The sequence below is a fragment of the Streptomyces coeruleofuscus genome, from assembly GCF_039532725.1.
GTDB lineage: Bacteria > Actinomycetota > Actinomycetes > Streptomycetales > Streptomycetaceae > Streptomyces > Streptomyces coeruleofuscus.
The window spans coordinates 1-57671 of record NZ_BAAASE010000001.1 but is presented as its reverse complement, the minus strand read 5'-3'; the positions used below and the strand labels follow the sequence as shown (position 1 = coordinate 57671).

Genomic DNA, 57671 nt, shown 5'->3' with positions numbered 1-57671 from the left:
GTTCCGGGAGATTCCCGGCGCTCCGTGCCGCGCCGACCTGAAGATAGTCGCACGGCACGGGGCGTCTCGTCACCGTGTTATCGAGCGGCCGCCCCAGCGGATGCGGCCGCCTTCCCGGGCTCAGCCGGTTTCGCCGGCGCGGCCGGCTTCCAGTCCGGGTGCCCCGGCATCGGCGGGGTCTTCTCCCCGTACAGCCAGCCCTGGAAGAAGCCGTCCAAATCGCGCCCTGAGATCTCGGCGGCGAGCCGGACGAAGTCCTCCGTCGTGGCGGTGCGGTCCTTGTACCGGCCGACCCAGGCGCGCTCCAGGCGTTCGAAGGCCGCGCGGCCGATCTCCTGGCGCAGGGCGTACAGGACGAGCGCGGCGCCGTCGTAGACGTTCGGCCGGAAGATGCCGGTCTTGCGGCCGGGCTCGGGGGCCTTCGGGGCGGCGGGTGGTCCGCCGGCCGCGCGCCAGCGGTCGGAGGCGCCGTACGCGGCCTTCATACGGTCCCGCATGGGCTTGCCGGCCTGCTCCTCTGCGTACAGCGCCTCGTACCAGGTGGCGTGTCCCTCGTTGAGCCACAGGTCGGACCAGGTGCGGGGGCCGACGCTGTCGCCGAACCACTGGTGGGCCAGCTCGTGGATCATGATCGACTCGACGTACCACGCGGGGTGGACGGGCTCGGTGAACAGCTCCCGCTCGAAGAGGGAGAGCGTCTGGGTCTCCAGTTGGAAGCCGGTCGAGGCGTCGGCCATGAGCAGGCCGTACGTCTCGAAGGGGTAGCGGCCGACTTTGCCCTCCATCCAGGCGATCTGCTCCGGGGTCTTCTCCAGCCAGGGTTCGAGTGCCTCGCGGTCCCTGGTCGGGACGACGTCCCGTACCGGCAGTCCGTGCGGGCCGGTGCGGTGCAGCACCGTGGAGCGGCCGATGGAGACCTGGGCGAGTTCGGTGGCCATGGGGTGCTGGGTGCGGTACGTCCACGTGGTCGACCCGCGGGACGTGTCCACCCCGGCGGACAGGCCGTTGGCGACGGCCGTGTGACCGTCGGGTGCGGTGACCCGGAAGGTGAACATCGCCTTGTCGGAGGGGTGGTCGTTGCACGGGAACACCAGGTGCGCGGCGTCGGCCTGGTTGGCCATGGCGAGGCCGTCCGCGGTGCGCACCCAGCCGCCGTCGCGCCCCTTGGCGGGCACGGGGTCGCTGGTGTGCCGCACGGTGATCCGCATCCACTTGCCGTCCGACACGGAGTCCTCCGGCGTGATCACCAGGTCCTCGCCGGCGGTGCTGAAGGTGGCGGGCTCGCCGTCGACCTCGACCGAGTGGACCGTGCCGTGGGCGAAGTCCAGGTTGACCCGGTCCAGGTCGGCGGTGGTCCAGGCGTCGATGGTGGTCACGGCCCGCAGCGGCTCGCTGTTGCTGCCGGGGTAGGTGAAGGAGAGGTCGTACGACGCGACGTCGTAGCCGGGGTTGCCGAGGTACGGGAAGAGGCGGTCGCCGACGCCGAGCGGGACGACGGGGGCGCTCGCGGCGACGAGGCAGACGGAGACGGCCGAGGCGAGCAGCGCCGCGGACGTCCGTCGGTGACAGGAGCGGGTACGGGGGCGGGTGCGGTGGGGGGTGAGGCGCATGCCTCACGGCTATCAGCGCGCGCGTGCGCGACGCGGACGACGCGCGTCCGGCCCACCCGAACCGGGGACCGGGGCCTGCGCCGGGTGCCGCCACGCGTCAGAGGGCCGGCGCACGGGCGGTCTCAGCCGAGCCGCAGCCGGTGGGCGACGCCTGCGCGGGCCAGCCGAGCCGCATCCGGTAGCCCGCGCCCGGAGGGGCTCAGCCCAACCGCATCCGGTGGCCGACGCCTGCGCGGGCTCAGCCGCCCTGCGTCTGCGGCTGGGCCCGGGTGACGTCGTAGACCCCGGCGACGTTGCGCATCGCCCGCATGAGGGCGGGCAGGTGGGCGGCGTCCGGGAGCTGCACGGTGTACGTGTGACGGACCTGCTGCTGGGTCGGGGGTTCGACGGTCGCGGAGACGATCTCGGCGCCTTCGTGGGCCATGGCCTCCGTGAGGTCTGCGAGCAGATGGGGACGGACGAACGATTCGGCGACCAGCGTGACCCGGCACTCGGTGGCATCGCCCCAGCGCACGCCGACCTCCGTGCGCCCCCCGCCCTTCATACGGGCCACCGCGGCGCACTCGACGCGGTGCACGGTGACGGCTCCCCCGCGTACGGCGAAGCCGGTGATCTCGTCCGGCCGTACGGGTGTGCAACAGCCGGCGAGCCGGACGGTCGCGTCGGGCCGGTCGGCGAGGACGTTGCCGCCGGCAGGGCGGACGGCCGCCTGCTCGGGAGCCGAGCCGTCCGGGTCGGCTGCCTCGGCGGTCGCCGGCCGGCGGGGCGCCGTGCGTTCCTCTGCCCGCCGGTCCTCCTGGACGTCGGTCCGCTGGGCCTCGGCCTGTGCCGGATGGGCGGCCAGCCAGCGCTGGATGGCGATCCGGGCCGCGGGCGTGTGCGCGTGCTCCAGCCACTCCCGGGAGGGCTCGGACGCCGGGTCCTGGCCCATGAGGAGCTGGACCGTGTCGCCGTCCTTCAGCACGGTGCTCAGCGTCGCCAGACGGCCGTTGACCCGGGCGCCGATGCACGCGTGCGCGTCCTCGCCGTACTGCGCGTACGCGGCGTCCACGCAGGTCGCCCCGTCGGGCAGGCCGAGTGTGCCGCCGTCGGGCCGGAAGACGGTGATCTCACGGTCCTGGGCGAGGTCCTCGCGCAGCGTCGACCAGAAGTGGTCCGGGTCGGGCGCCGCCTCCTGCCAGTCGAGGAGCCGGGAGAGCCAGCCGGGGCGGGTGGGGTCGACGCGCTCGCCGTCGGCCGGGTCGTCGGGGGCCGGCGCGTACGGGTTGCCGAGCGCGACGACTCCGGCCTCGGCGACCTTGTGCATCTGGTGCGTGCGGATGAGGACTTCGACGACCTGGCCGTCCTCGCGGGCGACGGCCGTGTGCAACGACTGGTACAGGTTGAACTTCGGTACGGCGATGAAGTCCTTGAACTCCGAGACCACCGGCGTCATGCAGGTGTGGAGTTCGCCCAGGACGCCGTAGCAGTCGGCGTCCTCGTTCACCAGCACCAGCAGCCGGCCGAAGTCGGAGCCGCGGAGCCGGCCGCGTTTGCGGGAGACCCGGTGCACGGAGACGAAGTGGCGGGGCCGGATGAGGACTTCGGCCGGGATGTCCGCCTCGCGCAGCACGGTGCGCACCTCGTCGGCGACCTCGGCGAGCGGATCGTCCGCGCGGGAAGCGTTGCGGACGATCAACTCCCTTGTGTGCTCGTACTCCTCGGGGCGCAGGATCGCGAAGACGAGGTCTTCCAGTTCGGTCTTGAGCGCCTGGACGCCCAGCCGTTCGGCGAGCGGGATCAGCACGTCACGTGTCACCTTGGCGATGCGCTCCTGTTTCTCGGGGCGCATGACACCGAGGGTGCGCATGTTGTGCAGCCGGTCGGCGAGTTTGATCGACATGACGCGGACGTCGTTGCCGGTGGCGACGAGCATCTTGCGGAAGGTCTCGGGCTCGGCGGCGGCGCCGTAGTCGACCTTCTCCAGTTTGGTGACGCCGTCGACGAGGTAGCGGACCTCCTCGCCGAACTGCTCGCCGACCTGGTCGAGCGTCACGTCCGTGTCCTCGACGGTGTCGTGGAGCAGGGAGGCCGTCAACGTCGTGGTCTCGGCGCCGAGTTCGGCCAGGATCAGGGTCACGGCCAGCGGGTGGGTGATGTACGGCTCGCCGCTCTTGCGCATCTGGCCGCGGTGCGAGGACTCGGCCAGCACGTAGGCGCGGCGCAGGGGTTCGAGGTCCGCGTCGGGATGGTGGGCGCGGTGCGCGTCGACGACGTGGCTGATGGCGTCGGGCAGCCGGCCGCGGGCGGCGGGGCCGAGCAGGGCTGCGCGGCCGAGGCGGCGCAGATCGATCCGGGGGCGGGCCTTTCTGCGGGGGGCTGTCGGCGTCACCGGTCCTGACACCGCGCCCGGCATCGGGCCTGGGGTCACGGAATTCGTGGCCTCCGCACTCATGGGCACCTCCGGCTGCGTGGACCGGCGGACGGGGTGCCCCAGGGCGGACACGGCTCAGGGGGCGGCTTCGTCCCCCGTCCGGGCCGGTGCTTGATGCTACCGAGCCCACCATGCCCGGCTGACCGCCTCTCGCCGAGCGTGAAACTGATCACCCATTCGAGGGACGAATGTGAGGTTTGCACCCCTGTACATCGTGACCATGACGGCTCTGTTTCCGCCAAGTGGCCGAATCCGTAGGGCTGTTTTGGGTCGAGGGGCCGACAGTGCGCGGCACTCTCCGGACGGTCGGCGCCTACTCAGGCGCGCGTGGCGGTGTCCAGCCAGTCCGCGTCGATCTCGCCCTCGGCCACGATCACCGCAGGCCCCGTCATCTCGATCTCGCCGTCGGGCCGCTCGGTGATCACCAGGGTGCCGCCGGGTACGTCCACGGTGTACGTCGCCGGGGTCCCGGTGGCCGTCGGGTCGGCGCCGTCGCGTCGGGCGGCGGCCACGGCGACCGCGCACGCGCCCGTGCCGCACGAGCGGGTCTCGCCGGCGCCGCGCTCGTGCACGCGCAGCGCGACGTGCCCGGGGCCGCGGTCGACCACGAACTCGACGTTCACACCGCCCGGGTAGGCGGCGGCCGGGCTGAAGGGCGGCGGGGAGAGCAGGTCACCGGCATGGGACAGGTCGTCCACGAAGGCGACCGCGTGCGGGTTGCCCATGTTGACGTTCCGTGCGGGCCAGCTGCGCTCACCGACACTGACCGTGACGTCGCCCTCGGGCAGCACCGCCTTGCCCATACCGACGGTGACGTCGCCGTCCTTGGCGATGTGCACGGTCTTCACACCCCCGCGCGTGGCGACCGCGAGGTCCCCTTCGGTGACGTGTCCGGCGCGCTGGAGGTAGCGCGCGAACACCCGCACGCCGTTGCCGCACATCTCCGCGATCGAGCCGTCGCCGTTGCGGTAGTCCATGAACCACTCCGCCTCGGCCGCCATGCCCTTCGCCTCGGGATGCGCCGCGGATCGCACCACGTGCAGCAGTCCGTCACCGCCGATGCCCGCGCGGCGGTCGCAGAGGGCTGCGACGGCGGCCGGGGGCAGGTCGACGGCGTTCTCCGGGTCCGGGACGATCACGAAGTCGTTCTCGGTGCCGTGGCCCTTGAGGAAGGGGATCCGCGTGCTCATTCCTCGATCGTACGGGGCGCTCCGCGGGTCGAGCCGAAAGAGGGTGCCGGGGAGGATCGGGCCGTGATCTCGTGCGGGTGCATCATGGCCTGTCGCGCCCACCCGGCGGACCGCATATCGACACAGCCCCGCGCCCCTATGCGGCGCGTTTCAGCGGAGGCGCGCTACCCGCCAGACCGCCAGTACGACCACCGCGGCCACCATCACCGCGTACGCGACGACGACCCGCCAGTCGGGTTTGCGGCCCGAGCCCTTGGCCGGCAGGCCCGGCCAGGTGTGGCCCACGCGGCGGGCGGCCATCATGCCCCAGCCGGCCGCGCACGAGCAGATCAGCAGCCCGAGCATGGCGATCACGGCTCCGCTGTCGCCGAAGTCGAAGGCGAGCGGGAACGCGAACATCAGGGAGCCGAGCGCGGCCAGGCTCACGATGGGCGCGAGCTGCCAGATGCGCAGCCGGCGCTGCGGGCGCAGCTCGACCTCGACCTCGCCCGCGAACATCTCCTCGGGCTCGGGGCCGTCGTCCGTCACACCCTGTGTCTCGTCGGGCCCGTCGGCGCTGAGACGGTCCGACTCCTGGTCCGGTCCGTCCCCGAGCTCCGGGTCGTCCCGGCGCTCCGGCACATCCCGGTCGGCGGTGATGTGATCGGTGCCTTGTGCGGTGTCGCGAGGGCCGGCCTCCATCGCCACGCGCCCTCCCAACTAGGACTCAACTCGGTCGATCGAAGCTCGATGATGGCACGCCACCGCAGGCCCGGATGACGGCCTGGGCGTCCCGATGCCATGACGTGATCAGGCTGTAACCGGTCGTTCGACCAAAGACAGCGCGAGCTGCGGAAGTTCTGAGAGATCGGCCGCAGCCCCACTCAACCAGTGCACCCGGGGATCGCGCCTGAACCACGAATCCTGACGGCGCGCGAAGCGCTTGGTGGCACGTACGGTCTCAGCCCGCGCGTCCTCCAGAGTGCACTCCCCGGCGAGCGCCGCGAGCACCTGCTGGTAGCCGAGAGCGCGCGAGGCCGTACGCCCCTCCCGCAACCCCCGCGCCTCCAGCGCCCGCACCTCGTCCACGAGGCCGGCGTCCCACATCCGGTCGACCCGGCGCGCGATGCGCTCGTCCAGTTCGGGCCGGGCCACGTCGACACCGAGCTGGATCGTGTCGTACACGGAGTCGTGGCCGGGGAGGTTGGCGGTGAAGGGCCTGCCGGTGATCTCGATCACCTCCAGGGCCCGGACGACCCGGCGGCCGTTGCTCGGCAGGATCGCCCGCGCGGCCTGGGGGTCGGCGGCGGCCAGACGGGCGTGCAGCGCGCCGGAGCCGCGCAGCGTCAGCTCCTCCTCCAGCCGGGCGCGGACCTCGGGGTCGGTGCCGGGGAACTCCAGGTTGTCGACGGCCCCGCGCACGTACAGTCCGGAGCCGCCGACCAGGATCGGCCAGCGGCCCTCGGCGAGCAGGGCCTCGATCCGCTCACGGGCCAGGCGCTGGTACTCGGCGACGGACGCCGTGACGGTCACGTCCCAGATGTCCAGGAGGTGATGGGGGACGCCGCCGCGCTCCTCGGGCGTCAGCTTGGCGGTGCCGATGTCCATCCCTCGGTAGAGCTGCATGGAGTCGGCGTTGACGACCTCACCGCCGAGACGCTGGGCCAGGAAGACGCCCAGATCGGACTTTCCGGCCGCAGTTGGTCCGACGACGGCGATGACGCGGGGGGCGGGGGGTGCACTGCTCACCGACCCAGTCTCGCAAACCTCGAACCATGCTCTCGAACGAGTTACGTGACGCCACGGCCGCGGGGTCGTTGCCCGTTGCGAGGTTCCTGCCGCCGGATCGCAGAGGCGGTGGCCCGGGTCGCGCAAACGGACGCACCGGGCGGCGCGGGATTTCGCCCGCACGAGTAACGTATGGAGTGGATATGGGCGTTTTTGCACGACTTCTCCGGCGGTCCAAGGCGACGAAGGAGTCGTCTGCCGAGGCTCAGGCCGACAAGGCGACGGCCGGGTCCGAGGCGGAGGAAACGGCAGGGGCGGAGGCGGCTAAGGGGGCTGAGGGGGCGGCGGAAGCGGCCGAGTCGGCGGCTGAGGCGGCCGAGGTCACCGAGACCGAGGGCGTCGACATCCCGAAGCAGCAGTCCACCGACAAGGCGGCCGACAACGAGGCCGGCGAGGGCGCCCGCACCTGACCGCCCCGCGCGAGGGAAGGTGAACCATGGGTCTCCTGCACAATGTGAAGGCCAAATTGGGCCCGGCCAAGGGCAAGGTCTCGGACTTCGCGCAGCGGCACGAGGACAAGATCCAGCACGGCCTCGACAAGGCCGCGCAGGTCGTCGACAAGAGGACCAAGGGCAAGTACAGCGACAGGATCCAGTCGGGCACGGGCAAGGCCAAGGGCGCCATGGACCGACTCGCGCACAAGGGCGACAGCGGACCGGCCGCGAGCGGCACGACGCCGCCGACCGCGGGCGGCTCGACACCGCCGCCGGGCGCAGGCGGCACCATGCCGCCGGACACGGGCCGTACGGCACCGCCGCGGGACACTGGAGGCACCCCGCCGCCGGACGCACCACCGCCCACTTCCTGACCGCACATCGGCGCAGCAGGTCCTGAACACGACATCGGCACACCGAAGGGCACATCGGCGGACGGCCGCGGAGCACGAGGGCTCCCGGCCGACCGCCGTTTCCCGTGCCCGACGCCGTTTCCCGTGCCCGACGCCGTTTCCCGTACGCGCCGCCGGGGCCGCCCTGCCGCCGGGTCTACGACCAGGTGGCCACGATGTATCCCACCCCGTACGGCGCGTCCTCGAACAGCAGTGATCCACCGAGGTCCGCGCCCTCGGCCGCGCCCGCCAGGACCTGCCAGGGGGCGCGGCCGGAGGCCTTCAGTTCACGCGCCAGGCCTGTGTCCAGCGTCGTGAGCGCGGCTGTGTCCGCCGTGCCGAGCGCGCGTGCGACCTCCGCGTCGAAGGGCGCCGCCCGTTCGTCCAGATAGCCCGGGGCCTTGAGCGTCCGGCAGGCGCTGGCGTCACCCATCACCAACAGCGCGACCCGCTCGGACCGTGTGGCGAGGTCCCGCCCCACCCGGGCGCACTGCTCGGGCGCGAGCCGGTCCCCTACGCCGAGTCCCTCGACGGGGGCGCCGGAGCAGCCCGTCCGCTCCAGCAGCCAGGCGGCCACCGCCAGCGAGTACGGCAGCCGCTGTTCCGTGGGCGCACCCTCGTCGCTCTGCCCCAGCCGTACGTCGAGATCGACGCCGAAGTTCCGGAACGAGCCCCGCGTGCCCTCCGGATACGTCTCGGGATTCGTCTCGGGTCCGGTGCTCTCCACCGGCCCGACGACCACGAGCCGGCCGGGCCGGGCGGCCGCGAGCACGCCCAGCGCGTCCGTGCAGGCGGCCCGCGCGGCGTCCAGCTCCGGAGCGGCGCCCGCGGCGACGTCGGGCACCAGTAGGGGCGGGCAGGGGCAGACAGCGGCGGCGACAAGCATGATCGGCAGGGTAACCCGCGAGCCCTTCGGAGCAAGCCACGGCCGGAGTCGACCGCAGCCGGGCCCGACCGCGGTCAGGTCAGGCCGCGGCCTCACTCAGCCCCCGGCCGCGGCCGGAGCCCGGCGCAGCCGCACGACTCAGTGGCCCGACGGAGCTGCTCGGCTCAGTGGCCCGACGGAGCTGCTCGACTCAGTGGCCCGACGGAGCTGGTCGACTCAGTCACAGCCGCAGCCGCTCGCCGCCACCGGGAGCGGCTCGGGGACGCCGATCTTCGGCAGGCCCAGGAGCACGCCGGCCGACTGGGCCGGCTTGCCCTCCTTCTCGGCGTTGCGCTTCTCCCAGGCGTCGCCCGCGCGCGTGCGCCGCACCTCCAGCACGGGGCCCTCGGCGAGGAGGTGGTGCGGGGCGGCGTAGGTGATCTCGACCGTGACGACGTCGCCGGGGCGGACGTCCTGGTCCGGCTTGGTGAAGTGGACGAGGCGGTTGTCGGGGGCGCGGCCGGACAGGCGGTGCGTGGTGTCGTCCTTGCGGCCCTCGCCCTCGGCGACCATCAGCTCCAGCGTGCGGCCGACCTGCTTCTTGTTCTCCTCCCAGGAGATCTCCTCCTGGAGGGCGACGAGGCGCTCATAGCGCTCCTGGACGACCTTCTTGGGGATCTGGCCGTCCATCTCGGCGGCCGGGGTGCCCGGGCGCTTGGAGTACTGGAAGGTGAAGGCCTGGGCGAAGCGGGCCTCGCGCACCACGTGCAGCGTCTGCTCGAAGTCCTCGTCGGTCTCGCCGGGGAAACCCACGATGATGTCGGTGCTGATCGCCGCGTGCGGGATGGCGGCGCGGACCTTCTCGATGATCCCCAGGTAGCGCTCCTGGCGGTAGGAGCGGCGCATGGCCTTCAGGACCGTGTCCGAGCCGGACTGGAGCGGCATGTGCAGCTGCGGCATCACGTTGGGCGTCTCGGCCATGGCCGCGATGACGTCGTCGGTGAAGTCGCGCGGGTGCGGGGAGGTGAAGCGGACGCGCTCCAGGCCCTCTATCTTCCCGCAGGCGCGCAGCAGCTTGCTGAAGGCCTCGCGGTCGCCGATGTCGGAGCCGTACGCGTTGACGTTCTGCCCGAGCAGCGTGATCTCGGAGACGCCCTCCGCGACCAGGGTCTCGATCTCGGCGAGGATGTCGCCGGGGCGGCGGTCCTTCTCCTTGCCGCGCAGGGCCGGGACGATGCAGAAGGTGCAGGTGTTGTTGCAGCCCACGGAGATGGAGACCCAGGCCGCGTACGCGCTCTCGCGCCGGGTCGGCAGCGTCGAGGGGAACGCCTCCAGCGACTCGGCGATCTCGACCTGCGCCTCCTCCTGAACGCGCGCGCGTTCCAGCAGGACCGGCAGCTTGCCGATGTTGTGCGTGCCGAAGACGACGTCCACCCAGGGCGCCTTCTTCACGATGGTGTCGCGGTCCTTCTGCGCCAGACAGCCGCCGACCGCGATCTGCATGCCCGGGCGGGCGGCCTTCTTGGGCGCCAGGTGACCGAGGTTGCCGTAGAGCTTGTTGTCGGCGTTCTCACGCACGGCGCAGGTGTTGAAGACGACGACGTCGGCCGCGTCGGCGCCTTCGGGGGCGCGGACGTAGCCCGCGTCCTCCAGCAGACCGGCCAATCGCTCGGAGTCGTGGACGTTCATCTGGCACCCGTAGGTGCGTACCTCATATGTGCGCGTGCCGCCCACTGACTGGCTCCGGTCGATGCTGCTCATGGGGACAAGGGTAGGCGGTCGCCGGAGGTGGCTCGGTCGCCTGTGGACAACCCGGGGCCCGGCCTCACGCCTCTATGAGACCGGCGCGGATCGCGTACCTGGTCAGCTCCAGACGGTCGCGCATGCCGAGCTTCTGGAGGAGGTTGGCGCGGTGGCGTTCGACCGTCTTGGCGCTGATGAAGAGGAGTTCGCCGATCTCCTTGGAGGTGTGGCCCTCGGCGACCAGCTTCAGGATCTCCTCCTCGCGTTCGGTGATGGCCCGTTCCGGCAGGCCGTCGCCCCGGTGCAGCCGCTCCAGGTAGGAGCGGACGAGGGCCCGCTCGGCGCCCGGATAGATGAACGGCTCGTCGCGCACGGCCGCCCGGCAGGCCTCCACCAGGTCGCGGTCGGCGACGGACTTGAGGACGTAGCCGCTGGCCCCGGCCCTGAGCGCCTCGAAGAAGTACTCCTCGTTGTCGTACATCGTCAGGATCAGGATGTGCAATGCGGGCAGCCGGCGGGAGAGTTCACGGGCCGCCTGGAGACCGGTCATCCGGGGCATGGCGACGTCCAGGACGGCCAGGTCGACCTCGGTGTCCCGGGCGCGGGCGACGGCCTCGGCCCCGTCCCCGGCCTCGGCCACGACCGTCAGGTCGGGCTCCCCGTCCAGGATGAGGCGCACTCCCCGGCGCACGAGGGTGTGGTCGTCGGCGAGCAGGACGCGGATCGGGGACCGGGCGTTCGGGGGCCGGGTGGCGTTCGGCGGGCTTCCCGGCGTCACCGGTGTGGACATCAGCGTGCTCCTTCCGGCGCCGGTACGCGCAGGCGTACGTCGGTGCCCCGGTCGGGGGCCGGTTCGAGGGTGAGAGAGGCGCCGATCAGGAGGGCGCGCTCCCGCATGCCGGTGATGCCGGCGCCCTCCGGGGGGTCGCCGAGGCCCGTGCCGTTGTCGCGTACGAGGAGTTCGACGCCGCCGGGGACCGGCCGGAGGCGGAGTTCGGCACGGTCGGCACCGGCGTGCCGGGCGGTGTTGGTCAGGCCTTCCTGGGCCACCCGGTAGACGACGAGTTCCGATTCGGGGGTCAGGGCGGGGAGGTCGCCGGTGACGTGGTGGCGCACGGTCAGGCCGTGGGTCGTGAACTCGGCGGCGAGCGAGCGCAGGGCGCTGGCCAGGCCGAGTTCCTCCAGGACTCCGGGGCGCAGCCTGCGGGCGATACGGCGGATCTCGTCCAGGCCGGCCCGGGTCGCCTCCTGCGCCTGGCCGACCTCCTCACGCAGGTCCTGGGGCGCCCGGTCCGCGACGCGCTTGAGCTGGAGGAGGACGGCGGTCAGGGTCTGCCCGACCTCGTCGTGGAGCTCCCGGGCGATCCGGTGCCGTTCGCTCTCCTGCGCGGACAGCGCCCGGGCGGCGCCCGCGGCCCGTTCGGCCTCCAGCCGGTCGAGCATCGCGTTGTACGTCGTGATCAGCCCGGCCGTCTCCGCGGGTCCGGCGACGACCGGGCGGGAGCCCGGACGCAGCAGGTCCACGGTGGCCATGGCCCGGTCCAGCCGTTGCAGGGGACCGAGACCGAAGCGCAGCACGAGCGCGTTGCCGGCGAGCAGCACCGCGAGACCGCCGAGCAGGACGAGCGCCTCGCCCGCCAGGACGGGGGTCGACACGGTGACAGGGCCGAGCAGCAACGCGGTGGCCACGACCAGGCCGGCCGCGTTGAGCGAGAAGATCCGCCAGAACAACGACACGTTCCTGGATCCGCTCCTTCCGGCTTTCGCGTATGGCCCGCCCTTCGCGTATGAGCCGGCCTTCGCCCACGACCGGGCCTTCCCGTACGACCCCGCCCTCGCGTATGGCACCGCCCCCTCCACCCTCTCCGGCGACCGGCCGCTGCGTATATCCGTAACGACACCCATGTCGTCACCGTACGGCTGGATGACAGCATGCGGACTTGACCCGTCCGTTGATCGACACCGTTCACCAGACCGACCAGAGCCGAACGAACAAGGGGAAGAAACGTGTCAGCTCCGCGCCTGAGGGCGACGCCGCTGCCGGGTATCGGGGTCCAGTACGACCTGGAGACCCGGGAACACCGCCATCTGTCGGTGGTGGCGCACCGCGACGGCACGCGCACGGTGAACGTGTACCGGGCCGACGATCCCGACTCCTGCGCGCACTCCCTGCGACTGTCCAGCTCGGAGGCGGGTTCGCTGATCGACGCGCTGAAGCCGTCCCACCACAGCCCGAGCCTGCTGTACACCACGGACCTGGGGCTGGTCGCCGAGCGGATCGAGGTGGCCGCGACCTCGCACTGGAACGGGCGGGTCCTGGGCGACACGCGGATGCGGACGGACACGGGGGCGTCGGTCGTGGCGGTGCTGCGCCGGGCCGAGGCCATCCCCTCCCCCGCGCCGGACTTCCGGCTGGCGGGCGGGGACACGCTGATCGTCGTCGGCACCCGTGAGGGCGTCGACGGCGCCGCGGCGATACTGGGTCGGGAGTGAGCGAGTACACTCCGCGGTTCTGCTGATCGAGTTCGGTTCCATCATCCTCGGCCTCGGCCTGCTCGGCCGGTTCGCCGGCCGTTTCCGGCTGTCGCCGATACCGCTGTACCTCCTGGCCGGTCTGGCCTTCGGCGAGGGCGGTCTGCTGCCGCTGGGCGCGAGCGAGCAGTTCGTCGCCACGGGCGCCGAGATCGGCGTCATCCTGCTGCTGTTGATGCTGGGTCTTGAGTACACGGCGAGCGATCTGGTCTCCAACCTCAAGACCCACTACCCGTCCGGTCTGGTCGACTGCGCGCTCAACGCGCTGCCGGGGGCGGCGGTGGCGCTGCTGCTCGGCTGGGGGCCGGTGGCCGCCGTCGTCCTGGCCGGTGTCACCTGGATCTCGTCGTCCGGAGTGATCGCGAAGGTCCTCGGCGATCTGGGCCGGGTCGGCAACCGGGAGACGCCGGTGATCCTCAGCGTGCTCGTGCTGGAGGATCTGGCGATGGCGGTGTACCTGCCCATCGTCACCGCTTTGGTGGCGGGAGCCGGGCTGCTGGCCGGCAGCCTGACCCTGGCGATCGCGCTGGGCGCGGCGGGCCTCGTCCTGTTCGTGGCCCTGCGCTACGGCAGGGTGATCTCCCGCTTCGTCTCCAGCGACGATCCGGAGAAGCTGCTGCTGGTCGTGCTGGGTCTGACGATCCTGGTCGCGGGGGTGGCGCAGCAGCTCCAGGTGTCGGCGGCGGTGGGCGCCTTCCTGGTGGGCATCGCGCTGTCGGGAGAGGTGGCGGAGGGGGCGCACACGCTCCTCAGCCCCCTGCGTGACCTGTTCGCGGCGGTCTTCTTCGTCTTCTTCGGACTGCACACCGACCCGTCCAGCATCCCGCCGGTTCTGCTGCCCGCCCTGGGCCTGGCCGTCGTCACCGCCCTGACGAAGATCGCCACCGGCTACTGGGCGGCGCGGCGGGCCGGGATCTCCGTCAAGGGCCGCTGGCGGGCGGGCGGTGCGCTGGTGGCCCGTGGTGAGTTCTCGATCGTCATCGCCGGTCTGGCGGTCTCGGCGGGCATCGAACCGTCTCTCGGCCCTCTGGCCACGGCGTACGTGCTCATCCTGGTCGTCCTGGGCCCCCTGACCGCGCGCTACACGGAGCCCGTGGCGACCTGGTGGAGCCGACGCCGCGAGTCGCCCCGGGGTACGGCGGAGACGACGCCCCGGGCCAAGGAGGCGGACGCGCCGGTGGCCGACTGAGGGGCGGCACCGGCGGCTCCCCCGCGGCCGCCGGCAGCGGACGGGGGAGCCGGCGTCGGCCCGGGCGGGCGGCTCAGACGCCCGCGCCCGGCTCCCACCCCTGCTTCCGCAGCACCCCGGTCACATCCGGTGCCTCATAGTGCTCCCCCTTGAGCACCTTCCCGTCCTCGCGGCGGGAGACGGAGCCGTCGGGACCGATCTTGGTCATGTTGGAGCGGTGGATCTCCGCCAGTACCGCGTCGAGGTCGATGCCGTGGACGAGGGCGGTGCCGTAGGCGACGTAGACGACGTCGGCGAGCTCGTGGGCGAGCCGGTCGAGCGGGCCCGTCACCGACACCTCGGCGACCTCCGCGGCCTCCTCCGCGAGGAGTTCACCGCGGTGGGCGGCGAGCTCCGGGGACACCTCCGTCGGGGTACTGCGGGCGTCCAGGCCGAAGGCGAGGTGGAATTCACGGACCAGATCTGCGGGCGACGAGCTCATGGGGGCGACTGTAGTGGCCGCCACTGACACCCCCCTGTCCCCTGTCTGACCCCACCCCGTGAGCCCGCCCCTGGTCAGCGGGGCACCACGGCTGGCAGGATCTCGCGCATGCCCAAGACGTTCCCCCCTCTCGGCAGGCGCCGGGCCCTTCAGGGCGGCGCCGCCTCCCTCGTGGTCCTCGGGCTGCTGCTGTGGTGGCTGCGCCCCTGGGCCGAGGAGCCTCCGAGCGGGACGATCAGGTTCAGCACGGGCACCCAGGCGGGGGTCTACCACGAGTACGGCAAGCTCCTGCGCACCGAGATCGACAAGGACATGCCCGATCTGAAGGTGCGGTTGCTGACCAGTGCCGGTTCGCAGGAGAACGTCGCGGACGTGGCGACGGGCAAGGCCGACTTCGCGATCGCCGCGGCCGACGCGGTCGCCACGTACAAGCTCGACAACAGCACGGGCGCCGACCGGCTGCGCGGTGTCGCGCGCCTGTACGACGACTACGCCCAGCTCGTCGTACCGCCGGACTCGGACATCCGCTCCGTCGCGGACCTGCGCGGCAAGCGCGTGGCCATAGGGCTGCCGAACTCCGGCGTACGGCTGATCGCGAACGGCGTGCTCAGGGCGGCCGGCATCGACCCGGAGAAGGACATCGAGCCGTCGTCGGACGGCATCGACACCGGGCCCAAACGGCTGGGACACGGCCTCGACGCGTTCTTCTGGTCGGGCGGACTGCCCACGGACGGGCTCAGCCGGCTGGCCAAGAAGTCGGCGTCGGCCTTCCGCTTCGTGCCGATCGACGTCGGTCTGGTGGCCAAGCTGCACGACCAGGGCGGTGCCACGCGCTACTACCGTGCCACCAAGATGCCGGAGTCGGCCTACCCCACGATCCAGCGCGGCGACGCGGTCCCCACCCTGGCGGTGTCCAACCTGCTGGTCACGCGCAACGACATGGACCCCCGGCTCACCGAGTGGCTGACCCGTACGGTGATCGACAGCCGGGACGGCATCGGCTCCACCGTCCACTCCGCCCAACTGGTGGACGTCCGCACGGCGATCTACACGGACCCGCTCAAGCTGCACGACGGGGCCCGGCGTTACTACCGGTCCGTCAAGCCGTAGCCCCGTCGGCCCCGCCCTCGGCTTCGCTACGCCGGTCCGACCCTCGGCACCGCCACCGTCACCTTCAGCCCGTGCGGCTCGTGACGGTCGTACGCGATCGAGCCGCCGCCCGCCGCGAGAAGCGCCCGCGAGATGGACAGCCCGAGGCCGGAGCCCTTGATGTTCTGGTGGCGGCTGCTGCGCCAGAAACGGTCGCCGATGCGGGCCAGTTCCTCGTCGGTGAGACCGGGGCCCTCGTCGGTGACGACCACGGTGGAGGTGTCGCCGTTGGAAGCGACGGTCACCTCGACGGTCCGGCCCTCCGGCGTGAACTTCACCGCGTTGTCGATGACACCGTCCAGCGCGCTGGACAGCGCCACCGGGTCGGCCCACGCGGTCGTCGGCGGGCAGTCGCCCACCAGGTGGACGCCCTTGGCCTCGGCGGTCGGGGACCAGGCCGCGACCCGTTCGGCGGCGAGCTCGCCGATGTCGGTGATCTTCAGATCGGCCTCGGTGTGCTCGGCCAGCGCCAGGTCGAGCAGATCGTCCAGGACCTGCGCGAGGCGCTTGCCCTCGGACTGGACGGAGGCGATCTCCTGGTTGCCCTCGGGCAGCTCGAAGGAGAGCAGCTCGATACGCAGCAGCAGTGCCGCGAGCGGGTTGCGCAACTGGTGCGAGGCGTCGGCGACGAAGGCGCGCTGCTGTTCCAGCACGTCCTCGACGTTGTCCGCCATCTCGTTGAACGACCGGGCCAGACGCCTGAGTTCCGGCGGACCGCCGGCTGCGGCGACCCGGGACTTCAGCCGCCCCGTGGCGATGTCGTGGGTGGTGGCGTCCAGCACCCGTACGGGCTTGAGCACCCAGCCGGTCAGCCGCAGAGCCGCGCCGACGGCCAGCAGCATCGCGGCGAACTCGCCCGCGCCGATGACCAGCCAGCCGTTCAGCGTGCGGGAGCGCATCTGCCCGGTGGGCGAGTCGGTGACGACGACCGCGACGACGTCACCGTCCCGGATGACCGGCGACGCGACCACGAGGTTGCCCCGCTGCCAGGGCCACACCTGCCGCGGGTCGTGGCTGCGGCGGCTGAGCAACGCCTCGTCGAACGCGTCGCGCACCTCACCCTGCTTCGGCGGGGACCACCCGGCGGGCGCGTTGGCCATGGCACGGCCGCTGCGGTAGAAGACACCGGCCCGGATGCCGTAGACCTTGTAGTAGCTGTCGAGTTCGCTGCTGAGCGTGGCCAGGCGCTCGTTCTCGAACGCGCTGGCGGTCCCGTTGGGCGAGTCGGTGACGAACTGGGCGAGGGCCGCGAAGCGTGCCGTGTCGTCGATCCGGTCGACGACGACCTTCTGCTGCTGGGCGCCGGCCAGACTGACGGCTAGCGGGACGCCGAGCGCGAGCAGTACGGCCGCCATCAGGACGATCAGCAGCGGGAGCAGACGAGTGCGCACCCGGCCCCGCTACCCGGCAGGCGCGACGAGCCGGTAGCCGACTCCGCGTACGGTCTCGATGAGGGCAGGCATGCGCAGCTTGGCGCGCAGGGACGCGACGTGGACCTCCAGGGTGCGCCCGGTCCCCTCCCAGCTGGTCCGCCACACCTCACTGATGATCTGCTCCCGGCGGAAGACCACCCCGGGCCGCTGCGCGAGCAGGGCCAGCAGGTCGAACTCCTTGCGGGTCAGCTGGATGACCGAGCCGTCCACACTGACCCGGCGCGTGGGCAGCTCGATGTGCACGGGTCCGAGCCTCAGCTCGGTCTCGATGCCGCTGGAGGTGTCCTCGTGGGAGGTGCGGCGGCTCACGGCGTGGATGCGGGCGAGCAGCTCCCCGGTGTCGTACGGCTTCACCACGTAGTCGTCGGCACCGAGGTTGAGGCCGTGGATGCGGGAGCGCACGTCGGAGCGGGCGGTGACCATGATCACCGGCGTGCTGGTGCGCTTGCGGATCTTGCCGCAGACCTCGTATCCGTCCTGGTCGGGCAGGCCCAGGTCGAGCAGGACGACGCCGAAGCCGTCGACCTCGGGGACCAGCGCCTGGAGGGCCTCCTCGCCGCTGCGCGCGTGTGTGACGTCGAACCCGTGCCGCGCCAGGACCGCCGACAGGGCGGCGGCGACGTGGTTGTCGTCCTCGACGAGCAGCAGTCTCACCCGGGCCCCCTTCGGTTCACTGGCCGTACGATCTATCTGTGTACAAAAACGCGTGCACGCGCGCGCGTGCACCTTGTGCAGTCACGCTGATGGATGAGGACGGCGTCAAGAGGGTTCCGGTTGCGGAGAGCTTCCGTTACCCGGCCGATATGAGCGCTGCTCATAAGTGCTACGACACGTGTCCGATTGCTATCGGATCGTGATGCTCAGATTCCCCTCAGATGTAATGACGCAGGTCGTAGAGGGTTACTACTGTCCTCCGAAACCGAGGAGGACGGAGCCTGAGAGCGATGACCGAAGTATCGGTGGCCAAGGAAGATGTGGCCGCGACCGGAGAACTGGTCGTCCTGAAGAGCGTCAACAAGCACTTCGGCGCGTTGCACGTACTCCAGGACATCGACCTGACGATCGCCCGCGGCGAAGTCGTCGTGGTCATCGGACCCTCCGGGTCCGGCAAGTCCACCCTGTGCCGCACCATCAACCGCCTGGAGACGATCGACTCCGGCACGATCGAGATCGACGGCAAGCCGCTGCCCGCCGAGGGCAAGGGGCTCGCGCGGCTGCGGGCCGACGTCGGGATGGTCTTCCAGTCCTTCAACCTCTTCGCGCACAAGACCGTGCTCGAGAACGTGACGCTCGGCCAGGTCAAGGTCCGCAAGAAGGACAAGCAGGCGGCCGAGGAGCGGGGCCGTGCCCTGCTCGACCGGGTAGGCGTGGCCGCGCAGGCCGAGAAGTACCCGGCACAGCTCTCCGGCGGCCAGCAGCAGCGCGTCGCGATCGCGCGGGCGCTGGCCATGGAGCCGAAGGTCATGCTCTTCGACGAGCCGACCTCCGCGCTCGACCCCGAGATGATCAACGAGGTGCTGGAGGTCATGCAGCAGCTCGCCCGGGACGGCATGACCATGATCGTCGTCACCCATGAGATGGGTTTCGCACGATCGGCCGCAAACCGCGTGGTGTTCATGGCGGACGGCCGAATCGTCGAGGAGGCTGCGCCCGACCAGTTCTTCAGCAATCCGCGCAGCGACCGTGCCAAGGACTTCTTGTCGAAGATCCTGCACCACTAGGGCGCGCGCCGCGCCTGCGACGACCCGCGTCACCCGAAACGACGGTTTTTCTCTTCACGGCAAAGGATGTTCACCATGAAGCTCCGCAAGGTCTCCGCCGCGGCCGCCACCGCTCTTGTTCTCGCCCTGACCGCTACCGCGTGTGGTGGCGATGACGGCGGTGACTCCAACTCCGGCTCCGGCGGCGGCGACAAGATCAAGATCGGCATCAAGTACGACCAGCCCGGTCTGGGCCTGAAGGAGCCCGACGGTTCCTTCTCCGGCTTCGACGTGGACGTGGCGACGTACGTGGCCAAGGAACTGGGCTACGAGCCCAACCAGATCGAGTGGGTCGAGACCAAGAGCGCCGACCGTGAGAACGCGCTGTCCCGCGGCGACGTGAAGATGATCGCGGCCACGTACTCGATCACCGACGAGCGTAAGGAGAAGGTCGACTTCGCCGGTCCGTACCTGCTGGCCCACCAGGACCTGCTGGTGAAGGCGGACTCGGACATCAAGGAGGGCACCGACCTCAACGGCAAGAAGCTGTGCTCGGTGACCGGCTCCACGTCTGCGCAGAACGTCAAGAACGAGATCGCGCCGAAGGCTCAGCTGCAGGAGCTCGGTGGCTACTCGGAGTGCATCGCGGGCCTGCAGAGCGGCGCCCTCGACGCTGTGACCACGGACGATGCGATCCTCGCCGGCTTCGCGGCGCAGGAACAGTACAAGGGGCAGTTCAAGCTCACCGGACTGAAGCTGAGCAACGAGAACTACGGCATCGGTGTGAAGAAGGGCGACACCGCGACCCTGAACAAGATCAATGACGCTCTTGAGAAGATGGTCAGCTCCGGCGCCTGGGACAAGGCCGTCACGGACAACTTCGGGCCGGCGAACTACAAGAACGAGAAGGCCCCGAAGATCGGCCAGATCGTCCAGTAACGCGGAACTCCGCCGACGCAGAATCCCCGCGGTTGCGGCGGGGATCCGCAGGCGCGCCGCCGCCCATCGCTTCGCCGGCGGCGGCGCGGCACGTCCGCCACCCAAGCCACACACCCGGAAGCGCGGGAGATCGTGTTCGACTTTCTTTCTGACTATGACAACCCGACCCTGCTGGGCGCCTTCTGGGTCACGGTGCAGCTCACCGTCGTCTCGGCCATCGGCTCGCTGATCTGGGGCACTCTGCTGGCGGCCATGCGGGTCAGCCCGGTTCCGCTCATGCGCGGTTTCGGCACCTCCTATGTGAACCTGGTCCGTAACATCCCCCTCACCGTCATCATCGTCTTCACCTCGCTCGGCCTCGCCAACATCTTCGGCGTGACGATGGGCGCACCCGACGACTTCAAGGCCAAGGCCTTCCGCTTGGCGGTCCTCGGCCTCGTCGCCTACACGGCGGCCTTCGTCTGCGAGGCGATCCGCTCCGGCATCAACACGGTGCCCGTCGGACAGGCGGAGGCGGCCCGCGCCATCGGGCTGAGCTTCAGCCAGGTCCTTTGGCTCGTCGTGTTGCCGCAGGCGTTCCGCTCAGTCATCGGACCGCTGGCCAACGTGCTCATCGCACTGACCAAGAACACGACAGTGGCAGCCGCGATCGGAGTAGCGGAGGCCGCTCTCCTGATGAAGGAAATGATCGAGAACGAAGCTCAGACACTGCTCATCGGTGCGATCTTCGCCTTCGGTTTCGTGGTACTGACCCTGCCCACCGGCCTGTTCCTCGGTTGGCTGAGCAAGCGACTGGCGGTAAAGCGATGACGTCCGTTCTCTACGACGCCCCCGGCCCGAAGGCCAAGCGGCGCAACGTGCTGTTCTCGGTGGTCTTCTTCGTCCTGCTGGCCCTGCTTCTGTGGTGGGTCTGGCAGACCATGGACGAGAAGGGCCAGCTGGAGTGGGCTCTGTGGAAGCCCTTCACCACCTCCGAGGCCTGGACGACGTACCTGCTGCCGGGTCTGGCCGACACCCTGAAGGCCGCGGCCCTCTCCATGGTCTTCGCTCTCCCACTGGGCGCCGTCCTCGGCATCGCACGCATGTCCGACCACCGCTGGGTGCGCATCCCGGCCAGCGCGGTGGTCGAGTTCTTCCGGGCCATCCCGGTGCTGCTGCTCATGCTGTTCGCCAACGAGTTCTACGTCCGCTCGACGGGCATCCCCAGCGATGAGCGACCCCTGTACGCGGTCGTCACCGGACTGGTGCTCTACAACGCGTCGGTCCTCGCCGAGATCGTCCGCGCTGGCATCCTCTCCCTGCCCAAGGGGCAGTCGGAGGCGGCGATGGCGATCGGCCTGCGCAAGAGCCAGACGATGTCGAGCATCCTGCTCCCGCAGGCCGTCACCGCCATGCTGCCGGCCATCGTCAGCCAGCTGGTCGTCATCGTGAAGGACACGGCGCTGGGCGGCGTGATGCTCGGGTTCACCGAACTGCTCAACACGCGCAGCACGCTCGCGGCCAACTACGCGAACGTCATCCCCAGCTTCATCGTCGTGGCCGTCATCTTCATCGTCCTGAACTTCATCCTCACGTCCTTCGCCTCCTGGCTGGAGGGCAGGCTGCGCCGCAGCAAGCGCAGCACGGGGGCTGTTCTCGGTGCCGACAAGGTCGACGACGTGAACGCGGCCGAGGTGGGCGGCACCTACGGCACCGGTGCCGGCGGCTCGATCTGACGGCCCGACAACCGCTACGACTGTGGCCCGCCGGGATCCGGCGGGCCACAGTCGTGCCGAGCCCTGAGCCATCCGGCTCCAGCCAACCCTGAAACCCCATCAAGTGACGAGCGTGTCGCCCGGCTACCCTTGGTGCTGCGGCATGATCGCCACCGGCCGCCGGTCACTTGACGCAAGCACCGGCAATGGGTTGCATACGTTCTGTGATCGTGCACCCTGCTCCAACTTCCTGTTCACCTACGTCTCTCAGGACATCACCACGGGCAGGGGGCGCCGCGCCGTGGACCCGGTGATCATCGTCGGAGCGGGGCCCGTCGGGCTCACGCTCGCCCTGGCGCTGGCGCGTCAGGAGGTGCCGTGTGTCGTCCTCGACGAGGGGCCGGGCAAGGACGAACCCCGTGCGGCGCGCACCGTCGTCCTGCGCGAGGACACCGCCGCCCTCATGGAACGGCTGACCGGCGTGCCCCTGTCGCGGGCCGGTGCCCACTGGGCCGGATGGCGGTCGATGCGGCGCAAGCAGGTGATGCGCGAGATCGTTTTCGACGGCACCGAGCCCGCTCCCCTGCACATCGCCCAGCACGTGCTGACCGATGCCCTGCGGACCGCCCTCTCCGGCGAACGGCTCGTCAAAGTCGCGGTGGACAGCCGGCTCGACGGCCTCGAACAGGAGCCCTCGGGCGTCACGGCCCACACCCGCGGTCCCAAAGGCACCTGGTGGCGCGGCAGTTACCTGGTCGGCTGCGACGGCCCCCGCTCGACCGTGCGCAAGCTCCAGGACATCCGCTTCCCTGGCCGTACGGCGGTGGAACGTCACGCCGTTGCCGCGCTGCGTACGGAACTGCCCTGGCACGACGAGGCGTTGCTGCACCGCATGCCCCCGTGGCGCATGTCGGGCCCCTCGGCCGGCGAGGTCACCGCGCGCCCGCTGCCGGACGGCGTCTGGCGTCTGGACTGGCTCCTGCCGCCCGGCAAGGACCTGGTCACCCCCGAACTGCTGCTGACCCGCATCCGGGAGACCCTGGCCGGCTGGTCGGGCGGCACGACCCCGCCGTACGAGCTGCTGGACACCGGCGTCCACATCGTCCACCACCGCCTGGCCCGCCGCTGGCGCGCCGACCGCGTCTTCCTCGCCGGGGACGCGGCACACCTGCTCGGCGCGCTGGGCACGCACGGGCTGGACGAGGGCCTCAGGGACGCCGACAACCTCGCCTGGAAGCTGGCCCTGGCCTGGCACCACGGGCCGCACGAGGCGCTCCTCGACAGCTACCAGACCGAGCGCCGGGCGGTCGTCGCCGCCCGGCTGCGCGCCGCCGACCAGGCACTACCGCTGCTGCGCGGCGGCGGAGGGCTGCGCTCCTACGTCCCCGGCTCGTCCCGGGGCCACGACGCGCTCCTCACGGACGGTCACTTGGGGCTCGGCCAGCTCGGCGCGCCGGGAGCGTACGCCGACTCGCCCCTCGCGCCCGGCCGCCTCGAAGGAGAGACCCCCGTCGACACACCGCCCGGAGCGCCGGTCACCGACGTACGGGTCACCGCGGAGGACGGCACCTTCGTACGGCTGCGGGACCGGCTCGGACGCGGCGCCCTGCTGGTGGTACTGATCGCGCCGGGCACGGGTGTGTGGGAGCGCAAGCACTGGGTCAGCGCCGGCCTCATGCCCCGGCTCGCGGCCGCGGTCACCGCGCTGCCGCACCCCGCCGAGCTGCTGGTCGCCGAGAGCTATCCGGGTGCTGCCGCGCACACGGTGCTCCTGGTGCGTCCCGACGGGCACCTCGTCACCGCGCTGAGCGGAGTGCGCCCGGACGACCTGTACGCGGCGGCGGAGGCCACGGTGGGCGGACCGGCGAAGGCGCAGGCCGAAGCCGGTGCGTCGGCCGGCTCTCGCTGACGTCGACACCGAGGGTGACGTGATCGCTGTCACCGTGCGTCCGCATGGTGACAGTGAGTTGACCGGTCCGGGCGGTCATGGTGTACTCCGATGCGTGACCGACACCTGTGTGCGCCTGTGGCGGAGGGTCCATATGGACCTCGTCCGCTATGCGGGCTGCGTGTGTCGCCCGTCCTGCTGACTTCGCATCCCTCTCCCTTTGTGCGCGCGCCGCGCTCTGTCTGCCGCGGCCGACGCGCCTGACTCGCGAACCCTCATCAGGACCTTCAGGACGGCACCCGTGTCTGTATCCCCTTCCGCATCCCCCGCTGTCTCCTCTTCCGGCTCCGTTTCCGGCTCCTCGTCTGTCTCCTCCGCCGTTTCGGCGCCCACTCAGGCCGACCTCTTCGACTTCGTGCGGCGCACGGCCGCCGACACCGAGCTGATCGCCTCCCTGCCGCTCGACCCGGAGGGCCGCACCTGGGTGCGGCTGGAAGGGCCCGGTGGCAGCGAGGCCTGGCTGATCGGCTGGCCACCCGGCACGGGCACCGGCTGGCACGACCATGCCGACTCGGTCGGCGCCTTCCTGACCGCGTCGGGCGAACTCAAGGAGAACTCGCTCGCCGCGCGGCTGCCCACCGACGGCTGGAAGACCCTGGAACTCACCGACGGCGTCGACCGCGAACGCCGACTGCCGTCCGGCCAGGGCCGCGCCTTCGGCCGTCACCACGTCCACGAGGTGCTCAACGAGTCCCTCGACCGGCACGCGATCTCCGTCCACGCCTACTACCCGCCCCTGCCGCAGATCCGCCGCTACAGCCGCAGCGGGTCGGTCCTGCGGCTCGAGCAGGTGGAACGACCGGAGGACTGGCAGTGAACACGACACATGAGCAGGTGGGCGACGGCGGCAGCGGCGGCGATGGCAGCGGCCGGGCCCAACGTGCCGTCGGCATCGACGAGTTGCTGGACCGCGTACGGGCGAGCTACGAGCGGATCGAGCCGCAGGAGGCGTACCAGGCCGCTCGGTCCGGTGACGCGTTGCTGGTCGACATCCGCTACGCGGCCCTGCGTGAACGGGACGGCCTGATCCCGGACGCCCTCGTCGTCGAGCGCAACGAGCTGGAGTGGCGCCTCGACCCGCAGGGCAGCCACCGTCTACCGGAGGCCACGAGCCACGCCCTGCGCGTCGTCGTGATCTGCAACGAGGGGTACGCCTCCAGCCTGGCGGTCCAGTCCCTGCACCAGCTGGGACTGCACCGGGCCACCGATCTGGTCGGCGGGTTCCAGGCCTGGCGGGCGGCGGGGCTGCCGGTGGTGTGATCGCGGGGCTCGACAGCGGGCGCGGCCCCGTGAGGGTCCCGCCTCGCGTCAGGCCCCCTCGTCCCCGAGGAACTCCGTGTCCTCGCCCTCCTCCTCCAGCGCCTGCCGGACCACGCGCAGGGCCAAGCCTTCGGAGTAGCCCTTGCGGGCGAGCATGCCCGCGAGGCGTCGGAGGCGCTTGTCCCTGTCGAGCCCACGAGTGGAGCGGAGCTTGCGCGCGACGAGCTCCCGCGCGGTCGCCTCCTCCTGCTCGGAGTCGAGCTGGGAGACGGCCTCGTCGATCAGCGTGGAGTCGACGCCCTTGGTCCTCAGCTCCCGGGCGAGCGCACGCCGCGCCAGGCCCCGGCCGTGGTGCCGGGACTCCACCCAGGCCTCCGCGAAGGCGCTGTCGTTGATGAGGCCGACTTCTTCGAACCGCGACAGCACCTCCTCGGCGGCGTCGTCCGGGATCTGCCGCTTGCGCAGGGCATCGGCGAGCTGCTTGCGGGTCCGCGGGGTCCCGGTGAGCAGGCGCAGGCAGATCGCCCGCGCCTGCTCGACCGGGTCCCCCGGAGGCTCCCCCTGCTCGGCCCTCGACGAGGAGAGGGAACCTCCGTCCTCGGCGACCGCCGCGCCGAAGCGCCGGCGGCGCCCGCGTCCCCGCCCGTCAGGCGACCCGCCGCCACGCGAGCCGTCCCTGGACGAGCCGCCTCCGCGTGAGCCTCTGCCGGCTGCGCCGCTGCCGTGGGAGGCGTCCCCGTACAGCCGGTCGTCCCCGTACGGACCGTCGTCCCCGTACAGCCGGTCGTCCCCGTGCGCGTCCTCCCCGTCCACGGCCGAGCCCGTCTCCTCTCCGGTGCCCCTCCCCCGTGGGGCACCGGAGGCGGCGTACTCGTACTCCGCCCAGTCGGTTCGTCGTGTCACGGGTCAGCTCTTGGCTGCGGCGGCCTTGGACTTGGCGGTCTTGGCCGCTGCCGGAGCGGGGACCGCCGCCGCGTCGGCCGGTGCCGGGGAGACCGCCGCGTCCGTGCCCGCTTCGACGGCCGGCTCGGGGCGCACGCCGACGCCCAGCTTCTCCTTGATCTTCTTCTCGATCTCGTTGGCCAGGTCGGGGTTGTCCTTCAGGAAGTTGCGCGCGTTTTCCTTGCCCTGGCCGAGCTGGTCGCCCTCGTACGTGTACCAGGCGCCGGCCTTGCGGACGAAGCCGTGCTCCACGCCCATGTCGATCAGGCCGCCCTCGCGGCTGATGCCATGGCCGTAGAGGATGTCGAACTCGGCCTGCTTGAAGGGCGGCGCGACCTTGTTCTTGACGACCTTGCAGCGGGTGCGGTTGCCGACCGCGTCCGTGCCGTCCTTCAGGGTCTCGATGCGGCGGATGTCGATGCGCACCGAGGCGTAGAACTTCAGCGCCCGGCCACCGGTCGTGGTCTCCGGGGAGCCGAACATCACGCCGATCTTCTCGCGGAGCTGGTTGATGAAGATCGCGGTGGTCTTGGACTGGTTGAGCGCGCTGGTGATCTTTCGCAGGGCCTGGCTCATCAGGCGGGCCTGAAGACCCACGTGGCTGTCGCCCATCTCGCCCTCGATCTCCGCGCGCGGGACGAGCGCCGCGACGGAGTCGATGACGATGAGGTCGAGGGCTCCGGAGCGGACCAGCATGTCCACGATCTCCAGGGCCTGCTCGCCGTTGTCCGGCTGGGAGAGGATGAGGTTGTCGATGTCGACGCCGAGCTTCTTCGCGTACTCGGGGTCGAGGGCGTGCTCCGCGTCGACGAAGGCGACCTGCCCGCCGGCCTTCTGCGCGTTCGCCACCGCGTGCAGGGTGAGGGTGGTCTTACCGGAGGATTCCGGTCCGTAGATTTCCACGACACGGCCGCGGGGCAGGCCGCCCACGCCGAGGGCCACGTCGAGGGCGGTGGACCCGGTCGGGATGACCTCGATGGGCTCGTTGGTCCGGTCGCCCATGCGCATGACCGCGCCCTTGCCGAATTGCCGTTCAATCTGTGCGAGAGCGGCATCCAGGGCCTTCTCGCGGTCGGTTCCTGCCATGGGTTCCACCCGATTTGCTTGAGTCGATCGCTTCACGTCAAAGACGCTAACGCCTGCCACTGACAATGCGCCTCGACGCACGTCCGGCCTGTGGATAACTCGGGCACTTCTCCACCCAAAGTACGTCGAAATGCCCGTCGTTGAGCTGCGCCGGAGACTCCATAAGAATGGATGTTCGATTTTCGTGTCAAGCGCACCACGCGGCACCTCCGTGCAGCACCACACGGCACCACCGTGCAGCACCACGTTGCACCGCCGTGCCGCAGGGCGCAGCGACTCAGACTGGGCTCTTCCCGGATTCCCCGCCCTCGGAGCCCCCACCGCCGGGCCGCTCCGTCCCCGCCCGCCGTGCCCACAGCTGCCTCGCGCGCGTGACGAGGCTCGGCCCCTCCCCGCGTCGGTGATGGCCGTGGACCCGGGGGTCGTCCGTGACGTCGTACCGCTTCACGTACGCCCCCAGGAAAGCCTGGAGCGTGGCGATGGCGGGGATGGCGATCAGCGCGCCGACCGCGCCCAGCAGCGCGGTGCCCGCGATGACCGAGCCGAAGGCGACCGCGGGGTGGATGTCGACGGTCTTGGCCGTCAGCTTCGGCTGGAGCACGTAGTTCTCGAACTGCTGGTAGATCACCACGAAGATCAGCACCCACAGCGCGTACCAGGGGTTGACCGTGAACGCGATCAGCATGGGCAGCGCGCCCGCGAGATACGTGCCGATGGTGGGGATGAACTGCGACACCAGGCCCACCCACACGGCGAGCACGGGCGCGTAGGGCACGTCCAGGGCCTGCAACAGGACGAAGTGGGCTATGCCGGAGATCAGTGCCATCAGGCCGCGCGAGTAGATGTAGCCGCCGGTCTTGTTCACGGCGATCTCCCACGCGCGCAGCACCTCGGCCTGCCGTGCGGGCGGCAGGAGGGAGCAGATCGTGCGGCGCAGTCGCGGGCCGTCCGCGGCGAAGTAGAACGAGAACAGCGCGATCGTCAGCAGCTGGAAAAGCCCCCCGATGACCTGGGCGGACACGTCCAGGACACCCGTGGCGCTGTTCTGCACGTAGTTGCGCAGCCAGTCGGAGCGGAGCAGGCCCTCCTGGATGTCCACGCGCTTCAGGTCGGTCTTGAAGTGGGTGTTGACCCAGTTGATGACGGAGTCGAGGTAGTCCGGGAAGCCCTCGATCATCTTGATGATCTGGTCCGCCAGGATGGAGCCGAGCAGCGTGACGAAGCCCGCCGCCACGATGATCACGCCGATGAAGACGACGAACGTGGCCAGTCCTCTGCGCATGCCGCGCGAAGCCATCCAGCTCACCGCCGGTTCGATGGCGAGCGCCAGGAAGAACGCGATGAGGATGTTGATCAGCAGGCCGGTGAGCTGATGGAAGGCCCAGCTGCCCAGCTGGAAGACGGCGACGAGGGCGAGTGCCAGCACCAGGGCACGCGGCAGCCAGCGCGGCATACGGCCGTTCGGCCCGTCGGCCCCGCCGACGGGGGGCGGGGCGGGCGGAGTCGTACCGAACGGGGAGGACTGCTGGGCTTCCTGCCCGGTCTCGTCAGTGCGTGCCACGCACCAAGTCTCACCCACACCACCGACAGCCGTCTGCCCGCCTGCGATCTTCGTGGGCCGCCGGTCAGCGGTCTCCACGACGGGTCAACGCTTCTCCCTCGGCACGTCCATCACCGCGCACACCACCTGCCAGACCTCCTTGGCGTCCCAGCCGGCGTCGAGGGCCTCGTGCACGGTGCGCCCGCCGAGATCCGCCATCACATGGTCGCGTGCGAAGGTGTCGGAGTAGCCCGGACCGAAGTGCTCCGCCATCCGCTGCCAGAAGACCGTCAACCGCATGACTCAAGTATCCCGCCCGTGGGGGTGGGCCTGAGCCGGGACCGCCTGCCGGCACCGTTTTCCGCCCTACGGTCTGACCCATGGCCGAAACAGGAGCTCCCCCACTCCCCCCGTCGCCCCCGCCGCACACCCCCGTGGCACGCGCGGAACGCTTCGTCTGGCTCACCGCGCGCGTGCTCGAGCAGCGCCTCTTCGCCCACCACTTCCGGGGCGGCGCCGCCGACCCGGTGGAGACCGCCCTGGACGCCTACCGCAACGAGGACGGCGGGTACGGCCACGCGCTGGAGCCCGATCTGCGCGGCCCGGTCAGCCAGCCGCTGCACACCGCCCACGCCCTGCGTGTCCTGGACGCCGTGGGACGCTGCGCCGGACAGCGGGTGGAGCGCATCTGCCGCTACCTGACGTCCGTCTCCACGGCGGACGGTGCCCTCCCGGCGATCCACCCGAGCCAGCGCGGTTACCCGACGGCCCCCTTCGTGCCGGTCGTGGACGACCCGCCCAGCGCTCTCCTGGCCACCGGGCCGGTGGTGGGGCTGCTGCATCGCAACGAGGTGTGGCACGCCTGGCTGTTCCGGGCCACGGACTTCTGCTGGCAGGCGGTCGAGTCCCTGGACGAGTCCCACCCGTACGAGATCGAGGCCGCCGTGGCCTTCCTCGACGCCGCCCCCGACCGCCCGCGCGCGGAGGCTGCCGCCGACCGCCTCGGCCGCCTGGTACGCGCACACCGCCTCGCGGCCCTGGACCCCGACGACCTGGACGCGTACCCGGTCTCCCCCGGCTACGCCCCGGGCGAGCACCACTTCCCGTACGACTACGCGAGGACACCGCGGTCGCTCGCGCGCGCGTGGTTCACGGACGACGAGATGACGCGCTCCCTCGACCACCTCGCGGCCCAGCAACAGGAGGACGGCGGCTGGCACGTCCGGTGGCGTCGGTGGGCCCCGGCACCCGCCCTGGAGGCGCGCCCCTTGGTGACGGTCGAGGCCCTGCGCACGCTCCGGTCCCACGGCCGCCCCGTCGGCTGATCACCCCACGCCCATGGCCCGCACGCCCGCGGTCACCAGCACGGCCGCCGCGACGACGAGCAGGAACGGGGCGCGCAGCATCAGCGCCACGGCAGCGGCTCCGAGTCCGGCGGCCCGCGCGTCCAGGACCAGCACCTGACCGTCGGCGAAGGTCTGCTGGGCCGTGAGGGCCGCCAGCAGTGCGACGGGCAGCAATGCGGCGAGGCGCTTCACCACGGGCCGCTCAAGAGCCCCGGCGGGCACCAGCAGCCCGGCCAGCTTGACGGCGTAGCACCCGAGGACGGTCACACCGATGGCGATCCAGACGTTCACCCTTCAATCCCCCGTCCCTTGCGCCGGCCGTCCGCCCAGAGCACGACCGGCGCCGCCAGCGCGGCCATCAGAACCGGCACACCGGCGGGCAGCACGGGCAGCAGCCCGAGCCCCAGCAGCACGGCGAGCCCGGCGACGGCCCGCTCGGTGCCGGTCTTCAGCATCGGCGCGAGCAGCGCCAGAAACACCGCGGGCCCCGCGGCGTCCAGCCCCCACGCGCCGGTGTCCCCGATGGCTCCGGCGCCCAGGGCACCGAGCAGCGTGGTGAGGTTCCACAGCACGTACAGGCTCAGCCCGGTCACGACGAACCCGAGCCGCGCCGCGCGCCGCGTGGGCTGTGCCAGCGCGACGGCGGCCGTCTCGTCGATCACCCACTGGGCGGCGAACGGCCGTACCGCGCGCGGGAGGGCCAGCAACTGCGACAGACGCAGTCCGTAGAAGGCGTTCCGCACGCCCAGGAAGAAGGCCCCGGCCGCCGCCGTGAACGGGCCGCCACCGGCCGCGAGGGCTCCCACCAGGGCGAACTGGGACGCTCCGGTGAACACCAGCAGACTGAGCGCGCACGTCTGCATGAGCGTGAGTCCGCTGCCGGCCGACGTCACCCCGAAGGCGAACCCGGAGAGCCCGACGGCCACCCCGACGCCCAGGGCGTCCCGCACGACGGCACGGTCCGCCTTCCCACCGGTTTCTGTATCTGTGAGAGCTGTCCGATCTGCCACGCTCCGCACGCTACGAGGGGCCGCTACCGCACGTCTTGTACGTTCTTGCGCTCGCGCTGGTACGCCCCCGGGGGCACACCGACCATGCGGCTGAAGTGCCGGTTGAGGTGCGGCTGATCGGTGAACCCCACGGTCACGGCGACCTCGGAAGGCGCCGTCCCCAGGTCCAGCAGCCGCCGCGCCCGCCGTACGCGCGCGTCGGTGAGCCACGCGTGCGGCGGCATCCCGTAGGCGTCCCTGAAGGCCCGCAGCAACGCGAACGGGCTGGTCCCGAGCTCGGCCGCCAACCGCTCCAGGCTCGGCGGCCGCGCCATCCGCTCTTCCAGCACCGCACGCGCGCGTGCGGCGATCCGGGCCCCCGCGGTCCGCACCTCCCTCCGCGGCATGGACCCACCGTTCAGTCTCAGCAACCTGGTCACGGCGACCCGCAGCAGCGTGTCCGCGGCTAGCGGGTTGCCCTCGTCGGCGGCGCGCAGCACCTGATGCACCAGCCCGACGGCGTACGGATCATCCACCACCGGGCTGACGAACCCGGGTGTCCCCCGCAGTGTCGTGGTCTCGGCAGCGATCTCCGCCACCACGTCGACGGGCGGATACACGGCCCCGTACCGCCATCCCTCGGGCACACCGGCCCGCCCGGTGTGCGGAGTGTCCGGATTCACCAGCGCGAGCGCCCCGGCCCCCGCGTACTGATCACCCCCGCCGTGGTGGAACACCTCCACGCCGTCGGCGATGGCGGCGATCACGAAGTTCTCGTGCGTGTGCCGCACGAACGTCTTGTGCACGTACCGGGCCCGCAGCAGATCCACCCCGGGCAGCTCGTCGTACTGCCAGTGCCGTGCGCGCTCGCTCATACGACCATTGTCCGCCGCCCGGAACCCACGGCGGCAAGCCTCACGCACCCACGCCCGCCACCGGCGAGCAGAGCCCCGGCCCGACCGCCGCAGACCCCCGTTGTCAGTGGCGAGGTGCACGATGGACGCATGGCCAGCAACGCACACCGAGCCCTGGACGCCTTCTCCCCCGCGACCCGTGCCTGGTTCTCGGGCGCCTTCTCCGCGCCCACCACCGCCCAGGCCGGCGCGTGGCAGGCCATCCACCAGGGCTCGGACGTGCTGGTCGTCGCCCCCACCGGCTCCGGCAAGACCCTGGCCGCCTTCCTCGCCGCCCTGGACCAGCTCGCCTCGACCCCACCCCCCGCCGACCCCAGGAAGCGCTGCCGGGTCCTGTACATCTCCCCCTTGAAGGCCCTGGCCGTGGACGTCGAGCGCAACCTCCGCAGCCCTCTGACCGGCATCCGCCAGGAGTCCGTCCGCATGGGCCTGCCCGAGCCCGAGGTCAAGGTGGGCATCCGCTCGGGTGACACGCCCGCCGCCGAGCGCCGCGCCCTGTCCACCCGCCCGCCGGACATCCTGATCACCACCCCCGAATCACTGTTCCTGATGCTGACCTCGGCCACGCGCGACGCGCTGACCGGCGTGGACACGGTGATCCTCGACGAGGTGCACGCGGTCGCGGGCACCAAGCGCGGCGCCCACCTCGCGCTGTCCCTGGAGCGGCTGGACGAACTCCTTCCGAAGCCCGCCCGCCGCATCGGCCTGTCCGCGACGGTCCGCCCCGTCGACGAGGTGGCCCGCTTTCTCTCGCCCCGCCGCAAGGTGGAGATCGTCCAGCCGGAGTCGGGCAAGGAGTTCGACCTCTCCGTGGTCGTACCGGTCGAGGACCTGGGCGAGCTGGGCGGCTCCCCGGTGGCGGACGGCTCGGAGGGCGCCGAGCGCCCGTCGATCTGGCCGCATGTGGAGGAGCGGATCACCGACCTCGTCCAGTCCCACCGCTCCACGATCGTCTTCGCGAACTCCCGCCGCCTCGCGGAGCGCCTGTGCAACCGCCTGAACGAGATCGCGTACGAGCGAGCCACGGGCGAGACCCTCGACGAGCACCACTCCCCCGCCGAGCTCATGGGCGGCTCGGGAGCCGCCCAGGGGGCGCCACAGGTCATCGCCCGGGCCCACCACGGCTCGGTGTCCAAGGAGCAGCGTGCCCTGGTCGAGGAGGACCTCAAGGCGGGCCGCCTGCCCGCGGTCGTAGCCACGTCCAGTCTTGAACTGGGCATCGACATGGGCGCGGTCGATCTGGTGGTCCAGGTCGAATCACCCCCCTCGGTGGCCTCCGGCCTGCAACGCGTCGGCCGGGCAGGCCACCAGGTGGGCGCGGTCTCCACCGGCGTGGTCTTCCCGAAGTACCGCGGCGACCTGGTGCAGGCGGCGGTGGTCACCGAACGCATGCGGACCGGCGCCATCGAGTCCCTCAGGGTCCCCGCCAACCCGCTGGACGTCCTGGCCCAGCAGATCGTCGCGATGACGGCCATGGACACCTGGCAGTTCGACGACCTCCTCGCCGCCGTCCGACGGGCCGCCCCCTTCGCCTCGCTCCCCGAGTCCGCCTTCACGGCGGTCCTGGACATGCTGGCCGGCCGCTACCCGTCCGACGCCTTCGCCGAGCTGCGCCCGCGCGTGGTGTGGGACCGCGTCAGCGGCGAGATCACGGGCCGCCCCGGCGCACAGCGCCTCGCCGTCACCTCCGGGGGCACGATCCCCGACCGCGGCCTCTTCGGCGTCTTCCTCGCCGGCGCCGATCCCAAGAAGGGCGGCGGCCGGGTCGGCGAGCTCGACGAGGAGATGGTCTACGAGTCCCGTGTGGGCGACGTCTTCACGCTGGGCACGAGTTCCTGGCGCATCGAGGACATCACCCGCGACCGCGTCCTGGTCTCCCCGGCCCCGGGCGTACCGGGCCGGCTGCCCTTCTGGAAGGGCGACCAGCTGGGCCGCCCGCTCGAACTGGGCCGGGCGGTGGGCGCGTTCCTGCGCGAGGTCGGTTCGCTGCCCAAGGACGACGCCCGGCTCCGCCTCCTCGCCGCCGGCCTGGACGCCTGGGCGGCGGACAACGTGCTGTCGTACCTGGACGAACAGCGCGAGGCCTGCGGACACGTCCCGGACGACCGGACCATCGTCGTGGAGCGCTTCCGCGACGAGCTCGGCGACTGGCGCGTGGTCGTCCACTCCCCCTTCGGCGCTCAGGTGCACGCCCCCTGGGCCCTCGCGCTCGGCGCGAAGCTCTCCGAGCGCTACGGCATGGACGCGCAGGTCATGCACGCCGACGACGGCATCGTGCTGCGCCTGCCGGACGCCGACCTGATGGGCCTGGACCTGCTCGACCAGGAGCCGGTGAAGCTGGGCCGGGAGTACGACGCCGAGCAGGCACCGGTCGGCGCGGCGGACGTGGTCTTCGACAAGGGCGAGGTCGACCAGGTCGTCACCGACCAGGTGGGCAGCTCGGCCCTGTTCGCGGCCCGGTTCCGCGAGTGCGCCGCCCGCGCGCTGCTGCTGCCGCGCCGCAACCCGGGCAAGCGCACGCCGCTGTGGCAGCAGCGCCAGCGCGCCTCCCAGCTGCTCCAGGTGGCGAGCGAGTTCGGTTCGTTCCCGATCGTCCTGGAGGCGGTCCGCGAGTGCCTCCAGGACGTCTTCGACGTTCCCGGTCTCGTCGAGCTGATGGGCGACCTGGAGTCCCGCAAGGTGCGCCTCGTCGAGGTCACCACGCCCGAGCCGTCCCCCTTCGCGCGCTCCCTCCTCTTCGGCTACGTCGCCCAGTTCCTGTACGAGGGTGACTCCCCGCTCGCCGAGCGCCGCGCCGCGGCCCTGTCGCTGGACTCACGGCTGCTGGCCGAGCTGCTGGGCCAGGCGGAGCTGCGTGAACTGCTCGACGCGGAGGTTCTGACGGAGCTGGAGCGGGAGCTTCAGTGGCTGACCGAGGACCGCCGCGTCAAGGACGCCGAGGGCGTCGCGGACCTCCTCCGCGTCCTCGGCCCGCTCACGGAGGCGGAACTGGCCGAGCGGGGCGCCGATCCGCAATGGGCTCAGGAACTGGCCGGCGCCCGCCGCGCCATCCGGGTCCGGATCGCGGGCAGGGACCACTGGGCGGCGATCGAGGACGCGGGCCGGCTGCGCGACGCACTGGGAACCGCCCTGCCGGTCGGCGTCCCGGAAGCCTTCATGGAGCCCGTCAAGGACCCGCTCGGCGACCTCCTCGCGCGCCACGCCCGCACCCACGGCCCGTTCACCTCGACCACGGCGGCGGCCCGCTTCGGCCTGGGCGTGGCCGTCACCGAGGGTGCCCTCCAGCGGCTGGCCGCGGCGGGCCGGATCGTCCAGGGCGAGTTCCACCCGGCCGGGATCGGCCAGGAGTGGTGCGACGCGGCCGTGCTGCGCCGACTCCGCCGCCGCTCGCTGGCCGCCCTGCGCCATGAGCTGGAGCCGGTGCCGCCGGCCGCACTCGCCCAGTTCCTTCCCCAGTGGCAGCACATCGGCAAGGGGCACTCCCTGCGCGGCATCGACGGCCTGGTGCGCGCCATCGAGCAGGTGCAGGGCGCGTCCGTGCCCGCCTCCGCCTTGGAGAAGCTGGTCCTGCCCTCCCGGGTCGTGAACTACAACCCGGCCATGCTGGACGAGCTCACCGCCGCCGGAGAGGTGGTCTGGGCCGGGGCGGGCTCCCTCCCCGGCAAGGACGGCTGGGTCTCCCTCTACCTGGCGGACGCGGCCCCCCTGCTCCTGCCGCCCCCGCATCCCTTGGAGCTGACCGCTCTCCACCAGTCCGTCCTGGACACCCTCTCCGGCGGCTACGGCCTGTTCTTCCGCCAGATCGCCGACCAGGTCCGCGCCACCACCCACCCCGACGCCACCGATCCCCAACTGGCCGACGTCCTCTGGGACCTGGCCTGGTCCGGACGCCTGACCAACGACACGCTCTCTCCCATGCGCTCCCTGCTCGGCTCGGGCCGCACCGCCGGCTCCACGGCCCACCGCGCCAAGCGCTCGGTCCCGCGCGGCCGCTACGGCTCCCTGACGGCCGCGGCCCGCCCGGCCTCCCGCTCCGGCCCGCCGACCGTGGCCGGCCGCTGGTCCCTGCTCCCGGCCCACGAGCCGGACCCCACGGTGCGGGCCCACGCCCTGGCCCGCACCCTCCTCGACCGGCACGGCGTGGTGACCAGGGGCGCGGTCTCGGCGGAGGGCGTCGAGGGCGGGTTCTCGGCGACGTACCGCGTCCTGTCCGCCTTCGAGGACAGCGGCCAGGCCCGCCGCGGCTACGTCGTGGAGGGCCTCGGCGCCGCACAGTTCGCGATGGACGGTGCCGTGGACCGCCTGCGCGCGGTGTCCAACGCCCGGGACCGCGGCGAGGACCTGCCCGGCCCCCCTCCGGGCCCCGACCTCGACCCGTTCCCCGCGCACGACTTCGCCGGGCAGGACGACTCGCTCCCTTCCAACGACCACCCCGGCGACCCCGGCCCCGACGGATTCCCCGGCCTCGGCCCCGCCTACGTCACCCCGGCCCCGCAACCGTCCCGGGACGAGTACGTCTCTCCCCGGGACTACGCCCCGCAGGGCACCCCGCCGTGGCAGAACGGCGGAGGCGCACCGTACGGTGCCGGGTTCCCGGGCCGCCGCACCCGCCCGGACCCCGCCTCCCGGGCCGTCGTCCTCGCCGCCGCCGACCCGGCGAACGCGTACGGCGCCGCCCTGGCCTGGCCCGAGCCCCCGACCGGCGCCGGGCACAAGCCGGGCCGCAAGGCGGGTTCCCTGGTGGTTCTCGTCGACGGTGAGCTGACGCTCTACATGGAGCGTGGCGGCAAGACCCTGCTGGCCTGGGCCGCCGACCCGGATGGCGACCCCACCGAGGACCCCCGCCTCCACACCGCCGCCGAGGCACTCGCCGCAGCCGCCCGAGCGGGCTCCCTCGGCACGGTCACGGTGGAGCGCGTCAACGGCGCCCAGGCTCTGACCTCCCCCATCGGCACCCTCCTGGAAGGAGCGGGTTTCATCGCGACGCCCCGCGGACTCCGCCTCCGCGCCTGACCGGCCCGCGCCCGTGCCACCCTTGACCCATGCCCGAAGGTGACACCGTCTGGCAGACCGCGAGGCGACTGCACGGCGCCCTCGCGGGCAAGGTGCTGATCCGCAGCGACCTCCGGGTGCCCCGGCTCGCCACGGCGGACCTCACGGGCCGCACGGTCCTGGACGTCACCCCGCGCGGCAAACACCTCCTGACCCGCGTCGAGGGCGGCCTGACCCTGCATTCGCACCTGCGGATGGACGGCTCCTGGAAGGTGTACGAGAACGGCCGGCGCTGGACCGGCGGCCCCGGCCACCAGATCCGCGCGATCCTCGGCACCACCGACCGCACGGCCGTCGGCTACCGCCTCCCCGTCCTGGAACTCCTGCGCACCGCCGACGAGCACCGCGCGGTCGGCCACCTCGGCCCCGACCTCCTGGGTCCGGACTGGGACCCCGGCCTGGCCCTCGGCAATCTCCTCCAGGACCCCGCCCGCCCCCTCGGCGAGGCCCTGCTCGACCAGCGCAACCTGGCCGGTATCGGCAATGTGTACAAGAGCGAACTCTGCTTCCTGCTCGGCGTCACCCCCTGGCTCCCCGTCGGCGACCTGCCCGCCGAGCGCGCCGCCAAGCTGCCCGCCCTCGCCAAGAAGCTGCTGGAGACCAACCGCGACCGCCCGATCCGCACCACGACGGGCCGCCGCGGCCAGGACCTCTTCGTGTACGGCCGGGCTCCCCGCCCCTGCCTGCGCTGCCACACGTCCGTCCGCGTCGCCGACCAGGGCGACGGCTCCCGCGAACGTCCCACGTACTGGTGTCCCACCTGCCAGCCGGGCCCCGCCCCGGCCAGTTCCCCACCGCGGCGAAGCCGCACCAATTGACGATCCGTCAGAAACGCTCGTACGGTCCCCGTATGCCCGTCACCGCGTACGACCTCACCGGCCGCACCGCGTTCGTCACCGGCGCCGCGAGCGGCATCGGCCGCGCCTCGGCGCTCCTGCTCGGGGAGGCGGGCGCCACCGTGCACTGCGCGGACCGCGACACCGAGGGCCTGCACGAGACGGCGACCTTGATCAAGGACGGCGGCGGTACGGCCCGCACCCACGACCTCGACGTCACCGACCGCGCCCGGCTGAGGCAGGCCATCACCTCGTGCGAGCGCCTCGACGTCCTGGCCGCGATCGCCGGAATCATGCACAGCAGCCCGGTTCTGGAGACCCGGGACGAGGACCTCGACCGGGTGCTCGACGTCAACTTCAAGGGAGTGCTGTACGCCTGCCAGGAGGCGGCCCGCCTGATGATCGCCCGGGGCACCGGCGGCAGCATCGTCACCATGGCCTCGGGTGCCGTCGACACCGGTGCCCCCGGCCTGCTCTGCTACGGCGCGGCCAAGGCGGCGGTGGTCCAGCTGACCAGGACCCTCGCGACCGAGGTCGGCCGGCACGGCATCCGTGTGAACGCGGTCGCACCGGGCTGGATCCGTACCCCCATGACCGACCGCCACGACAGCGAGGCACAGGCGCACACCGAGGCCGTCATGGCCCGCAAGTCACCCCTGGGCAGAGTCGGCGCTCCCGAGAACATCGCCCACGCGGTCCTCCACCTGGCATCCGACGCCTCAGCCTTCACGACGGGCCAGATCATCCGCCCGAACGGCGGCGTCGCGATGCCCTGGTAGCGCACACCCGCCCACCCACGCCCCGACGTCACCCCCGCCGCGACACCACACCCCGGCCCCCCGCTCCCAGCACCTTCCGCCACCGCCCCGCACCGACCACCCCGCTCGCCCGCCCCTTCGGCACACAATGCACCGGCAGCACACTCAGCCCCCACCCCCCGGCCGCGACCGTCGCCTCCAGCACCCCGGCCCCGGGCGCGACCGCCAGCCGCAGCACCGCCCACCACCACAGCGCCCCCAGGCCCAGCACGGCTCCACGGGCCCCCCAGCGCCCTATCCCCGCCATGGCCGACCACCTCCAGCCCGACGCTATTCGGCCGCTCGGGCCGGCGGACAGGGCGCACCAACGGCACACAGGCGCACCGCGCACCCCACTGCACCGAGCCGCGAACCCGCGGGCCGCGAAACGCCGAGCGGCGAGCCCTCCGGCCGGCCCGTCGCCCGCTGCCGTGCCCGCTGCGGTCACCCGTTCTCGGCCTGGAACATCCAGTGATGCTTCTCCAGGTCCGCCGTGATCCCGATAAAGATGTCCTGGCTCACCGGATCCGGCTCACCGGTCGCCTCGACCCGCCCGCGCATCCGCGTGATCACCGCGCCCAGCGCCTCGACCAGCGTCCGCACGGCGGTCGTGTCGTCGACCCACCCCTCGGGGGTCACGCCGATGCCGCTGCCGACGGCCACGGTCGCGGCTCGCCCGTCGGGCGGGATCCCCAGCGCCGCGGCGCGCTCCGCCACGGTGTCGGAGTACTTCCGTGCCATGTCGACGACCTCGTCGAGCTGGAGATGCACGGAACGGAAGCGCTGCCCCACCACGTTCCAGTGGATCTGCTTCGCCACGAGGGCGAGGTCCACCAGGTCGACGAGGGCACCCTGCAACGCCTCGGACACGGTCTTCAGGCTCGCGTCGGACAGCGGGCTCTTCACGACGTACATCCGCACCTCCGTTGACTGCCCCCCGCCACCCCTCAACGATGACCGTCACACGCTCTACGGGCAAACGCAAACAAATCGGTCACAACCTGTCCGGCAGTAAGCAGGCAAGCGAAAACCCCGACCGACACTCCTCCGGATCTCCCGGAGAACCCCGGCCGGGGCCTCACCACTCTCGGCGCCTGGTCGGCGCCGCTCGTTCATGCCACGTACGCGCGAAGCGTCACGCGGCGACGACGTCCACCGCCTCGGCGGGCGCCTTGATCGTCACCCGTTCCGGTGGCACACCGGTCACCGAAACAGAGCCCAGCATCGGACGAACCGGCGTGGGCACAGGTTCGCTGGGGGTGGCCGCAGCAGACTGAGCCAGCTCGGCAAGGGCGAGTTCGTCGCTCACTTCCCGCATGAGCTCGGACATCCGTACGTCCAGCGCGTCGCAGATGGCGGAGAGCAGTTCGGAGGAAGCCTCCTTCTGCCCCCGCTCCACCTCGGAGAGATAGCCGAGTGAGACTCGGGCGGACGAGGAGACTTCGCGCAGAGTACGGCCCTGGCGCTGGCGCTGCCGACGCAGCACGTCACCCAGCAGGCGACGGAGCAGAATCATCGGTGGCTCCCTCCTCGGACCGCGTAGCCGCATCCATTACGCCCCACCGTACCGCCTTGCGCCGCGGCCGTGCGGGGAGCGATGTCGTGTTCACTCAGGGCTGCAAACATCAAAACCCCCCGTTCCGTTCCGTATCCTGTGCCCGCTCATTCCCAGTCTGTTCGCCCGCAAGCTCCTTCAGGAGCAGTGCGAGTACGCTCCGTACACTCTCTCTACGAATTTCCTCGCGGTCGCCGTTCAACCGCAGAGCCTCCACTTTTCCGCCGCCGGCAGAACCGGAATCTGCCCTCAGGGGTCCGTCCACTGCGACGAAAACCGTCCCGACGGCCTGTCCGTCCTGCGGCTCAGGGCCCGCGACACCGGTGGTCGCGATACCCCAGTCCGTGCCGAGCGCCTTGCGCACTCCGGCCGCCATCTGGGCCGCGACCTGCGGATCCACCGCTCCTCGCGCCGCCAACAGGGTGGTATCGACGCCCAGTAGTTCATGCTTCAGCGCGGTGGCGTAGGCCGTCACCGAGCCCCGGAAGACCTTGGACGCCCCGGGGACGGATGTGATCTCTGCTGCAACGAGGCCACCGGTCAGCGACTCCGCGACGGCAAGCGTCCCGCCCTTCACCGTGAGTAGTCGTACCACGTCGGTGGCCGTGGAACTCACGCTTCCTTCTCCTCCAACGCGGCCTTGCGCTCGGCGATTCCCCGCCTGCGCAGCACAATGGCCTGTTTCACATAGTCGAGGCCGGTCACCACGGTCAGAACGACCGCCGCGGCCATCACCCAGAACCTCAGGGTCGCCAGCCACCCCGTCAGCGCCAGCACGTACATACCCACCGCCACGCCCTGGGTGAGCGTCTTGAGCTTGCCCCCGCGGCTGGCGGGGATCACGCCGTAGCGGATGACCACAAAACGCAGCAGGGTGATCCCGAGTTCCCGGCCGAGGATGACGCCGGTCACCCACCACGGCAGATCGCCGAGCACGGACAGACAGATCAGCGCCGCCCCCATGATCGCCTTGTCGGCGATGGGGTCGGCGATCTTCCCGAAGTCCGTGACCAGGTTGTACCTGCGCGCCAGATGGCCGTCGAAGAGGTCGGTGATCATGGCGATGGCGAAGGCCGCCCAGGCGAGGGACCGCCACACCGGGTCGTACCCGCCGTCCGCGAGCATCAGCGCGACGAAGGCCGGCACGAGGATCAGCCGGAGCATGGTCAGGAGGTTGGCCACGTTCCAGACGCTGGCCTGGTTGACGGCCGCGGCCGCCAGCTTCCCGCCCCGCGCGGGCTTCCCGTCGTCATGCGCGTCGACGACGGCGCTCTCCGAGCCGTCACCGACAGCGGCCCCACTGCCACCCGCGCCGGGCGCCGCACCGGGCGCTCCGCCCTCGGCCGACCGCGCGGCCCCACGGCCCGTCGCAGCCCCGGGAGTCTTCCCCGAGGCCGGGCCCGCCGCGGCCCTCCTCGCGCCGGAGGGGCCTCCCGCCGCGGATGCCGGAGCACCGGTCATCTGCCCGCCTCCTCACTACACGCCGGCGACGCGAACGAGCCCTGAAGCGGCTCGGCCACCAGGTCGACGCCCTCCGTACCGACCACCTTCGCCTCGACCATACGGCCGCTGCTCAGACCCGCGCCGCTCGTGAGCAGCACCTGGCCGTCCGTCTCGGGCGCCTGGTGCGCCGCGCGGCCGTACACGCCCTCCTCGTCGTCGACGGACTCGACGAGCACGTGCACCGTCTGGCCGACCCGCTCCTCGGCGCGCTGCGAGACGAGTTCCTCGGCGAGCCGCGAGACGCGGGCCAGCCGCTCGGCGACGACGTCCTCGTCGAGCTTGTTCTCGTAGGTCGCCGCCTCGGTGCCCTCCTCGTCGGAGTAGCCGAAGACGCCGATGGCGTCCAGCCGCGCGCCGTTCAGGAACCGCTCCAGCTCGGCGAGGTCGGCCTCGCTCTCGCCGGGGAAACCGACGATGAAGTTGGAGCGCACGCCGGCCTCGGGGGCCTTGCCGCGGATCGTGTCGAGCAGCTCCAGGAACCGGTCGGTGTCGCCGAAGCGGCGCATCGCGCGCAGCACGCCGGGCGCGGAGTGCTGGAAGGAGAGGTCGAAGTAGGGCGCGACCTTCGGGGTCGACGTCAGCACGTCGATCAGGCCCGGCCGCATCTCCGCGGGCTGGAGGTAGCTCACCCGCACCCGCTCGATGCCGTCCACGTCGGCGAGCTCGGGCAGCAGCGACTCCAGCAGGCGGATGTCGCCGAGGTCCTTGCCGTAGGAGGTGTTGTTCTCGGAGACCAGCATGATCTCCTTCACGCCCTGCTCGGCCAGCCAGCGCGTCTCGTTCAGCACGTCGCTCGGGCGGCGGGAGATGAAGGAGCCCCGGAAGGACGGGATGGCGCAGAAGGAGCAGCGCCGGTCGCAGCCGGAGGCGAGCTTCACGGAGGCGACCGGGGAGCCGTCCAGACGGCGGCGCAGGGGCGCGCGCGGACCGGAGGCCGGAGCGAGGCCCTCCGGAAGGTCGGCCGGGGCGTGCCCGGGCAGTGCGACCGCGCCGGCCGACTCCTGCCGCTCGGCCGGGCTGATCGGCAGCAGCTTGCGCCGGTCGCGCGGGGTGTGCGAGGCGTGGATGCCGCCGTTGAGGATCGTCTGGAGCCGGTCCGAGATGTCCGAGTAGTCGTCGAACCCGAGCACACCGTCGGCCTCGGGGAGGGCCTCGGCGAGTTCCTTGCCGTACCGCTCGGCCATGCAGCCCACCGCCACGACGGCCTGGGTTCTGCCGTGTCCCTTGAGGTCGTTGGCCTCCAGGAGGGCGTCGACGGAGTCCTTCTTGGCGGCCTCGACGAAGCCACAGGTGTTCACGACAGCGACGTCCGCGTCCCCGGCGTCCTCCACGAGCTGCCAGCCGTCCGCCTCCAAACGGCCTGCGAGCTCCTCCGAGTCCACCTCGTTACGGGCGCAGCCAAGGGTGACGAGTGCGACGGTACGGCGTTCAGGCATGGGCTCAAGAGTACTTCGTCCCGCTGACACCCCACGTCGACGGGGTTGGCCGTTTCCCGGCCAACCCCGTGGTGACTGCGTCCCTCGAACCGTTTATCCGGCTTCGGGGTCGCCCTTCGTGTACGTCAGGCGCTCCACGGCGCCCGGCTGGAAGTCGTCCTTGATCTTCTTGCCGTTGACGAAGAGGTCGATCGCGCCGGCGTCCCCGAGGACGAGGTGGACCTTCGAGCTGTCCTGGAAGGTCTTGGTGTCGCCCTGCTTGAGGACGCCGTCGAAGATCATCCGGCCGTTGTGGTCCTTGGCGGCGATCCAGCTGCGGCCGTCGACGGCGGCCACCTGGACCGTCACCTTGTCCCGCGGAGCTGCCGCGATGGCGCTGTCGGACGCCTCGGGCTTGGGGTCGGCGGGCTTCTTGGTCTTGGTGGTCGGGGAGGCGGAGTCGCCGGGCGTGGAGCCCTCGGCCACGTTCGCCTCGTTGGAGCTGTCGTCGCCGCCCTGGAACATCGTGAACCCGACGAAACCGATCACGGCGACGATCGCGGCGACCATGGCGGCGGTCCAGTTGGGCCCCCGCCGCTCCGGACGGATACGTTCCGCCTCGAACAGGGGAGCTGCCGGGGTCGGTGCCGGGCGCCCGCCGTGCTCGTCACCGTACTGGGCGAGCAGCGGGGCGGGGTCGAGGTGGACAGCCTTGGCCAGGGTCCTGATGTGCCCTCGGGCGTAGACGTCCCCGCCACAGGCGGTGAAGTCGTCCGCCTCGATGGCGTGCACGATGTTCATGCGGACCCGGGTGGCGCTACTGATGTCGTCGACGGTCAGCCCAGCGGCGATGCGCGCCTGCTGAAGGGCACGGCCGATGGAGGGGCGGGCTTCCTCGCGGTCTTCTTCGACGCGCTCGTCTTCGAACGGACGCTCGTCTTCAGGGGAGTTGCCGATGGACACGGGGGCGCCTTTCGAGCGTGTAGCCGCCTGTGCTGGAGGTTCAGTCTAGGGGGGGTACAAAAGGGTGGGGCAACCGGGCGGTGGCACTTTGTACGCCATCGGAATGGCCCGACATTCCGATGGTGGGGAAGCTGTTCATCGCTTCCCTCAACTTGACGTACGCCGACGGGAAACGGTTGCTCAATGATCCCTTACGGGTGAGTCACGATCCGGACACCCGATTAGTGCAACTCGGTGAGGCGACCGGCGTGTCCCGCTTCCCTACCCTTCAGACTCCCCCCGGATCAGCGCGAGCACGCCATCCAGCTCGTCAGGCTTCACAAGAACGTCACGAGCCTTCGAACCCTCGCTCGGTCCGACGATGTTGCGGGACTCCATCAGGTCCATCAGCCGCCCGGCCTTGGCGAAGCCGACGCGCAGCTTGCGCTGGAGCATGGACGTCGACCCGAACTGTGTGGAGACGACCAGCTCGGCCGCCTGGCACAGCAGGTCGAGGTCGTCGCCGATGTCCTCGTCGATTTCCTTCTTCTGCTTGGTGCCGACGGTGACGTCGTCCCGGAAGACGGGCGCCATCTGGTCCTTGCAGTGCTGGACGACGCCCGCGATCTCCTCCTCGGTCACGAAGGCGCCCTGCATACGGGTCGGCTTGTTGGCGCCCATCGGCAGGAACAGCCCGTCGCCCTTGCCGATGAGCTTCTCGGCGCCCGGCTGGTCGAGGATGACCCGCGAGTCGGCCAGCGACGACGTGGCGAAGGCCAGCCTCGACGGCACATTCGCCTTGATCAGGCCGGTGACGACGTCGACCGACGGCCGCTGTGTGGCGAGCACGAGGTGGATGCCGGCCGCGCGCGCGAGCTGCGTGATGCGCACGATCGCGTCCTCGACGTCCCGCGGCGCGACCATCATCAGGTCGGCGAGCTCGTCGACGATGACCAGCAGGTACGGATACGGCTGGAGCTCGCGCTCGCTGCCCTCGGGCGGCTTGACCTTGCCCTCGCGCACGGCTCGGTTGAAGTCGTCGATGTGCCGGTAGCCGTAGGCGGCCAGGTCGTCGTAGCGCAGGTCCATCTCGCGTACGACCCACTGGAGCGCCTCGGCGGCCCGCTTGGGGTTGGTGATGATCGGGGTGATCAGGTGCGGGATGCCCTCGTAGGCGGTCAGCTCGACCCGCTTGGGGTCGACGAGGATCATCCGGACGTCCTCGGGGGTCGCCCGCATCATGATCGAGGTGATCAGGCAGTTGATGCAGGACGACTTTCCGGAGCCGGTGGCGCCGGCGACCAGCATGTGCGGCATCTTCGCCAGCGAATGCATGACGTAGCCGCCCTCGACGTCCTTGCCGAAGGCGACCAGCATCGGGTCGTCGTCCTCCGCGGACTCCGCGAGCCGCAGGACGTCACCGAGGTTGACCATCTCCCGGTCGGTGTTCGGGATCTCGATGCCGACCGCGGACTTGCCGGGGATCGGGCTGATGATCCGCACGTCCGGGCTGGCGACGGCGTAGGCGATGTTCTTGGCCAGCGCGGTGATCCGCTCGACCTTCACTGCGGGGCCGAGCTCGATCTCGTAGCGCGTGACCGTCGGCCCGCGTGTGAAGCCGGTGACGCTGGCGTCCACCTTGAACTCGGTGAAGACGTTGGTCAGCGCGGCGACTATGGCGTCGTTGGCGGCGCTGCGGGCCTTGCCGGGGCCTCCGCGCGTGAGGAGGTCGAGGGCCGGCAGCGCGTACGTGATGTCGCCGGACAGCTGGAGCTGTTCCGCGCGCGGGGGCAGGTCGCGGGGCTTGGCGGGCGGCGACTTGGTGAGGTCGCGGACGCCCGCCTTCGGCTTCTCCCGCTCGGGCTTGTCCTGCTCGGGCTTCTCCTGCTGCGGCCGGGCGGCCGGGACGGGCGTCGGTGTGGTCGCCTCGCGGTCCCCGACGGTCACGCCCTGGGTGAGGTCGGCGACGATCGGCGAGGGCGGCATCCCGTGCAGCACAGCGCCGTCGAGCGCGGCGGCGGCCGCCGCGGCGACGTCCACGGCGTCCCTGGGCCGGTCCATGTCCGGCTGCGGCACGGCGGACCGCCGGGGACGGCCACGGCGCCGGGAGAGGGCCTCCTGCTCCGCGCTGTCGGGGTCGTACGCCGTCGGCGCCGGCGCACGCCTGCCGCGCGGCCGGGCGGGCAGCGCCTCACGCCACTGCTCGTCGTAGCGCTCGTCGTCCTCCCCGAACTCGTCCTCGGCAGGGTCGCGGACGATCCCGAGCCGCACCCCGAGCAGCCGCAGCCGCTGCGGGATGGCGTTGACCGGGGTGGCCGTGACGACCAGCAGCCCGAAGATCGTCAGCAGCACGAGCAGCGGCACGGCGAGCATGTCGCCCATGGCGTACGACAGCGGGGTCGCCATGGCCCAGCCGATGAGTCCGCCGGCGTCCCTTATGGCCTGCATGCCCTCGCCGCGCGCCGGTGAGCCGCAGGCGATGTGGACCTGGCCGAGCACTCCGATGAGGAGCGCGGACAGGCCGATGACGATGCGTCCGTTGGCCTCGGGCTTCTCCGGGTGGCGGATGAACCGCACGGCGATGACGGCGAGCAGGATCGGCACGAGCAGGTCGAGCCGGCCGAAAGCGCCGGTCACCAGGATCTCGACCAGGTCGCCCACGGGGCCCTTCAGGTCGGCCCAGGTGTCGGCGGCGACGATCAGCGCGATACCGAGCAGCAGCAGGGCGACGCCGTCCTTGCGGTGAGCAGGGTCGAGGTTCTTGGCGCCCTGCCCTATGCCGCGGAAGACGGCGCCGACGGCATGTGCGACTCCGAGCCACAGGGCGCGCACGAGCCGGTAGATACCCCCGGTCGGGCTCGGAGCCGGTTTGGGCGCGGCCTTCTTGGCCGCGGCCTTCTTGGCGGGCGCCCTTTTCGCTGGAGCCTTTTTGGCAGCGGCCTTCTTCGCCGGAGCCTTCGCCGAAGCGGCCGCCTTCTTCGCGGGCGTCTTCTTGGCTGCGGAGGGACGTGAGGCCATGGGTGTGAGGTTACCGGTGGAGACGACAAGGGACACGTGTGCCTACGGCTTCACCCGTTCGTGTCGCTCCCGGAGAGGCACAGAATTGACGCGCACTCATGGGCGGACAACGACGCCTGCCCGGGCGTCAGTTCTGCGAGGACACCGACGACGTGCTCCCGGTGCCCGGCTCCAGCGCGTCCAGCGCCCGCCGCAACCCCGTGAGCTTGCGCTCCAGATGAGCCGCCGTGGCCACCGCCGCCGCGTCCGTCGAGTCGTCGTTGAGCTGCTTGGTCAGCGCCTCGGCCTGCTCCTCGACGGCCGCGAGCCGCGCCGAGAGCTCGGCGAGCAGACCGGCCGACTCCTTGGCCTCACCGTCCGCGTCCTTGCCGTTGCCCTCCAACTGGAGCCGCAGCAGCGAGGCCTGCTCACGCAGCTGGCAGTTCTTCATGTAGAGCTCGACGAAGACGGAGACCTTCGCGCGCAGCACCCACGGGTCGAACGGCTTGGAGATGTAGTCGACCGCGCCCGCCGCGTAACCCCGGAAGGTGTGGTGCGGCCCGTGGTTGATCGCGGTGAGGAAGATGATCGGAATGTCCCGGGTCCGCTCCCGCCGCTTGATGTGCGCGGCTGTTTCGAAGCCGTCCATGCCCGGCATCTGGACATCCAGCAGAATGACCGCGAAGTCGTCCGTGAGCAGCGCTTTGAGCGCTTCCTCCCCGGACGATGCCCGCACCAGCGTCTGATCGAGCGCAGAGAGGATCGCCTCCAGCGCAAGCAGATTCTCCGGCCGGTCATCGACCAGGAGGATCTTGGCCTTCTGCACCATGGCCCGCCCTCCTCGCCCCGGCGTGGGGCCTCCCCTGTCCGCAGGACCTGGGGTCGCACCGGTGGGTGCCGCCCCAGGGGACGACTCCCTTGCGCCGCCCGTCCTTGTGCCGGTCATCGTAGCCGCACCCTGCCTGTCGCCACACCCTGTCACCGGGATGTCACTGTGCACATAGCAGAAACGCAGCAGGAGACCAGAAGGTTCCCCAGATCTCGTACTTCTACACGACTATGCGCACACTGAGTCCGCAACTCCGTGTGAACACCGAACCTTCCCGCCAACGTTGCGTAACGGTCCAACGTTCCCCTCATTCCCCTCGCATCCACTGATCCATCACCGTCAGCAGGTGATCGGGGTCGACCGGCTTCGTGACGTAGTCGGAGGCGCCCGACTCGATCGCCTTCTCCCGGTCGCCCTTCATCGCCTTCGCGGTCAGCGCGATGATCGGCAGCCCGGCGAACTGCGGCATCCTGCGGATCGCCGTGGTCGTCGCGTACCCGTCCATCTCGGGCATCATGATGTCCATCAGGACGACCGCCACGTCGTCGTGCTGCTCCAGGACCTCGATGCCCTCACGGCCGTTCTCGGCGTACAGCACGGACAGGCCGTGCTGCTCCAGGACGCTGGTCAGCGCGAAGACGTTGCGGATGTCGTCGTCGACGATCAGGACCTTCTGGCCGCCGAAGCGGATGCCGCGCCGCGGCTTCGGCGCCGCCTCCTGCTCCGCGGGCGTCCACTGCTCCGGCTGCGCCGGGCGCGGTGCCAGCTCCGGCATCCTGCGGCGCCGCCGGAACAGGGCGGCCGGACCGTTCTGCGTCTCGTTGTACGACCTCACCTCGGCCGGCGTCTCGGCCTCGACCTCGGACAGCTCGGACAGGTCCGGCGTCGCCATCAGGTCACCGGGCTCCAGGGCCGGCAGCTGCTGCTGATAGCCCTGCGGCGGAAGTTCGCTGGGGTGCAGCGGCAGGTACAGCGTGAACGTCGAGCCGCGGCCCGGCTCGCTCTGCGCGTAAATCTCACCGCCGAGCAGCTGGGCGATCTCCCGCGAGATGGACAGCCCGAGACCCGTACCGCCGTACTTGCGGCTGGTCGTGCCGTCGGCCTGCTTGAACGCCTCGAAGATCACCCGCATCTTGCTGGACGCGATGCCGATTCCGGTGTCGGTCACGGAGAACGCGATCAGCTCGGCGTCCGGATCGGTCAGCGACCCGGTCTCCAGCAACTGCTCCCGGATCTTCTGCGGCACGTCGTCCCGCGCCGGCCTGATGACCAGCTCCACCGATCCGGAGTCGGTGAACTTCACCGCGTTGGACAGCAGGTTGCGCAGCACCTGGAGCAGCCGCTGCTCGTCGGTGTGCAGTGTCGCGGGCAGCTCCGGCGACACCCGTACGGACAGGTCCAGGCCCTTCTCCGCGGTCAGCGGGCGGAAGGTGGCCTCCACGTAGTCCACGAGCTGGACGAGCGCGATCCGTGTCGGGGAGACGTCCATCTTGCCCGCCTCGACCTTCGACAGGTCGAGGATGTCGTTGATGAGCTGGAGCAGGTCGGAACCGGCCCCGTGGATCGTCTCGGCGAACTCGACCTGCTTCGGGGAGAGGTTCCCTTCGGCGTTGTCGGCGAGCAGCTTGGCCAGGATCAGCAGCGAGTTGAGCGGCGTACGCAGCTCGTGCGACATGTTCGCCAGGAACTCGCTCTTGTAGCGCATCGACACCGCGAGCTGCTCGGCGCGCTCCTCCAGGACCTGCCGCGCCTCCTCGATCTCGGTGTTCTTCACCTCGATGTCGCGGTTCTGCTGGGCCAGCAGCTCGGCCTTCTCCTCCAGCTCGGCGTTGGACGCCTGGAGGGCCTTCTGCCGCTGCTCCAACTCCGCCGAACGCTCACGCAGTTGCTCGGTCAGCTCCTGCGACTGCGCCAGCAGCAGCTCGGTCTTGGTGTTGACGGAGATGGTGTTGACGCTCGTCGCGATCATCTCGGCGATCTGGTTGAGGAAGTCCTTCTGGATCTGCGTGAACGGCGTGAAGGACGCCAGCTCGATGACACCGAGCACGCTGCCCTCGAACAGCACCGGCAGCACGATCACCTGCGCGGGCGGCGCCTCACCGAGCCCCGAGGAGATCTTCAGATAGCCGCTCGGCGCGTTCTCCACCAGGATCGTGCGCTTCTCCTCGGCGGCCGTCCCGACCAGCGCCTCACCCGGCTGGAACGACGTCGGCATGGAGCCCATCGAGTAGCCGTACGAGCCGAGCATGCGCAGCTCGTACTGGTCCTCGTCCGCGGCGCTCATGTCCTCGCCGTCGACGAGCGGCATCGCCACGAAGAACGCGCCGTGCTGCGCGGACACCACCGGCGTCAGCTCGCTCATGATCAGCGAGGCCACGTCCTCCAGGTCGCGGCGGCCCTGCATCAGCGCCGAGATCCTCGCCAGGTTGCCCTTGAGCCAGTCCTGCTCCTTGTTGGCGATCGTGGTGTCGCGCAGGTTGGCGATCATCTTGTTGATGTAGTCCTGGAGCTCCTGGATCTCCCCGGACGCGTCCACGTCGATCTTGAGGTTCAGGTCGCCGCGGGTCACCGCGGTCGCCACGCGCGCGATGGCACGCACCTGCCGGGTCAGGTTCCCGGCCATCTCGTTCACCGACTCGGTCAGGTCCCGCCACGTCCCGTCGACGTCACGCACGCGTGCCTGACCGCCGAGCTGTCCCTCCGTACCCACCTCACGGGCTACTCGGGTGACCTCCTCGGCGAAGGACGACAACTGGTCGACCATCGTGTTGATGGTCGTCTTCAGCTCCAGGATCTCGCCGCGCGCGTCGATGTCGATCTTCTTCGTCAGGTCACCCTTGGCGATGGCCGTGGTCACCATGGCGATGTTGCGCACCTGGCCGGTGAGGTTGGACGCCATCTGGTTCACGGACTCGGTCAGGTCCTTCCACGTGCCGGCCACACCCGGCACGTGCGCCTGCCCGCCGAGGATGCCGTCCGTGCCCACCTCACGGGCCACCTTGGTGACCTGCTCGGCGAACGAACTCAGGGTCTTCACCATCGTGTTGATGGTGTCGGCGAGCTGCGCGACCTCACCGCGCGCCTCGATCGTGACCTGCCGCGTCAGGTCGCCGTTGGCGACGGCCGCGGAGACCTGGGAGATGTTCCGCACCTGAGTGGTCAGGTTCTTGGCCATCAGGTTGACGTTGTCGCTCAGGTCCTTCCAGATGCCCGTGACCCCGGGCACGTGCGCCTGGCCGCCCAGGATGCCCTCGGTGCCCACCTCGCGGGCCACCCGGGTCACCTGCTCGGCGAAGGAGGACAGCTGGTCGACCATCGTGTTGACGGTCGTGACGAGCTCGAGGATCTCGCCCTTGGCGTCGACGGTGATCTTCTTCGACAGATCGCCCCGGGCGACGGCGGTCGTGACCTCGGCGATGTTGCGCACCTGGATGGTCAGGTTGTTCGCCATGCCGTTCACGGACTGGGTGAGGTCCTTCCAGGTGCCGGAGACGCCCTGCACCTCGGCCTGCCCGCCCAGGATGCCCTCCGTACCCACCTCACGGGCCACACGCGTGACCTCCTGGGCGAACGACGACAGCTGGTCCACCATCGTGTTCAGGGTGTTCTTCAGCTCCAGGATCTCGCCGCGCGCGTCCACGTCGATCTTCTGGGACAGATCACCCCGGGCCACCGCGGTCGCCACCTGTGCGATGTTGCGCACCTGCGCGGTGAGGTTCCCGGCCATGCCGTTCACGGAATCGGTGAGGTCCCGCCACACACCGGCGACGCCGGGCACCTGCGCCTGTCCGCCCAGCCGGCCGTCCGTACCCACCTCGCGCGCGACCCGGGTCACCTGGTCGGCGAAGGCCGAGAGCTGGTCGACCATCGTGTTGATGGTGTTCTTCAGTTCCAGGATCTCGCCGCGCGCGTCCACGTCGATCTTCTGGGACAGATCACCCCGGGCCACCGCCGTCGTCACCTGCGCGATGTTGCGCACCTGGGAGGTGAGGTTCCCGGCCATGGAGTTGACGGAGTCGGTGAGCTCCTTCCACGTGCCGGACACGCCGTCCACCTGGGCCTGACCGCCGAGACGGCCCTCCGTGCCCACGTCCCGGGCCATCCGGGTCACCTGGTCGGCGAAGGACGACAGCTGATCCACCATGGTGTTCACGGTGTTCTTCATCTTGAGCATCTCGCCGGAGACGTCGACCGTGACCTTCTGCGAGAGGTCACCGTTGGCGACCGCCGTCGTCACCTGCGCGATGTTCCGCACCTGTCCGGTGAGGTTCCGGAACGCCGTGTTGACGGAGTCCGTCAGGTCCTTCCAGGTCCCGGCCACACCCGGCACCTGCGCCTGGCCGCCCAGCTCACCCTCGACACCGATCTCGCGGGCCACACGGGTCACTTCGGCACCGAAGGCGGAGAGCTGGTCGACCATCGTGTTGACGGTGTTCTTCAGCTCCAGCATCTCGCCGGCCACGTCCACGGTGACCTTCTGCGACAGATCACCGTTGGCCACAGCCGTCGTCACGGCGGCGATGTCCCGCACCTGAGTGGTCAGATTCCGGAAGACCGTGTTCACCGAATCGGTGAGGTCCTTCCACGTCCCCGCCGCACCCGGCACGTTCGCCTGACCACCGAGCCGCCCCTCGGCCCCGACCTCGTTGGCCACACGCGTGACCTCGTCCGCGAAGATCCGCAGCGTCTCGGTCATCTGGTTGATCGTCTCGGCGAGCTGCGCGACCTCGCCCCGCGCCTGCACGGTCACCTTCCGCGACAGGTCACCGTTGGCGACCGCCGTCGTCACCTCCGCGATCCCGCGCACCTGGGCGGTGAGGTTCCCGGCCATGGTGTTGACGGAGTCGGTGAGCTCCTTCCACACACCGTCCACCCCGGGCACCTGCGCCTGCCCGCCCAGCGCACCCTCGGTGCCCACCTCACGGGCCACCCGGGTCACCTCGGAGGAGAACGCCGAGAGCTGGTCCACCATCGTGTTGACGGTGTTCTTCAGCTCCAGCATCTCGCCGGCCACCTGAACCGTGACCTTCCGGGACAGATCACCCTTGGCGACCGCCGTCGTCACCAGCGCGATATCCCGCACCTGAGCGGTGAGCCGGTACGCCATCGTGTTGACGGAGTCCGTGAGATCTCGCCACGAACCCGACATACCACGCACACGGGCCTGCCCGCCCAGCTTGCCCTCGGTGCCCACCTCACTGGCCACACGCGTGACCTCGTCGGTGAACGTCGACAGCTGGTCGACCAGGTTGTTGACGGTCCGCCCGACCTTCAGGAACTCGCCGCGCAGCGGCTGCCCGTTCCCGTCCGGCACCTGCGTCCGCAACTCCATGCGCGGCGACAGATCACCCTCGGCCACCGCGGACAGCACCCGGCTGACCTCGGAAACCGGCCGCACCAGGTCGTCCACCAGGGCGTTCGAGTTGTCGATCGCGGTCGCCCAGGAACCCTCGCAGGCCCCCGTCTCCAGCCGCTCGGTGAGCTTGCCCTCCCGGCCCACCATCCGCCGCACGCGCGAGAGCTCACCCGTCAGATGCAGATTGCGGTCGGCCACCTCGTTGAAAACCGCCGCGATCTCGGCCATCACGCCGTCCCCGGACACCGTGAGCCGCTTGCGGAAGTTGCCGTCCCGCATCGACACCAGGGCAACCATCAGCCTGTTCAGGGCTGCCGTGTCCACTTCAGTCGTGCCGCTACGCACTTTGCCCTGACTACTTGGGGACTGTCCGCCTTTCGCGCGCGCCTTCTTGCCACGCGTCGCTGCGCCAGACTCCACTGTGTCCCTCCCGCAGGGGTCGACCGTCACTGCTGTGCTGAGGTACCACGCTCGGCGTACCGGTTACTACTGCGTATTCTCCGCCCTGCATACCAGGCCGTTCCCGGGGGGCTGCTGCCCCCCGTACGCAGAAGACACTCAGCCTGCCCGGACTTTCACAAGAAGCTTGCCCAGTGTTTCACCCTGGCCGAACCAGGCCATAACAGTTCGGCAGCTTCGCACATCGTCCGCACACCCTCCGGACGGAAACACTGCAGACCGGCATCCGCATGGACCGCGAAGGTAAGTAACCTTGCATCCGGCTGTCCAGCCACGCCGGTCCGTCCGGCCTGGGCGGTGGCACGAAGACGAGCGGGCATCGGAGGGGCGGCCGCACACATGACCACCGGACTGATCCCTGGGGGACAGCCCCCGGACCCCCGGCCGACGGGTGGCCTGCCGCAACAGCGGCGCGAGCCGGTCGGCCACGCAGCCCAGCACGTCGAGAACCGGTCGAGGAGTTCTGTGATCACCGCGCGAGCGGCCGCCAGTTTCGAGCCTGTCGGGCGATCTGTCGCCAGCGCCCGCTCCTTCGTCCGCGACACCCTCCAGGGCTGGGGCTTCGCCGACATCGTCGACGACGCCGTCGTTCTCACCAGCGAACTGGTGACCAACGCCGTGGTCCACGCCGGCACCTCCGCCGACCTGCTCTGCCTGCGCAGCGACGAGGGCGTGCGCATCGAGGTCGCCGACCGCTACCCCGAGCGTGAGATCCCGCTCCAGGCCTCGGCCATCAACATGGGCAGCCCCGACCGCGAGGGCGGACGCGGCCTCCAGCTGTGCGCGGCCCTCGCCGGCCACTGGGGCGTCGAGTACACCCCCACCCACAAGACCGTCTGGTTCCAACTCGACCTCCCGGCCCGGGTCGTGGGCACCCGCGCGGCCGGCCCGGCCCTCCCCGCCGACCTCCTCCCCCTCGCCGACGGCCGGGTCCGCGTGGCCGTCGTCCAGATCGACCGCACCGGCCACATCACCGCCTGGAACGAGGACGCCGAGGACCTCTTCGGCTACCCGGCCGAGCAGGTCACCGGCAAGCCCCTGACCGACCTCGCGGCCTGGCCGCACACCCCGGGCACCAGCACCGGCATCGCGGAGGCACTCCAGCTCTCCCGCTGGGAGGGCAGCTACGGCATCCGCGCCGCCGACGGCCGCGTGACCCCCGTCTACGCCTCCCACCTGCGCGTCCGCGACACCGGCGGCGAACCGTCAACCGTGTGCCTCCTGGTGCGCGACCACGAACGGGCAGTTCTCCAGACGCCTCTGCGCGTCCCCGCCTCCGACACCGGCACCACCTCCGACGGCCAAAGCACCGACCCCTTCGAGGTGTTCATCGGCTACCCCGCCCCGGACGACCTCGACGGCCTCCTCCAGCGCACGGTCGAACGCGCCCGCGACATGCTCGACGGCGACTCCGCGTTCCTCCTGCTGGCCACCGACGACGAGACCGAACTGGAGGTCCGCGCTTCCACGGGCCTGCCCTCCGCCCGCCAGCGCTTCGCCCGCGTCCCCGTCGAGGCAGGCTCCGGCCGCTACGGCTCCGCCCGCATGCCGGCCGTCCACGACGACCTGACGGCCGTCCCCGGCGCGGTGCCACTGCTGAACGGCACGGGCATGCGCTCGGTCGTCACTGTTCCGCTGAAGGTCGAGGGCCGCCTCACCGGCTCCCTCGGCGTCGCCGCCGAGGCCCCCGGCAGATACTCCAACGAGGAGGCCCTGCGCCTCCAGTTCGCCGCCGACCGCATCGCACTCGCCGTCGAATCGGCCCGCCTCGGCGAACTGGAACGCCTGCGCCGCGGCTCCCTGAACTTCCTCGTCGAGGCCTCCGACCTGCTCGCCGGCACCCTGGACCGCGACCAGACACTGGCCCTGATGGCCCAGATGACGGTCCCCACCCTCGCCACCTGGTGCGCCGTCTACACGATCGCCCACCAGGCCTCCGAGCCCTACCTCTCGTACGTCCTGCACGAGGACGAGGAACTCATCGACGGCATCAAGTCCCTGCTGTCGAAGGTCCCCCCGCCCGACCCGGTCCCCACCCCCGGCGCCCGCGTCTGGACGGCCCCCGCCGAGGTGGCCCACCAGGCGGCCCTGCGCAGCTCCATGCGCAGCCTCGGCCTCAGCGGCGGCCCGACCCACCAGGTCACCCCCGGCATCGGCCCGACCCTCGCCACGGCATCCGCGGTGGGTGGCGAGACGGTCGTCCTCCCCCTGGTCGCCCGCAACCGCGTCATCGGCATGCTGACCCTCGGCAAGCCCACCGACGAACACTTCCGCCAGGAGATCCTGGAACTCGCCGAGGACCTGTCCCGACGAGCCGCCCTGGCCCTGGACAACGCCCGCCTCTACTCCGAGCGCACGGCCATCAGCCAGTCCCTCCAGCGCAGCCTCCTCCCGCCGGAACTCCCCACGATCGAGGGAGTCGAGGTCGAGGTCATCTACCGCGCCGCCGGCGAGGGCAACGAGGTCGGCGGCGACTTCTACGACGTCTTCCCCATCCGCGACGGCGCCTACGGCTTCGCCATCGGCGACGTCTGCGGCACGGGCCCGAACGCGGCGGCGGTCACGGGCCTGGCCCGTCACGCCCTGCGCCTCCTGGCCCGCGAGGGCCTCAGCGGCCCGGCGGTCCTGGAGCGCCTCAACTCCGCCATCCTCGACGAAGGCGCCCGCAGCCGCTTCCTCACCCTCCTCTACGGCGAGATGCGCCCCCAGGAGGACGGCAGCGCCGAACTCAAGGTCGTCTGCGCCGGCCACCCGCTCCCGCTGCGCCTACGCCAGGACGGCTCCGTGGAACCGGCGGCCGAACCCCAGCCGCTCCTCGGCGTCATCGACGACCTGGAGCTCTACGAGCAGAGGGTCACCCTCGACCCGGGCGACGTCCTCCTGTGCGTCACGGACGGCGTCACCGAACGCCGTGAGGGCGCCCGCATGCTGGGCGACGACGGCCTCGCCGACGTCCTCACGACCTGTACGGGCCTCACGGCCGGCGCGGTCGCGGCCCGCATCATGCGCGCGGTGGAACGCTTCGCGTCGGACGCCCCGTCCGACGACATGGCGATCCTGGCGATGCGCGTCCCGGGGCTCCACAAGGACTAGGACATGGAAAAGGCCCCACCCGTGAGGGTGGGGCCTTTTCAGTTGGAGCCCCCAAACGGAATCGAACCGTTGACCTTCTCCTTACCATGGAGACGCTCTACCGACTGAGCTATAGGGGCCTGTCGCCTGCGGGGTTTCCCGCGCGGCAACGGAATAGATCATACCCCGAACAGACCCGTGCTCCCAACCACATCAGAAGGCGGGCTGGAGAAGCCCTCCAAGGGCATTACAGGCGGACACGATCCGCTGCATGTCCCGCTTGGTCAGCGTGGCGTCCACAGGCAGTGCGAGCGTCTCGTCGGAAGCCCGCTCCGTCTCCGGCAGAGAAACACACCGCCGGAATTCGGGCAGCCGATGCACCGGAGTCTTCACCGGAACCCGGCACTCGACCCCCTTGGCCCGCACAGCCCGCGCGAAAGCGTCCCGATCCGGTCGTCCATTGCCCGGAACCCGCACGACGTACTGCTGATAGGTGTGCCCGTCACCGTCGTCCGGCGTCCGCACACCCCTCAACTTCGCATGGAGATAAGCCGCCCGCTCCCTGCGCTGGGCTATCTCGTCGTACGGCGCCTCGGACTCCCCCTGCTCCAGCACGAGCAGTCCGTGCCGAGCTCCCAGCGCGTGCAGCCGCACGATGTCGGCGAGCCGCCCGAAGCGGTGTACGACCACCACGGCCGCGGTCCGCGAAGTCATCGCCGCTTCCACAGCGGAGGCGTCCAGGCAGTAGGTGACGGGATCTATGTCGGCGAACACCGGCATTGCCCCGGCCTTGGCCACGGCCTCGGCGACCTCGACGTTCCCGAAGGCCGGCACGACGACCTCGTCACCGAGTCCGACACCGGCGGCCCTGAGCATTGCAGCAGTACCCATACCGTGGATGCTGATCGCGCAACGTGAACTTCAAGTGACGGAGAACAAAAAAGGGCTGGACCCGTAACCGAAGTTACGGGTCCAGCCCTGTCAAGAATTGTTCGGCGGCGTCCTACTCTCCCACAGGGTCCCCCCTGCAGTACCATCGGCGCTGTAAGGCTTAGCTTCCGGGTTCGGAATGTAACCGGGCGTTTCCCCTACGCTATAACCACCGAAACACTATGAAACTGTCCAGCCGCACCACACCGTGACCATGGCATGGGGCTGTTCGTGGTTTCAGAACCAACACAGTGGACGCGAGCAACTGAGGACAAGCCCTCGGCCTATTAGTACCGGTCAACTCCACACGTTACCGTGCTTCCATATCCGGCCTATCAACCCAGTCGTCTACTGGGAGCCTTACCCTCTCTA

At 70.9% G+C, this 57671-nt stretch carries 47 protein-coding genes, 1 tRNA gene, 2 rRNA genes and 1 pseudogene; 18 read left to right on the top strand and 33 right to left on the bottom strand.

Annotated elements, in window-relative coordinates:
* Positions 1-77 precede the first annotated feature (77 nt).
* The 5 genes from ABFX81_RS00250 to miaA form a co-directional block, all read right to left on the bottom strand.
* A complete protein-coding gene (locus tag ABFX81_RS00250) occupies positions 78-1610 on the bottom strand; it encodes a M1 family metallopeptidase (RefSeq protein ID WP_346137455.1) in 1533 nt (510 codons plus the stop codon).
* A 238-nt stretch (positions 1611-1848) separates the two neighbouring features.
* A complete protein-coding gene (locus ABFX81_RS00245) occupies positions 1849-4044 on the bottom strand; it encodes a RelA/SpoT family protein (protein ID WP_346137454.1) in 2196 nt (731 codons plus the stop codon).
* A gap of 296 nt (positions 4045-4340) precedes the next feature.
* The gene (gene dapF, locus ABFX81_RS00240; RefSeq protein ID WP_086852083.1) at positions 4341-5213 is read right to left on the bottom strand and encodes a diaminopimelate epimerase; all 873 of its coding nucleotides are present in this window, start codon (positions 5211-5213) and stop codon (positions 4341-4343) included.
* A gap of 150 nt (positions 5214-5363) precedes the next feature.
* Positions 5364-5894: a hypothetical protein gene (locus tag ABFX81_RS00235; RefSeq protein ID WP_086852081.1), complete on the bottom strand. Its 531-nt coding sequence runs from the start codon at positions 5892-5894 to the stop codon at positions 5364-5366.
* A 108-nt stretch (positions 5895-6002) separates the two neighbouring features.
* A complete protein-coding gene (miaA, locus tag ABFX81_RS00230) occupies positions 6003-6941 on the bottom strand; it encodes a tRNA (adenosine(37)-N6)-dimethylallyltransferase MiaA (RefSeq protein ID WP_086852079.1) in 939 nt (312 codons plus the stop codon).
* Positions 6942-7123: 182 nt separating this feature from the next.
* Here miaA and ABFX81_RS00225 point away from each other — a divergent pair, with 182 nt between their 5' ends.
* Complete coding sequence (locus tag ABFX81_RS00225) at positions 7124-7390, top strand: hypothetical protein (RefSeq protein WP_086852077.1); 267 nt, start codon at positions 7124-7126, stop codon at positions 7388-7390.
* Between the two features lie 26 nt (positions 7391-7416).
* The gene (locus tag ABFX81_RS00220) at positions 7417-7788 is read left to right on the top strand and encodes an Rv0909 family putative TA system antitoxin (RefSeq protein WP_086852075.1); all 372 of its coding nucleotides are present in this window, start codon (positions 7417-7419) and stop codon (positions 7786-7788) included.
* Positions 7789-7963: 175 nt separating this feature from the next.
* Here the strand turns inward: ABFX81_RS00220 and ABFX81_RS00215 are convergent, their stop codons facing one another.
* From ABFX81_RS00215 to ABFX81_RS00200, 4 genes are all read right to left on the bottom strand, one after another.
* Positions 7964-8692, bottom strand: a complete 729-nt coding sequence (locus ABFX81_RS00215; protein ID WP_086852073.1) for a class III extradiol ring-cleavage dioxygenase family protein — start codon at positions 8690-8692, stop codon at positions 7964-7966.
* A gap of 216 nt (positions 8693-8908) precedes the next feature.
* On the bottom strand, positions 8909-10432 hold the full coding sequence (gene miaB, locus ABFX81_RS00210) for a tRNA (N6-isopentenyl adenosine(37)-C2)-methylthiotransferase MiaB (RefSeq protein ID WP_086852071.1): 1524 nt from the start codon (positions 10430-10432) through the stop codon (positions 8909-8911).
* 64 nt (positions 10433-10496) lie between these two features.
* On the bottom strand, positions 10497-11204 hold the full coding sequence (locus ABFX81_RS00205) for a response regulator (protein ID WP_086852069.1): 708 nt from the start codon (positions 11202-11204) through the stop codon (positions 10497-10499).
* On the bottom strand, positions 11204-12151 hold the full coding sequence (locus ABFX81_RS00200; protein WP_086852067.1) for a histidine kinase: 948 nt from the start codon (positions 12149-12151) through the stop codon (positions 11204-11206). Before ABFX81_RS00200 ends, ABFX81_RS00205 begins: the two co-directional genes overlap by 1 nt.
* 270 nt (positions 12152-12421) lie before the next feature.
* Here ABFX81_RS00200 and ABFX81_RS00195 point away from each other — a divergent pair, with 270 nt between their 5' ends.
* Both ABFX81_RS00195 and ABFX81_RS00190 read left to right on the top strand, forming a co-directional pair.
* Positions 12422-12907: a cation:proton antiporter regulatory subunit gene (locus tag ABFX81_RS00195; protein WP_086852065.1), complete on the top strand. Its 486-nt coding sequence runs from the start codon at positions 12422-12424 to the stop codon at positions 12905-12907.
* Positions 12864-14135 carry a cation:proton antiporter gene (locus tag ABFX81_RS00190; protein ID WP_346137453.1) on the top strand — a complete coding sequence of 424 codons (1272 nt, stop codon included), beginning with the start codon at positions 12864-12866 and terminating at the stop codon, positions 14133-14135. Before ABFX81_RS00195 ends, ABFX81_RS00190 begins: the two co-directional genes overlap by 44 nt.
* A 73-nt stretch (positions 14136-14208) precedes the next feature.
* On the opposite strand, the gene ABFX81_RS00185 is transcribed toward ABFX81_RS00190, so the two are convergent.
* Positions 14209-14616, bottom strand: a complete 408-nt coding sequence (locus ABFX81_RS00185; RefSeq protein ID WP_346137452.1) for a pyrophosphohydrolase domain-containing protein — start codon at positions 14614-14616, stop codon at positions 14209-14211.
* Between the two features lie 108 nt (positions 14617-14724).
* On the opposite strand from ABFX81_RS00185, the gene ABFX81_RS00180 reads away from it, so the two are divergent.
* Positions 14725-15726 carry a TAXI family TRAP transporter solute-binding subunit gene (locus ABFX81_RS00180; RefSeq protein ID WP_086852875.1) on the top strand — a complete coding sequence of 334 codons (1002 nt, stop codon included), beginning with the start codon at positions 14725-14727 and terminating at the stop codon, positions 15724-15726.
* A gap of 26 nt (positions 15727-15752) precedes the next feature.
* On the opposite strand, the gene ABFX81_RS00175 is transcribed toward ABFX81_RS00180, so the two are convergent.
* Positions 15753-17156: an ATP-binding protein gene (locus ABFX81_RS00175; protein WP_086852877.1), complete on the bottom strand. Its 1404-nt coding sequence runs from the start codon at positions 17154-17156 to the stop codon at positions 15753-15755.
* A 9-nt stretch (positions 17157-17165) separates the two neighbouring features.
* Positions 17166-17852, bottom strand: a complete 687-nt coding sequence (locus tag ABFX81_RS00170) for a response regulator transcription factor (RefSeq protein ID WP_086852879.1) — start codon at positions 17850-17852, stop codon at positions 17166-17168.
* Between the two features lie 290 nt (positions 17853-18142).
* On the opposite strand from ABFX81_RS00170, the gene ABFX81_RS00165 reads away from it, so the two are divergent.
* The 8 genes from ABFX81_RS00165 to ABFX81_RS00135 all read left to right on the top strand — a co-directional run bounded on the left by ABFX81_RS00165 (position 18143) and on the right by ABFX81_RS00135 (position 24739).
* Entirely contained in the window at positions 18143-18919 is a 777-nt protein-coding gene (locus tag ABFX81_RS00165) for an ATP-binding cassette domain-containing protein (RefSeq protein ID WP_086852881.1), read from the top strand.
* A 75-nt stretch (positions 18920-18994) separates the two neighbouring features.
* Positions 18995-19837 carry a glutamate ABC transporter substrate-binding protein gene (locus ABFX81_RS00160; protein WP_346137451.1) on the top strand — a complete coding sequence of 281 codons (843 nt, stop codon included), beginning with the start codon at positions 18995-18997 and terminating at the stop codon, positions 19835-19837.
* A 132-nt stretch (positions 19838-19969) separates the two neighbouring features.
* Positions 19970-20647, top strand: a complete 678-nt coding sequence (locus ABFX81_RS00155; protein ID WP_086852884.1) for an ABC transporter permease subunit — start codon at positions 19970-19972, stop codon at positions 20645-20647.
* Positions 20644-21552: an ABC transporter permease subunit gene (locus ABFX81_RS00150; RefSeq protein ID WP_086852886.1), complete on the top strand. Its 909-nt coding sequence runs from the start codon at positions 20644-20646 to the stop codon at positions 21550-21552. The genes ABFX81_RS00155 and ABFX81_RS00150 overlap by 4 nt, the downstream gene beginning before the upstream one ends.
* Before the next feature lie 280 nt (positions 21553-21832).
* Entirely contained in the window at positions 21833-23440 is a 1608-nt protein-coding gene (locus ABFX81_RS00145; RefSeq protein WP_086852888.1) for an FAD-dependent monooxygenase, read from the top strand.
* Positions 23418-23621, top strand: coding sequence for a putative leader peptide (locus tag ABFX81_RS42140; protein WP_086852890.1), 204 nt, complete (start codon positions 23418-23420; stop codon positions 23619-23621). The genes ABFX81_RS00145 and ABFX81_RS42140 overlap by 23 nt, the downstream gene beginning before the upstream one ends.
* 99 nt (positions 23622-23720) lie before the next feature.
* Positions 23721-24296, top strand: coding sequence for a cupin domain-containing protein (locus tag ABFX81_RS00140; RefSeq protein WP_086852893.1), 576 nt, complete (start codon positions 23721-23723; stop codon positions 24294-24296).
* A 17-nt stretch (positions 24297-24313) separates the two neighbouring features.
* Positions 24314-24739 carry a rhodanese-like domain-containing protein gene (locus ABFX81_RS00135; protein ID WP_086852903.1) on the top strand — a complete coding sequence of 142 codons (426 nt, stop codon included), beginning with the start codon at positions 24314-24316 and terminating at the stop codon, positions 24737-24739.
* Between the two features lie 48 nt (positions 24740-24787).
* Here ABFX81_RS00135 and recX read toward each other — a convergent pair whose 3' ends face one another.
* The 4 genes from recX to ABFX81_RS00115 form a co-directional block, all read right to left on the bottom strand.
* Complete coding sequence (gene recX, locus ABFX81_RS00130; protein ID WP_086852895.1) at positions 24788-25642, bottom strand: recombination regulator RecX; 855 nt, start codon at positions 25640-25642, stop codon at positions 24788-24790.
* A 3-nt stretch (positions 25643-25645) separates the two neighbouring features.
* Positions 25646-26767 (bottom strand): recombinase RecA, encoded by a 1122-nt coding sequence (gene recA, locus ABFX81_RS00125; protein ID WP_086852897.1) that lies wholly within the window; start codon positions 26765-26767, stop codon positions 25646-25648.
* A gap of 277 nt (positions 26768-27044) precedes the next feature.
* Positions 27045-28328, bottom strand: a complete 1284-nt coding sequence (locus tag ABFX81_RS00120) for an AI-2E family transporter (RefSeq protein ID WP_086852899.1) — start codon at positions 28326-28328, stop codon at positions 27045-27047.
* 84 nt (positions 28329-28412) lie between these two features.
* Positions 28413-28607, bottom strand: a complete 195-nt coding sequence (locus tag ABFX81_RS00115; protein ID WP_086852901.1) for a DUF3046 domain-containing protein — start codon at positions 28605-28607, stop codon at positions 28413-28415.
* Positions 28608-28687: 80 nt separating this feature from the next.
* On the opposite strand from ABFX81_RS00115, the gene ABFX81_RS00110 reads away from it, so the two are divergent.
* Positions 28688-29632, top strand: a complete 945-nt coding sequence (locus tag ABFX81_RS00110) for a prenyltransferase/squalene oxidase repeat-containing protein (protein WP_346137450.1) — start codon at positions 28688-28690, stop codon at positions 29630-29632.
* Here the strand turns inward: ABFX81_RS00110 and ABFX81_RS00105 are convergent, their stop codons facing one another.
* The 3 genes and pseudogenes from ABFX81_RS00105 to ABFX81_RS00095 form a co-directional block, all read right to left on the bottom strand.
* Entirely contained in the window at positions 29633-29944 is a 312-nt protein-coding gene (locus tag ABFX81_RS00105) for an AzlD domain-containing protein (protein ID WP_086855365.1), read from the bottom strand.
* Complete coding sequence (locus ABFX81_RS00100) at positions 29941-30663, bottom strand: AzlC family ABC transporter permease (protein WP_336621346.1); 723 nt, start codon at positions 30661-30663, stop codon at positions 29941-29943. The genes ABFX81_RS00105 and ABFX81_RS00100 overlap by 4 nt, the downstream gene beginning before the upstream one ends.
* Before the next feature lie 32 nt (positions 30664-30695).
* A pseudogene (locus tag ABFX81_RS00095) lies at positions 30696-31517 on the bottom strand (AraC family transcriptional regulator); the annotation flags it as partial.
* A 129-nt stretch (positions 31518-31646) separates the two neighbouring features.
* On the opposite strand from ABFX81_RS00095, the gene ABFX81_RS00090 reads away from it, so the two are divergent.
* From ABFX81_RS00090 to ABFX81_RS00080, 3 genes are read left to right on the top strand one after another with little or no spacing between them, the layout of a single operon-like run.
* The gene (locus ABFX81_RS00090) at positions 31647-36569 is read left to right on the top strand and encodes an ATP-dependent helicase (protein ID WP_346137448.1); all 4923 of its coding nucleotides are present in this window, start codon (positions 31647-31649) and stop codon (positions 36567-36569) included.
* A 29-nt stretch (positions 36570-36598) separates the two neighbouring features.
* Positions 36599-37426, top strand: a complete 828-nt coding sequence (locus ABFX81_RS00085; RefSeq protein WP_086855262.1) for a DNA-formamidopyrimidine glycosylase family protein — start codon at positions 36599-36601, stop codon at positions 37424-37426.
* Positions 37427-37458: 32 nt separating this feature from the next.
* The gene (locus ABFX81_RS00080) at positions 37459-38223 is read left to right on the top strand and encodes an SDR family oxidoreductase (protein ID WP_086855261.1); all 765 of its coding nucleotides are present in this window, start codon (positions 37459-37461) and stop codon (positions 38221-38223) included.
* Positions 38224-38251: 28 nt separating this feature from the next.
* Here the strand turns inward: ABFX81_RS00080 and ABFX81_RS00075 are convergent, their stop codons facing one another.
* From ABFX81_RS00075 to ABFX81_RS00030, 10 genes are all read right to left on the bottom strand, one after another.
* On the bottom strand, positions 38252-38509 hold the full coding sequence (locus tag ABFX81_RS00075; protein WP_346137447.1) for a hypothetical protein: 258 nt from the start codon (positions 38507-38509) through the stop codon (positions 38252-38254).
* 176 nt (positions 38510-38685) lie between these two features.
* Positions 38686-39156 carry a ferritin-like domain-containing protein gene (locus tag ABFX81_RS00070; protein ID WP_086854193.1) on the bottom strand — a complete coding sequence of 157 codons (471 nt, stop codon included), beginning with the start codon at positions 39154-39156 and terminating at the stop codon, positions 38686-38688.
* Positions 39157-39376: 220 nt separating this feature from the next.
* Positions 39377-39757, bottom strand: coding sequence for a helix-turn-helix domain-containing protein (locus ABFX81_RS00065; protein WP_003993396.1), 381 nt, complete (start codon positions 39755-39757; stop codon positions 39377-39379).
* A 109-nt stretch (positions 39758-39866) separates the two neighbouring features.
* A complete protein-coding gene (locus tag ABFX81_RS00060) occupies positions 39867-40412 on the bottom strand; it encodes a nicotinamide-nucleotide amidohydrolase family protein (RefSeq protein ID WP_086854194.1) in 546 nt (181 codons plus the stop codon).
* Complete coding sequence (pgsA, locus tag ABFX81_RS00055) at positions 40409-41257, bottom strand: CDP-diacylglycerol--glycerol-3-phosphate 3-phosphatidyltransferase (RefSeq protein WP_086854195.1); 849 nt, start codon at positions 41255-41257, stop codon at positions 40409-40411. Before pgsA ends, ABFX81_RS00060 begins: the two co-directional genes overlap by 4 nt.
* The gene (gene rimO / locus ABFX81_RS00050; RefSeq protein WP_086854196.1) at positions 41254-42735 is read right to left on the bottom strand and encodes a 30S ribosomal protein S12 methylthiotransferase RimO; all 1482 of its coding nucleotides are present in this window, start codon (positions 42733-42735) and stop codon (positions 41254-41256) included. Before rimO ends, pgsA begins: the two co-directional genes overlap by 4 nt.
* Positions 42736-42828: 93 nt before the next feature.
* Positions 42829-43677: a RodZ domain-containing protein gene (locus ABFX81_RS00045; RefSeq protein WP_086854197.1), complete on the bottom strand. Its 849-nt coding sequence runs from the start codon at positions 43675-43677 to the stop codon at positions 42829-42831.
* Between the two features lie 261 nt (positions 43678-43938).
* On the bottom strand, positions 43939-46674 hold the full coding sequence (locus ABFX81_RS00040) for an FtsK/SpoIIIE family DNA translocase (protein WP_346137446.1): 2736 nt from the start codon (positions 46672-46674) through the stop codon (positions 43939-43941).
* Positions 46675-46801: 127 nt separating this feature from the next.
* On the bottom strand, positions 46802-47482 hold the full coding sequence (locus ABFX81_RS00035) for a response regulator (RefSeq protein WP_059418393.1): 681 nt from the start codon (positions 47480-47482) through the stop codon (positions 46802-46804).
* A gap of 307 nt (positions 47483-47789) precedes the next feature.
* Positions 47790-53258, bottom strand: coding sequence for a HAMP domain-containing protein (locus tag ABFX81_RS00030; protein WP_086854199.1), 5469 nt, complete (start codon positions 53256-53258; stop codon positions 47790-47792).
* Positions 53259-53636: 378 nt separating this feature from the next.
* On the opposite strand from ABFX81_RS00030, the gene ABFX81_RS00025 reads away from it, so the two are divergent.
* Positions 53637-56390, top strand: a complete 2754-nt coding sequence (locus tag ABFX81_RS00025) for a SpoIIE family protein phosphatase (RefSeq protein ID WP_346137445.1) — start codon at positions 53637-53639, stop codon at positions 56388-56390.
* 43 nt (positions 56391-56433) lie between these two features.
* Here ABFX81_RS00025 and ABFX81_RS00020 read toward each other — a convergent pair.
* From ABFX81_RS00020 to ABFX81_RS00005, 4 genes are all read right to left on the bottom strand, one after another.
* Positions 56434-56509 (bottom strand) — tRNA-Thr (locus tag ABFX81_RS00020).
* 73 nt (positions 56510-56582) lie between these two features.
* Entirely contained in the window at positions 56583-57245 is a 663-nt protein-coding gene (locus ABFX81_RS00015) for a DegT/DnrJ/EryC1/StrS family aminotransferase (protein ID WP_086855589.1), read from the bottom strand.
* 114 nt (positions 57246-57359) lie between these two features.
* Positions 57360-57476, bottom strand: a 5S ribosomal RNA gene (gene rrf, locus ABFX81_RS00010).
* 90 nt (positions 57477-57566) lie between these two features.
* Positions 57567-57671, bottom strand: a 23S ribosomal RNA gene (locus ABFX81_RS00005); the annotation flags it as partial.

Bases quoted from the DNA above. Each gene is read 5' to 3' on its own strand.
- ABFX81_RS00250 (WP_346137455.1), bottom strand. From the start codon at position 1,610: ATGCGCCTCACCCCCCACCGCACCCGCCCCCGTACCCGCTCCTGTCAC.
- ABFX81_RS00245 (WP_346137454.1), bottom strand. From the start codon at position 4,044: ATGAGTGCGGAGGCCACGAATTCCGTGACCCCAGGCCCGATGCCGGGC.
- dapF (WP_086852083.1), bottom strand. From the start codon at position 5,213: ATGAGCACGCGGATCCCCTTCCTCAAGGGCCACGGCACCGAGAACGAC.
- ABFX81_RS00235 (WP_086852081.1), bottom strand. From the start codon at position 5,894: ATGGAGGCCGGCCCTCGCGACACCGCACAAGGCACCGATCACATCACC.
- ABFX81_RS00225 (WP_086852077.1), top strand. From the start codon at position 7,124: ATGGGCGTTTTTGCACGACTTCTCCGGCGGTCCAAGGCGACGAAGGAG.
- ABFX81_RS00220 (WP_086852075.1), top strand. From the start codon at position 7,417: ATGGGTCTCCTGCACAATGTGAAGGCCAAATTGGGCCCGGCCAAGGGC.
- ABFX81_RS00215 (WP_086852073.1), bottom strand. From the start codon at position 8,692: ATGCTTGTCGCCGCCGCTGTCTGCCCCTGCCCGCCCCTACTGGTGCCC.
- miaB (WP_086852071.1), bottom strand. From the start codon at position 10,432: ATGAGCAGCATCGACCGGAGCCAGTCAGTGGGCGGCACGCGCACATAT.
- ABFX81_RS00205 (WP_086852069.1), bottom strand. From the start codon at position 11,204: ATGTCCACACCGGTGACGCCGGGAAGCCCGCCGAACGCCACCCGGCCC.
- ABFX81_RS00185 (WP_346137452.1), bottom strand. From the start codon at position 14,616: ATGAGCTCGTCGCCCGCAGATCTGGTCCGTGAATTCCACCTCGCCTTC.
- ABFX81_RS00180 (WP_086852875.1), top strand. From the start codon at position 14,725: ATGCCCAAGACGTTCCCCCCTCTCGGCAGGCGCCGGGCCCTTCAGGGC.
- ABFX81_RS00165 (WP_086852881.1), top strand. From the start codon at position 18,143: ATGACCGAAGTATCGGTGGCCAAGGAAGATGTGGCCGCGACCGGAGAA.
- ABFX81_RS00160 (WP_346137451.1), top strand. From the start codon at position 18,995: ATGAAGCTCCGCAAGGTCTCCGCCGCGGCCGCCACCGCTCTTGTTCTC.
- ABFX81_RS00150 (WP_086852886.1), top strand. From the start codon at position 20,644: ATGACGTCCGTTCTCTACGACGCCCCCGGCCCGAAGGCCAAGCGGCGC.
- recA (WP_086852897.1), bottom strand. From the start codon at position 26,767: ATGGCAGGAACCGACCGCGAGAAGGCCCTGGATGCCGCTCTCGCACAG.
- ABFX81_RS00115 (WP_086852901.1), bottom strand. From the start codon at position 28,607: ATGCGGTTGACGGTCTTCTGGCAGCGGATGGCGGAGCACTTCGGTCCG.
- ABFX81_RS00110 (WP_346137450.1), top strand. From the start codon at position 28,688: ATGGCCGAAACAGGAGCTCCCCCACTCCCCCCGTCGCCCCCGCCGCAC.
- ABFX81_RS00090 (WP_346137448.1), top strand. From the start codon at position 31,647: ATGGCCAGCAACGCACACCGAGCCCTGGACGCCTTCTCCCCCGCGACC.
- ABFX81_RS00085 (WP_086855262.1), top strand. From the start codon at position 36,599: ATGCCCGAAGGTGACACCGTCTGGCAGACCGCGAGGCGACTGCACGGC.
- ABFX81_RS00080 (WP_086855261.1), top strand. From the start codon at position 37,459: ATGCCCGTCACCGCGTACGACCTCACCGGCCGCACCGCGTTCGTCACC.
- ABFX81_RS00075 (WP_346137447.1), bottom strand. From the start codon at position 38,509: ATGGCGGGGATAGGGCGCTGGGGGGCCCGTGGAGCCGTGCTGGGCCTG.
- ABFX81_RS00070 (WP_086854193.1), bottom strand. From the start codon at position 39,156: ATGTACGTCGTGAAGAGCCCGCTGTCCGACGCGAGCCTGAAGACCGTG.
- ABFX81_RS00065 (WP_003993396.1), bottom strand. From the start codon at position 39,757: ATGATTCTGCTCCGTCGCCTGCTGGGTGACGTGCTGCGTCGGCAGCGC.
- pgsA (WP_086854195.1), bottom strand. From the start codon at position 41,257: ATGACCGGTGCTCCGGCATCCGCGGCGGGAGGCCCCTCCGGCGCGAGG.
- rimO (WP_086854196.1), bottom strand. From the start codon at position 42,735: ATGCCTGAACGCCGTACCGTCGCACTCGTCACCCTTGGCTGCGCCCGT.
- ABFX81_RS00040 (WP_346137446.1), bottom strand. From the start codon at position 46,674: ATGGCCTCACGTCCCTCCGCAGCCAAGAAGACGCCCGCGAAGAAGGCG.
- ABFX81_RS00035 (WP_059418393.1), bottom strand. From the start codon at position 47,482: ATGGTGCAGAAGGCCAAGATCCTCCTGGTCGATGACCGGCCGGAGAAT.
- ABFX81_RS00025 (WP_346137445.1), top strand. From the start codon at position 53,637: ATGACCACCGGACTGATCCCTGGGGGACAGCCCCCGGACCCCCGGCCG.
- ABFX81_RS00015 (WP_086855589.1), bottom strand. From the start codon at position 57,245: ATGCTCAGGGCCGCCGGTGTCGGACTCGGTGACGAGGTCGTCGTGCCG.